This is a genomic window from Sporosarcina sp. FSL K6-6792 (assembly GCF_038004885.1).
Lineage (GTDB): Bacteria > Bacillota > Bacilli > Bacillales_A > Planococcaceae > Sporosarcina > Sporosarcina psychrophila.
The window spans coordinates 1,268,771-1,326,441 of sequence record NZ_JBBOSA010000001.1 but is presented as its reverse complement, the minus strand read 5'-3'; the positions used below and the strand labels follow the sequence as shown (position 1 = coordinate 1,326,441).

General features: G+C 40.5%; 53 protein-coding genes, 2 tRNA genes, 2 pseudogenes, 1 riboswitch and 1 other annotated feature (1 of these 59 cut by a window edge). Of the genes and pseudogenes, 51 read left to right on the top strand and 6 right to left on the bottom strand.

Annotated elements, in window-relative coordinates; translation table 11 throughout:
• Nucleotides 1-53 precede the first annotated feature (53 nt).
• The 5 genes from MKZ26_RS06340 to MKZ26_RS06320 all read left to right on the top strand — a co-directional run bounded on the left by MKZ26_RS06340 (nt 54) and on the right by MKZ26_RS06320 (nt 5,741).
• Nucleotides 54-407: a hypothetical protein gene (locus tag MKZ26_RS06340; RefSeq protein WP_340765177.1), complete on the top strand. Its 354-nt coding sequence runs from the start codon at nt 54-56 to the stop codon at nt 405-407.
• 652 nt (nt 408-1,059) lie between these two features.
• Complete coding sequence (locus MKZ26_RS06335) at nt 1,060-1,617, top strand: GNAT family N-acetyltransferase (protein WP_255428630.1); 558 nt, start codon at nt 1,060-1,062, stop codon at nt 1,615-1,617.
• Between the two features lie 367 nt (nt 1,618-1,984).
• Entirely contained in the window at nt 1,985-4,138 is a 2,154-nt protein-coding gene (locus tag MKZ26_RS06330; RefSeq protein WP_340765175.1) for a peptidoglycan D,D-transpeptidase FtsI family protein, read from the top strand.
• A 335-nt stretch (nt 4,139-4,473) separates the two neighbouring features.
• Nucleotides 4,474-5,037: a TetR/AcrR family transcriptional regulator gene (locus MKZ26_RS06325; RefSeq protein ID WP_338652869.1), complete on the top strand. Its 564-nt coding sequence runs from the start codon at nt 4,474-4,476 to the stop codon at nt 5,035-5,037.
• 188 nt (nt 5,038-5,225) lie between these two features.
• Complete coding sequence (locus MKZ26_RS06320) at nt 5,226-5,741, top strand: DUF2798 domain-containing protein (protein ID WP_338652868.1); 516 nt, start codon at nt 5,226-5,228, stop codon at nt 5,739-5,741.
• Nucleotides 5,742-5,788: 47 nt separating this feature from the next.
• On the opposite strand, the gene MKZ26_RS06315 is transcribed toward MKZ26_RS06320, so the two are convergent.
• Nucleotides 5,789-6,229: a universal stress protein gene (locus tag MKZ26_RS06315; RefSeq protein WP_340765173.1), complete on the bottom strand. Its 441-nt coding sequence runs from the start codon at nt 6,227-6,229 to the stop codon at nt 5,789-5,791.
• Nucleotides 6,230-6,453: 224 nt separating this feature from the next.
• On the opposite strand from MKZ26_RS06315, the gene MKZ26_RS06310 reads away from it, so the two are divergent.
• Nucleotides 6,454-6,651 carry a hypothetical protein gene (locus MKZ26_RS06310; RefSeq protein WP_340765171.1) on the top strand — a complete coding sequence of 66 codons (198 nt, stop codon included), beginning with the start codon at nt 6,454-6,456 and terminating at the stop codon, nt 6,649-6,651.
• Between the two features lie 129 nt (nt 6,652-6,780).
• On the opposite strand, the gene sspI is transcribed toward MKZ26_RS06310, so the two are convergent.
• The gene (gene sspI, locus MKZ26_RS06305) at nt 6,781-6,993 is read right to left on the bottom strand and encodes a small acid-soluble spore protein SspI (RefSeq protein WP_067207810.1); all 213 of its coding nucleotides are present in this window, start codon (nt 6,991-6,993) and stop codon (nt 6,781-6,783) included.
• Nucleotides 6,994-7,084: 91 nt separating this feature from the next.
• Between sspI and MKZ26_RS06300 the strand changes: the two genes are divergently transcribed.
• The 3 genes from MKZ26_RS06300 to pheT all read left to right on the top strand — a co-directional run bounded on the left by MKZ26_RS06300 (nt 7,085) and on the right by pheT (nt 11,684).
• Nucleotides 7,085-7,849, top strand: coding sequence for a TrmH family RNA methyltransferase (locus MKZ26_RS06300; protein ID WP_340765169.1), 765 nt, complete (start codon nt 7,085-7,087; stop codon nt 7,847-7,849).
• Nucleotides 7,850-7,910: 61 nt separating this feature from the next.
• Nucleotides 7,911-8,141, top strand: a binding site (T-box leader).
• Nucleotides 8,142-8,221: 80 nt separating this feature from the next.
• Complete coding sequence (pheS, locus tag MKZ26_RS06295) at nt 8,222-9,259, top strand: phenylalanine--tRNA ligase subunit alpha (RefSeq protein ID WP_067207815.1); 1,038 nt, start codon at nt 8,222-8,224, stop codon at nt 9,257-9,259.
• Between the two features lie 13 nt (nt 9,260-9,272).
• Nucleotides 9,273-11,684, top strand: coding sequence for a phenylalanine--tRNA ligase subunit beta (gene pheT, locus MKZ26_RS06290; protein WP_340765166.1), 2,412 nt, complete (start codon nt 9,273-9,275; stop codon nt 11,682-11,684).
• A gap of 230 nt (nt 11,685-11,914) precedes the next feature.
• On the opposite strand, the gene rnhC is transcribed toward pheT, so the two are convergent.
• Nucleotides 11,915-12,850, bottom strand: coding sequence for a ribonuclease HIII (rnhC, locus tag MKZ26_RS06285; RefSeq protein ID WP_340765164.1), 936 nt, complete (start codon nt 12,848-12,850; stop codon nt 11,915-11,917).
• Between the two features lie 91 nt (nt 12,851-12,941).
• Between rnhC and zapA the strand changes: the two genes are divergently transcribed.
• The 13 genes from zapA (at nt 12,942) to MKZ26_RS06220 (ending at nt 28,102) form a co-directional block, all read left to right on the top strand.
• Entirely contained in the window at nt 12,942-13,202 is a 261-nt protein-coding gene (gene zapA / locus MKZ26_RS06280; RefSeq protein WP_338652863.1) for a cell division protein ZapA, read from the top strand.
• A gap of 9 nt (nt 13,203-13,211) precedes the next feature.
• Nucleotides 13,212-13,751, top strand: a complete 540-nt coding sequence (locus MKZ26_RS06275) for a CvpA family protein (protein ID WP_067207826.1) — start codon at nt 13,212-13,214, stop codon at nt 13,749-13,751.
• A gap of 102 nt (nt 13,752-13,853) precedes the next feature.
• On the top strand, nt 13,854-15,560 hold the full coding sequence (polX, locus tag MKZ26_RS06270) for a DNA polymerase/3'-5' exonuclease PolX (protein WP_340765162.1): 1,707 nt from the start codon (nt 13,854-13,856) through the stop codon (nt 15,558-15,560).
• 64 nt (nt 15,561-15,624) lie between these two features.
• The gene (locus MKZ26_RS06265; RefSeq protein ID WP_438298620.1) at nt 15,625-17,934 is read left to right on the top strand and encodes an endonuclease MutS2; all 2,310 of its coding nucleotides are present in this window, start codon (nt 15,625-15,627) and stop codon (nt 17,932-17,934) included.
• 484 nt (nt 17,935-18,418) lie between these two features.
• Entirely contained in the window at nt 18,419-18,832 is a 414-nt protein-coding gene (locus MKZ26_RS06260) for a DUF350 domain-containing protein (RefSeq protein WP_067207831.1), read from the top strand.
• 228 nt (nt 18,833-19,060) lie between these two features.
• Entirely contained in the window at nt 19,061-20,758 is a 1,698-nt protein-coding gene (locus tag MKZ26_RS06255; protein ID WP_340765158.1) for an AMP-binding protein, read from the top strand.
• A gap of 91 nt (nt 20,759-20,849) precedes the next feature.
• Nucleotides 20,850-21,431: a TetR/AcrR family transcriptional regulator gene (locus MKZ26_RS06250; RefSeq protein ID WP_340765156.1), complete on the top strand. Its 582-nt coding sequence runs from the start codon at nt 20,850-20,852 to the stop codon at nt 21,429-21,431.
• 175 nt (nt 21,432-21,606) lie between these two features.
• Nucleotides 21,607-22,380: an enoyl-CoA hydratase gene (locus MKZ26_RS06245; protein ID WP_067213902.1), complete on the top strand. Its 774-nt coding sequence runs from the start codon at nt 21,607-21,609 to the stop codon at nt 22,378-22,380.
• Nucleotides 22,381-22,405: 25 nt separating this feature from the next.
• The gene (locus tag MKZ26_RS06240) at nt 22,406-23,179 is read left to right on the top strand and encodes an electron transfer flavoprotein subunit beta/FixA family protein (RefSeq protein WP_067207839.1); all 774 of its coding nucleotides are present in this window, start codon (nt 22,406-22,408) and stop codon (nt 23,177-23,179) included.
• 32 nt (nt 23,180-23,211) lie between these two features.
• Complete coding sequence (locus MKZ26_RS06235) at nt 23,212-24,186, top strand: electron transfer flavoprotein subunit alpha/FixB family protein (protein WP_187047342.1); 975 nt, start codon at nt 23,212-23,214, stop codon at nt 24,184-24,186.
• A 125-nt stretch (nt 24,187-24,311) separates the two neighbouring features.
• Nucleotides 24,312-24,626 (top strand): thioredoxin, encoded by a 315-nt coding sequence (trxA, locus tag MKZ26_RS06230; protein ID WP_067207845.1) that lies wholly within the window; start codon nt 24,312-24,314, stop codon nt 24,624-24,626.
• Nucleotides 24,627-24,772: 146 nt separating this feature from the next.
• A complete protein-coding gene (gene uvrC / locus MKZ26_RS06225; RefSeq protein WP_340765154.1) occupies nt 24,773-26,566 on the top strand; it encodes an excinuclease ABC subunit UvrC in 1,794 nt (597 codons plus the stop codon).
• A 48-nt stretch (nt 26,567-26,614) separates the two neighbouring features.
• Nucleotides 26,615-26,794: riboswitch (Lysine riboswitch) on the top strand.
• Between the two features lie 90 nt (nt 26,795-26,884).
• On the top strand, nt 26,885-28,102 hold the full coding sequence (locus tag MKZ26_RS06220; RefSeq protein WP_340765151.1) for an aspartate kinase: 1,218 nt from the start codon (nt 26,885-26,887) through the stop codon (nt 28,100-28,102).
• Nucleotides 28,103-28,613: 511 nt separating this feature from the next.
• Here the strand turns inward: MKZ26_RS06220 and MKZ26_RS06215 are convergent.
• Nucleotides 28,614-29,030 (bottom strand): DUF2507 domain-containing protein, encoded by a 417-nt coding sequence (locus tag MKZ26_RS06215; RefSeq protein ID WP_340765149.1) that lies wholly within the window; start codon nt 29,028-29,030, stop codon nt 28,614-28,616.
• Nucleotides 29,031-29,267: 237 nt separating this feature from the next.
• On the opposite strand from MKZ26_RS06215, the gene MKZ26_RS06210 reads away from it, so the two are divergent.
• From MKZ26_RS06210 to MKZ26_RS06150, 13 genes are all read left to right on the top strand, one after another.
• On the top strand, nt 29,268-29,876 hold the full coding sequence (locus MKZ26_RS06210; protein ID WP_187047345.1) for a succinate dehydrogenase cytochrome b558 subunit: 609 nt from the start codon (nt 29,268-29,270) through the stop codon (nt 29,874-29,876).
• Between the two features lie 120 nt (nt 29,877-29,996).
• Nucleotides 29,997-31,751: a succinate dehydrogenase flavoprotein subunit gene (gene sdhA, locus MKZ26_RS06205; RefSeq protein ID WP_340765147.1), complete on the top strand. Its 1,755-nt coding sequence runs from the start codon at nt 29,997-29,999 to the stop codon at nt 31,749-31,751.
• 5 nt (nt 31,752-31,756) lie between these two features.
• Nucleotides 31,757-32,563, top strand: coding sequence for a succinate dehydrogenase iron-sulfur subunit (sdhB, locus tag MKZ26_RS06200; protein WP_338652857.1), 807 nt, complete (start codon nt 31,757-31,759; stop codon nt 32,561-32,563).
• A gap of 138 nt (nt 32,564-32,701) precedes the next feature.
• Nucleotides 32,702-33,145 carry an acyl-CoA thioesterase gene (locus MKZ26_RS06195; RefSeq protein WP_067207864.1) on the top strand — a complete coding sequence of 148 codons (444 nt, stop codon included), beginning with the start codon at nt 32,702-32,704 and terminating at the stop codon, nt 33,143-33,145.
• Nucleotides 33,146-33,217: 72 nt separating this feature from the next.
• Nucleotides 33,218-33,442 carry a helix-turn-helix domain-containing protein gene (locus tag MKZ26_RS06190; RefSeq protein ID WP_067207867.1) on the top strand — a complete coding sequence of 75 codons (225 nt, stop codon included), beginning with the start codon at nt 33,218-33,220 and terminating at the stop codon, nt 33,440-33,442.
• Between the two features lie 204 nt (nt 33,443-33,646).
• Entirely contained in the window at nt 33,647-34,102 is a 456-nt protein-coding gene (locus MKZ26_RS06185) for a MarR family winged helix-turn-helix transcriptional regulator (protein WP_067207869.1), read from the top strand.
• Between the two features lie 9 nt (nt 34,103-34,111).
• Nucleotides 34,112-34,906 (top strand): glutamate racemase, encoded by a 795-nt coding sequence (racE, locus tag MKZ26_RS06180; protein ID WP_067207871.1) that lies wholly within the window; start codon nt 34,112-34,114, stop codon nt 34,904-34,906.
• Nucleotides 34,907-35,006: 100 nt separating this feature from the next.
• The gene (gene rph, locus MKZ26_RS06175; RefSeq protein WP_067207874.1) at nt 35,007-35,765 is read left to right on the top strand and encodes a ribonuclease PH; all 759 of its coding nucleotides are present in this window, start codon (nt 35,007-35,009) and stop codon (nt 35,763-35,765) included.
• Complete coding sequence (locus MKZ26_RS06170) at nt 35,762-36,376, top strand: XTP/dITP diphosphatase (RefSeq protein WP_067207875.1); 615 nt, start codon at nt 35,762-35,764, stop codon at nt 36,374-36,376. The genes rph and MKZ26_RS06170 overlap by 4 nt, the downstream gene beginning before the upstream one ends.
• Nucleotides 36,373-36,867, top strand: coding sequence for a metallophosphoesterase (locus MKZ26_RS06165; RefSeq protein WP_340765145.1), 495 nt, complete (start codon nt 36,373-36,375; stop codon nt 36,865-36,867). The genes MKZ26_RS06170 and MKZ26_RS06165 overlap by 4 nt, the downstream gene beginning before the upstream one ends.
• Nucleotides 36,868-36,944: 77 nt before the next feature.
• Nucleotides 36,945-37,018 (top strand) — tRNA-Arg (locus tag MKZ26_RS06160).
• A gap of 167 nt (nt 37,019-37,185) precedes the next feature.
• Nucleotides 37,186-38,166: a tyrosine-type recombinase/integrase gene (locus tag MKZ26_RS06155; RefSeq protein WP_340765142.1), complete on the top strand. Its 981-nt coding sequence runs from the start codon at nt 37,186-37,188 to the stop codon at nt 38,164-38,166.
• 574 nt (nt 38,167-38,740) lie between these two features.
• On the top strand, nt 38,741-39,379 hold the full coding sequence (locus tag MKZ26_RS06150) for a hypothetical protein (protein WP_340765140.1): 639 nt from the start codon (nt 38,741-38,743) through the stop codon (nt 39,377-39,379).
• Between the two features lie 34 nt (nt 39,380-39,413).
• Here MKZ26_RS06150 and MKZ26_RS06145 read toward each other — a convergent pair.
• Nucleotides 39,414-39,524, bottom strand: a pseudogene (locus MKZ26_RS06145) (IS1595 family transposase); the annotation flags it as partial.
• A gap of 1,169 nt (nt 39,525-40,693) precedes the next feature.
• On the opposite strand from MKZ26_RS06145, the gene MKZ26_RS06140 reads away from it, so the two are divergent.
• The 15 genes and pseudogenes from MKZ26_RS06140 (at nt 40,694) to MKZ26_RS06075 (ending at nt 55,297) form a co-directional block, all read left to right on the top strand.
• Entirely contained in the window at nt 40,694-41,881 is a 1,188-nt protein-coding gene (locus MKZ26_RS06140; protein ID WP_340765138.1) for a hypothetical protein, read from the top strand.
• 384 nt (nt 41,882-42,265) lie between these two features.
• Nucleotides 42,266-42,559 (top strand): phage antirepressor KilAC domain-containing protein, encoded by a 294-nt coding sequence (locus tag MKZ26_RS06135; protein ID WP_340765134.1) that lies wholly within the window; start codon nt 42,266-42,268, stop codon nt 42,557-42,559.
• 122 nt (nt 42,560-42,681) lie between these two features.
• On the top strand, nt 42,682-43,413 hold the full coding sequence (locus MKZ26_RS06130; RefSeq protein ID WP_340765132.1) for a hypothetical protein: 732 nt from the start codon (nt 42,682-42,684) through the stop codon (nt 43,411-43,413).
• Nucleotides 43,414-43,660: 247 nt separating this feature from the next.
• Entirely contained in the window at nt 43,661-44,245 is a 585-nt protein-coding gene (locus tag MKZ26_RS06125) for a recombinase family protein (protein WP_340765130.1), read from the top strand.
• A 391-nt stretch (nt 44,246-44,636) separates the two neighbouring features.
• Nucleotides 44,637-45,899, top strand: a complete 1,263-nt coding sequence (locus MKZ26_RS06120; RefSeq protein ID WP_340765128.1) for a DUF4365 domain-containing protein — start codon at nt 44,637-44,639, stop codon at nt 45,897-45,899.
• Between the two features lie 219 nt (nt 45,900-46,118).
• Nucleotides 46,119-46,733 carry a recombinase family protein gene (locus MKZ26_RS06115; protein ID WP_340765125.1) on the top strand — a complete coding sequence of 205 codons (615 nt, stop codon included), beginning with the start codon at nt 46,119-46,121 and terminating at the stop codon, nt 46,731-46,733.
• A gap of 838 nt (nt 46,734-47,571) precedes the next feature.
• On the top strand, nt 47,572-49,167 hold the full coding sequence (locus MKZ26_RS06110; protein WP_340765123.1) for an RNA-directed DNA polymerase: 1,596 nt from the start codon (nt 47,572-47,574) through the stop codon (nt 49,165-49,167).
• A 132-nt stretch (nt 49,168-49,299) separates the two neighbouring features.
• A pseudogene (locus tag MKZ26_RS22330) lies at nt 49,300-49,494 on the top strand (hypothetical protein); the annotation flags it as partial.
• A 63-nt stretch (nt 49,495-49,557) separates the two neighbouring features.
• On the top strand, nt 49,558-49,707 hold the full coding sequence (locus MKZ26_RS06105) for a hypothetical protein (RefSeq protein ID WP_340765120.1): 150 nt from the start codon (nt 49,558-49,560) through the stop codon (nt 49,705-49,707).
• Nucleotides 49,708-50,180: 473 nt separating this feature from the next.
• A tRNA-Arg gene (locus MKZ26_RS06100) sits at nt 50,181-50,254 on the top strand.
• Between the two features lie 901 nt (nt 50,255-51,155).
• Entirely contained in the window at nt 51,156-51,878 is a 723-nt protein-coding gene (locus MKZ26_RS06095) for a hypothetical protein (protein WP_340765118.1), read from the top strand.
• Nucleotides 51,879-51,890: 12 nt separating this feature from the next.
• Entirely contained in the window at nt 51,891-52,283 is a 393-nt protein-coding gene (locus MKZ26_RS06090; RefSeq protein WP_445683456.1) for a GntR family transcriptional regulator, read from the top strand.
• Between the two features lie 2 nt (nt 52,284-52,285).
• On the top strand, nt 52,286-53,131 hold the full coding sequence (locus tag MKZ26_RS06085) for an ABC transporter ATP-binding protein (protein ID WP_340765114.1): 846 nt from the start codon (nt 52,286-52,288) through the stop codon (nt 53,129-53,131).
• Nucleotides 53,132-53,154: 23 nt separating this feature from the next.
• The gene (locus MKZ26_RS06080; protein ID WP_340765112.1) at nt 53,155-54,096 is read left to right on the top strand and encodes an ABC transporter ATP-binding protein; all 942 of its coding nucleotides are present in this window, start codon (nt 53,155-53,157) and stop codon (nt 54,094-54,096) included.
• A complete protein-coding gene (locus MKZ26_RS06075) occupies nt 54,089-55,297 on the top strand; it encodes an ABC transporter permease (RefSeq protein ID WP_187047403.1) in 1,209 nt (402 codons plus the stop codon). Before MKZ26_RS06080 ends, MKZ26_RS06075 begins: the two co-directional genes overlap by 8 nt.
• A 1,036-nt stretch (nt 55,298-56,333) precedes the next feature.
• Here MKZ26_RS06075 and MKZ26_RS06070 read toward each other — a convergent pair.
• Nucleotides 56,334-57,236, bottom strand: a complete 903-nt coding sequence (locus tag MKZ26_RS06070; protein WP_067207950.1) for a LysR family transcriptional regulator — start codon at nt 57,234-57,236, stop codon at nt 56,334-56,336.
• Nucleotides 57,237-57,356: 120 nt separating this feature from the next.
• Between MKZ26_RS06070 and gltB the strand changes: the two genes are divergently transcribed.
• Nucleotides 57,357-57,671, top strand: the 5' end (the start) of a protein-coding gene (gene gltB, locus MKZ26_RS06065; protein ID WP_340765110.1) for a glutamate synthase large subunit. 4,218 nt of this gene lie beyond the right edge of the window; the window shows 315 of its 4,533 coding nt (coding positions 1-315); its start codon is at nt 57,357-57,359; its stop codon lies off the right edge, out of view.

Genomic DNA, 57,671 nt, shown 5'->3' with positions numbered 1-57,671 from the left:
GTGATTTATACTGGTAAACCTGGCGAGTAATAAGAAAAGTGGGTGAAAAGTATATGAAGTTGAAATTTTTATATTTAGCAATAACAGCATTTTTGATTGTTGGTTGTTCAAATAATCAAGAAGTAGGGAATATCACTGATACAGATAGTTATGAAAATGTTAGAGAAGTTGCTTGGGCGTTTATCGAAGAAAAAGGTTGGAATGACAATGCTGAAAAAGACTGGAAAAGTGCGGAAGTGAAGAAAATGATTGCGAATAATAGCTATGAATTGTTGGATAAAACTTATGAAGGAAAAGAGATATTAATCGTTTCTTTTGAAGACAAAGAGAATGTTGTGGTTGGTACCCCTTTAATACTTATTGACCCCAATCTCAATGAAGTAATTGGCTATATGCCAGGTGAATAAATCCCTTGTTTAAGCAAAGATGACTTTAATTGAAAAAGATAAGTACGCTAAAATGAAGATCGTTCGGATCGATATGAAGCCACTGAAAAAGTCATATTTCCTTCAATCCCGTTGATTTTCGTTCCGAGCGTACGCTTTCCGCAGGCACGGCTTTAGCCAATCGAAAAGCAAAGGGTTCGATTTGCCGTATTTCTGTGTTCTTTGCAGAAATTAAGTCATTCTTGACCCTTGCTCGCAAAAGCCCCTTTTCAATACAATCAACTAGTTCTTACTATGAAAAAGAACTTTTTCAGTGGCCGCATTGATATCCAAGCGATTTTTTGTGCTAAGTTTAATGTTATTTAACTTGTTGAACAATATGTTATTTGTTGTCTCCCAACCTTATATCTACATTACTGGAGCTACTTAGGTTTCTTGGGCATGTTTTATCTTATCGAACTCCCTTGAAAATTAAAAAACTATAATTGGTTGGAAATTTCTGTGAATTAAATGTATACTTTGAGTATCAAAAAAAGGGAGATTAGCCTATGTTATCGAGCATTGCAGTAGAAGTTTTAAAAGAATTAAGTGAACAAAAAAACTTCGCAAGGGCACAGTAGAATATCGCAAACCCTTACTGCTGACCCCTGCAATTTAATTGGGGGACATTAAATTGATTAAGCATTATAGTGAGAGTTTTTTATCAGGAAATAAAATTGCTTTACGTAAAATTACAAAAGAGGATTATGCGAATTTCTTTGCAATTGAAGATATAATGGAAAGTCGTTTATTAATGAATGATGGTATTCCATTTCCACCTACTGAGGCGGACCACGAGAAATTTCTTAGTGAGATTAGTTCTGAGAAAGATGACTACATGTTTGCCATCGAACTTAAAGACGAAAAACTATTCATTGGAACTATCGCTGTTTACTTAGTGAACTGGAAAAGTAGTACTTGTCACGTTGGTGTTTCAATAGGACCTGAAAACCAAGGAAAAGGCTATGGAACCGATTCAATGAAAGTATTGGTAGATTTTATTTTTAATTATATGAATTTAAATAAAGTGAAACTTCAAGTATTTGGCTATAACAAAAGGGCGATTTGTTCTTATGAAAAATGTGGTTTTCTTTTGGAAGGTACTCTAAAAGAAGAACTCTTTAGATTTGGTAAGTATCATGATATTTATATTATGGGTTTACTTAGAAAAGATTGGGAATGTAAGACATAATTAACCTTTGAATAGGCAGACCAGTTAAATGGTCTGTTTTTATATCTCTTTTTCAGCGAACGAGCGCATTAGCATAAGTAATGGAGCTTAAGCAGCTCCTTTTTATAATTTCAATTATGATTGTGTAATTCTCTTTTAAACGTTAATTGTATACTATTGTCTTTATTGTTTTTTCACTTTTTTGTTACTGGATTATTTTTGCATCTAATTTATTTCACTACCGAATGCTTTAGTTGAAGAATCGGCTTCCTTACGGGGGAGCTTTTTCTTATTGAGTGAGAGGTAAATACTTCCGTGAACGTAAAAATATGTGAATTTTCTATTATGAATGATATAATTCAAAATAAGTAACGGAGGGAGGGGCGTAATGAAAAAACAGATACGCAAGGCGGATCAGGCTAAAATACGCCAACGAAAACAGATCGTATTGCGAATGAACTTCCTATTCTTTTCAATCTTTGTCCTATTTTCATTGCTCATTTTTCGCCTTGGCTATTTACAAATCGTTAAAGGTGAAGAGTATTCCCGTGAGTTGGAAAAAAAGGAAGAAGTACCTGTCAACACAAGTGTGCCAAGGGGAAGAATTTTTGACCGTATGGGGCTTGTTCTAGTTGATAATGATCCGAAGAACGCCATTACATATACGAAAATGACGTCGACGACTTCAGCCGAGATGCTTAAAGTTGCTGAGCAACTTGCGGTCTTGATTGAACAAGAGACGAAAAGGATTACCCCTGGAGATAAGAAAGACTTTTGGATTTTAAAGAATTCAAAAGCAGCAACGGAAAAAGTTTCTATAAAGGAACAAGAGAGACTTGAAAAGGATAGTAAGCTTTCACGGACGGAATTGCAGAAGAAAATTAATAGGCTTACACGAAAACGAATTACGGACGAAGAAATTGATTCTTTTACGGAAGAGGAGCTAGAAGTACTTGCGATTTACAGAGAAATGATGTCGGGCTATGCATACTCACCGCAAATAGTGAAAAGTGGAAATGTGACGGACGAGGAATTCGCAACTGTATCTGAACGTCTAGGAGAGTTACCGGGCGTGGATACAACGACAGATTGGGAACGTGTGAGAAGATCAGACAATACGATTCTAGGGACAACCACGAGCTCCATTGAAGGTATTCCTAAATCCCGTGAGAATTATTTCTTGGCACGGGATTACTCAGGAAATGACCGTGTTGGAAAAAGTTATATTGAGCAATATTATGAGGATTTGTTAAAAGGGCAAAAAACAATTGTGAAGAATATTAAAGATCGTAGCGGGCGTGTCGTCGAAACGAAAACAATCCGACAAGGCGAACCTGGTAAGGATCTTATTCTGACGATTGATAGTGAACTGCAACAGACACTTGAAAATATTGTATCGGAAAAACTGTTGGAATTAAAAAGAGGACCCAATACCGGAGAATTGGATAGGGCTTTTCTAGTCATGATGAATCCGAATAACGGTGAAGTTCTTTCGCTTGTAGGTAAGCAAGTTGTTACGAATCCAGAAACAGGAAAACTCGAAATATGGGACTACGCATATGGTACATTTACTGCGGTCCATGAAGCGGGATCAACAGTGAAGATGGCGACGCTTCTTACAGGGTATCAGGAAAATGTGGTACGTATCGGCGAAACGAAGATAGATGAACCAATTAGAATCGGTGGTATTACAAAAAGATCGCTGTTTAATCAATACTCTAGGGTTGCTGTAACTGATATTGAAGCAATCGGCAAGTCTTCGAACGTTTATATGTTCCGTATCGCAATGGCTATGGCGGATTCTAACAACAGCTCTGAAGGTGCGAAACGCATTAGGGAAAATGCATTTGATACGTTCCGACAATCTTTCGCCTCTTTTGGACTTGGAACAAAAACCGGCATTGACTTACCGGGGGAGTTAGGCGGTCTGATTGGCGAAAGTAATTCAATCGGTATTTTAATGGATTTATCCATCGGGCAGTTCGATACCTATACAACACTTCAATTGGCTCAATACGTCTCAACAATTGCAAATGGCGGTTATCGGATAGCTCCAAAAGTATTAAAAGAAATACGCGAACCATCTGAGGATGGTGAAATTCTTGGTTCTCTCATTCAAGAAACAGAGGTCAATATCTTAAATAGGATTCAGAGTACTGATGCAGAAATTGATCAAGTGAAGCGTGGTATGCATTACGTGTATTATGCACCTAAAGGAACGGCCCCGAAAATTTTTGATGGAAAAGACTATGATGGAGCAGGGAAGACGGGAACTGCGCAAGCATTCAGTTCAGGGAAATCGACAATCAATCTATCCCATGTGGGGTTTGCACCTTACGAAAATCCGGAAATTGCTTATGCGGTTCTTGTCCCAAACATCACTACAAAGCCAGGAGATCACACGACTGGCGCTCAAAATAAAATTATCCAACAAGCTGTAGACGAATATTTTAAGCTGAAAGTAAAAAGAGCTAAAGAAGAAATATCTACAGCTGCCGAGCAACCAATCATACAGGCTCCTAAAAAAGAATCTGAAAAATAAAAGTAGGGAAACCAAAGAATGGTTTCCTTACTTTTTTCAATAGATAAAAACCTAAGCCGCTATCTATGATGAAAATGAAATTAAGCTCTTTGAAAAGAGAATCCGCTCCTATAAAATAAGTACAGTCTTCTTGTCAATTAATTTTAAAAGAATATTCATGGATATTCCTCCGCCTATCGCTAAGAAAAAACTCCTAGTATTCTGAAATAACCCCTTAAAATAAGGCGTGTCCTTTGTCATCTTAAATTCGATAAAACTGAAAACTGTAATTCTGGGTAAAAATTTGTTATACTTACAAACAGACCAGTTGGTATGTGAGGAGAGATACATTAAATATGGATATAAAATCGCAATTAATTGATACTGCTACGACCCTTTTTCAACAAAAAGGATATAAAAATGTTGGACTTAACGAGATTTTAAAAGCTTGTAATGTTACAAAAGGAGCGCTCTATCATCATTTTCCAAACGGAAAAGAAGAATTATTGATTATTTGTTTACAAGGTTTGAATGAGGCCATTACCACAGATATCAAAGCTATTTTCAGCAGGCATCTATCAGCTAAGGACGCCATACTCTCAATGATTGATAAGTTAATTCAGGATTTTGAAAAAAGTGGCACCATTATCGGCTATACATTTAGTAGCATTGTCAGTGAAATGGCAACGATGAGTGAACCAGTCCGTACTGCTTGTAGTGCTCTATATGAAAACATTCAACACCTTTACTATGAGAAACTTATAACGGAAGGCTATTCGAGTGAATCAGCTTCCGCTATCGCATTGTTGATGACAGCTTCGATTGAGGGTGCAATGATGCTTTGTTTGACGCAAAAATCCGCAACACCTTTGAAAACAATTGCCACATTATTGCCGGGTATATTAAAAGTGAACAAGTAAATTCGACAGAACCCGTTAATATTGTGTTTGTTAAACTGAGTGCATCTTTAGTGTAAATTACATTTACTGCGGTTTTATTGATATATCTTACGATTATTCACTCCATAGCGTGATTTGTTATTGGCATATTCATCGATGTATTTAACGTAGGTCTCAAATATGAATTTTGAAAGGAAGAAAAACAAACTATGCATCAAGAAAACAGACTACCGAAAAACGGTAAAGAGGGCGCGTTATTTGGCGCAATTATCGTAACATTATCAGTATTAACAATGGGACCAATCAATATGATCCTTGCTGCTGGAGGCTTCAACAAAGATGTTGCAATGAACATGCTAATCGTGTTACCTATTATTTGGGTTTTCGTCATGATAATTGAACCGGTAGCAATCGGTCGTTTTGCAGAATTTTTATCATCTAAATTCATTTCGCCAACAGATGGTTTTGCTGCTCGTATTATGTTCCGTACAATTTTCACAGTATTAGGTATGTCATTTACAATGACATTTGTTGGGGTTATCATTGGGGATGGTTTTACAACTGATATCTTTGCACACTTTATCCAAATCTGGCCCCGTAACTTCTTACTCGCCCTATTTTTAGAGAGCGTAGTTATCCAACCATTTGCACGTTTAGTAATGGTTAAAATGCACGCAGCGCAAGATAGAAAAGCCGCAGTTCAAACGAATACACAAAATATCTAAAAAAATCGCTCAGACTTTTCAAAAAGTCTGAGCGATTTTTTTATTATTCATTCAGCAGGCGTACGGACGACTAAAACATCGCATTTAGCTGAACGTACGATTGCTTCAGATACAGAACCAATTAAGTAGCGCTCTACTGGCGTATGCCCCGTAGCGCCGCAAATAATTAAGTCTGCCTTCACCAATTTAGCAATCTCTTTTGTAATCACAGTTTTAGGTGAACCATATTCAATAATGATAGTTACATTTTCAACGCGAGCAGCTGCTGCGCGTGCTTTATAGCGTTCTAAAATTTGTTGAGATTGTTCTTTGACTTGCCCAGCAATTTCTTTATCAAGAGGTCCCAAGTAGCGCGTATCAATAATGTTAACGAGGTTTAATTGTGATCCTTTATTTCGATATGCAATCTCAAGTGATTTACGAAATGCATAATCAGCCTCTTTTGAACCGTCTACAGCTACTACAATACTTTTATAACCAGTTGCCATTAGTCATAATCTCCTTTTTAAATTATGTAATAAATCAGTTGTAGTTATTTTGAATTCACATTTTTCGATTTTTTCATGAACAAATACAATATAACATTAATCACTGCAAATACTAAAACGACTATAAAGTTTTTCAGATTATCCAATATACTTTTCTTCGAGTTTTTCTTTCTATTTTCACTTCTTTTTAAAAAGTGGATAGATGGGGTCGTGGAAAAAGGAAGATGGAAAAGGGGATTCGAAGTGGACCGAATGGGACAAATGAATTTGAAGTAAATAAAGCATACATGGATTGGTACGCATACCGCGGCGCTCATCGGGTTATTGTTTGGAGCAAGCAAAGTGAACACAACCATATGGATGACCATCCGTATTGCATTATGGATACTTGTATTTGGCTTTGTAACGGCGAAGGGCTTTGATTTCTTTTTGGAAAATAGCTAGTTCTTAAAATACAAAAGCCGCTCAATTAATGAGCGGCTTTACGTTTATCCAAACGCCGTGATAGAAGAGTGCGCCGGTGATAGTGCTCCGTGCAATCTTTGCATAATTCAACTTGCCGCAAATACTTGTGCTAGCTCTCCGGCCATCTTTGTTTTTTCTTGTTCTCCTGCATGATTCCATAGCTTTTCGAAAAACACCCCTAGTCCAGGTAACAGGTGCTCTTCACCTCGTTTAATAGCATCTTCCACAACGTTACGGATATCATCCGCTGTATTATTCGTCATGTTTGCTGAAATGGCATCTCTTATTTGAAAATCCATTTTATCAACCTCCCACTTTCATTTTGGACACAAATATCGCCAACTATACCGTCATTTGATACACTGAAAAGAAAAAGGCGGTAACGTACATATGAAACGAATTGAATCATCACAAAACGCACTCGTGAAACATTGGAAAAAGCTTGTCACAACACGAAAAGAACGCGATCTGTCGAAAGAATTCCTTGTCGAAGGTTTTCATCTCGTTGAAGAAGCATTAAAAAGTAATGGGGCAATTCTCGCGTTAATCACCCGTGACGGAGTTGAAATACCTCAAGGATGGTCTATCGAAGGTGTAAAGCTTGTTGAGATAACAGAGGCAATTGCGAAAGAAATTTCGGAAACGGAGCAGTCGCAGGGTATTTATGCGCATTGCCGTCAACCGGAGCATGCTGTAGAGAACTATTCTACATGGAAAAAACTTTTATTAATTGACGCAGTCCAGGATCCTGGTAATGTCGGAACGATGATTCGGACGGCAGATGCTGCTGGAATGGATGCAGTTATTCTTGGAATGGGGACCGCTGATTCGTATAACCCGAAAACAGTACGTTCTGCGCAAGGGTCACATTTCAATATCCCGATCGTCAAAGGTGATCTTATTGAATGGACGGCTAAGGCGAAAGAAGCGGGCATTCAAGTTTTAGGGACAGGATTGAAAAATGCTGTAAATCATTCTGATATCTGGCCACAAGACGAATTTGCATTGATTGTTGGAAATGAAGGCAGTGGCGTCAATCCGGATTTGCTTGAGATGGCGGATAATACGGTCAAGATTCCAATGTACGGCAAAGCAGAATCGTTAAACGTCGCAGTTGCAACGGGCATCCTGCTATATACGTATTCTAAAGTGTGAAAACTAGCATGTTGTTGATGATCAAATCATAATCGGGTATACTATTGGTTATGAACAGAAATGAAAAGCAATGATCGGGAAAAGTAAACAATACATGAGCCGAAAGGGAGTCCGCGCCTTGACTGAAAGCGCAGATGGGTAAATGATTGTCGAAGTTCACCCCGTGAGCTGCCGCCAGGACCAGCGTAAGCTGTAAAGGTGTGCCGGTGCCGGACCGTTATTCCGATTTGAGTGATCATATCTTCGGGTATGATAATCAGGGTGGTACCGCGAAATCGTCCTCGTCCCTTTTTTAAGGGGCGGGGTTTTTATTTCGTCTAATTTCGGGCGCCAGACGCCCTACACTTTTTTTATTTTGAAAGGAGAATTGACATGGAAGCACAATTAGAACTGTTGAAAGTAGAGGCGCTTGCAAAAATTGAAGCAGCTTCAGATGTAAAATCATTGAATGAAGTTCGTGTAGCCTACTTAGGGAAAAAAGGACCAATTACTGATTTGTTGAAAGGCATGGGAAAACTTCCTGCTGAAGAACGTCCGAAAATGGGGGCGCTTGTCAATGTTATTCGTGAGGCAGTGACAGAAGTGCTCGAAGATCGTATGGCGAAACTTGAAGAATTAGCCATCAACGAACAGCTTGAAAAAGAATCGATTGATGTAACATTGCCTGGACGTCCTGCACGTACTGGAAATCACCATCCGTTAACACGTGTTGTTGAGGAAATCGAAGACTTCTTCATCAGCATGGGCTATGAAATTGCTGAGGGTCCTGAAGTTGAGAAAGATTATTACAACTTTGAAGCGCTGAACTTGCCAAAAGGCCATCCAGCACGTGATATGCAAGATTCGTTCTACATATCCGAAGATATTCTTCTTCGTACACATACGTCACCAGTTCAAGCACGGACGATGGAAGCGAAAGGCGGCGCGCCGATTAAGATTATATGCCCAGGTAAAGTGTACCGTCGTGATAGTGACGATGCGACGCATTCTCATCAATTCACGCAAATTGAAGGGCTTGTTATTGGTGAAGATATCCGCATGAGCGATTTGAAAGGGACACTTTCTTTATTCGCTAAAAAAATGTTTGGCGATGAGCGTGAAATCCGTCTGCGTCCGAGTTTCTTCCCATTCACGGAACCGTCTGTTGAAATGGACATTTCATGTTTCAAATGTGGCGGAGACGGCTGTAACGTTTGTAAGAAAACAGGCTGGATCGAAATTTTAGGTGCCGGTATGGTACACCCGAATGTACTGGAAATGGCTGGTTATGACCCCGCTGTTGTATCAGGTTTCGCTTTCGGTATGGGACCTGAACGTATTGCAATGTTGAAATATGGTGTGGAAGATATCCGTCATTTCTATACAAATGACGTGCGGTTTGTATCGCAATTCCACCGGACGGAAGCTTGAGGAGGAGACGAATATGTTAGTATCTACAAAATGGTTAAGTGAATATGTAAATATAGAGGGAATTTCTACGGCAGACCTTGCGGAGAAAATTACACGTTCGGGCATTGAAGTTGATTCCATCATCGACCGTTCGCATGGTATGACGAACATAGTTGTGGGTTATGTGTTGGAATGTGTGAAACATCCTGAAGCGGATAAGTTGAATATTTGTCAAGTGGATGTTGGGGAAGAAACTACACAAATTATTTGTGGTGCTCCCAACGTTGCAGAAGGGCAAAAAGTCATTGTTGCACGTCCAGGTGCAGTACTACCAGGCGGCATGAAGATTAAAAAAGCAAAACTGCGTGGTGAGGAATCGAACGGAATGATCTGTTCACTTCAAGAGCTTGCGATTGAAGGCAAGCTTGTACCAAAAGCATATGCAGAAGGAATCTATGTGCTTCCTGAATCAGCTGTACCAGGTGAATCCGCACTCCCGCTGCTTGGTCTTGATGATCAAGTACTTGAATTCGATTTAACACCAAACCGTTCAGACGCACTTAGCATGATAGGCGTTGCGTATGAAGTTGGAGCGATTTTATCACAAGGCATCCAACTCCCTGAAATTAACTACACGGCTTCAAATGAAAAAGCCGAAGATATGCTGAAACTGCGTATCGATGCAAAAGAAGAAAATCCGATGTACGTAGCGAAAGTCGTTAAAAACGTTAAAGTAGAAGCATCGCCGTTATGGCTTCAAAACCGTTTAATGGCTGCTGGCGTACGTCCACATAATAACGTTGTCGATATTACAAACTTTGTCCTGATGGAATACGGTCAGCCGCTTCATGCATTTGACTATGACCGTCTTGGAACAGGTGAAATCGCTGTCCGTCTTGCGGAACAAGGTGAAAAAATCACGACATTGGATGATACTGAACGGACACTGGAAGCGCATCAACTTGTTATTACGAATGGTAAAGAACCTGTAGCGATTGCTGGCGTAATGGGCGGATTAAATACGGAAGTACATGATGGAACGACGACGGTTGTCATCGAATCTGCTTACTTCTCATCAGGATCTGTCCGCCGTACATCGAGAGAGCTTGGACTTCGTAGTGATGCGAGTACACGTTTTGAAAAAGGAGTCGATCCTAATCGAGTCGAAGCAGCAGCAGAACGTGCCGCACAGCTTATGGCTGAAATTGCGGGGGGCGTTGTGCTTGCTGGATCTGTCATTGTTGATGATCTCGATAAAACGCCTGTACGCATTACTGTTTCACCGGATTATATTAACAATCGCCTTGGTATGAAGATCCCTCTTGAAGAAATGCTAGCTATTTTAGACGGATTACAAATCCCTACAGAAGCGGTGAACGGAAAATTGATCATTGACGCACCGACACGCAGGCAGGATCTTCGAATCCAAGAAGATATTATCGAAGAGATTGCACGGATGTACGGCTATGACTTGATTCCAATGACACTTCCAATAACGGAATCGACGCCGGGTGGGTTGTCGCCGTATCAAGCGAAACGTCGTACAGTTAGAGCGTTCCTTGAAGGCGCAGGACTCTTCCAGGCACTGACGTATTCATTAACATCTAAGGAACAGGCACAAAGCTACGCGCTTGAAACAGCACCCGTTACAGAACTTCTGATGCCGATGAGTGAAGACCGCAGTATCCTTCGGCAAAGTCTTATCCCGCATCTCCTTGAGGCTGCAACATACAACGTTGCACGCCGTATGGATTCGGTAGCACTTTATGAAACTGGATCGGTATTCCTTGGTGAAGAGGAAGATGGACTGCCACAAGAAGTTGAACATGTTGCAGCTGTTATTACTGGAAAATGGGTTGACCATGCATGGCAAGCTGAAACGAAATCGGTCGACTTCTTCGTTCTAAAAGGAATTGTCGAAGGCATGATGGATAGTCTCGGTCTTTCTGAAGGTCTGTCATTCGAACAAACTGTTCTTGACGGGATGCATCCTGGACGGACAGCAAACATTTTCTATAATGCCGAACGGATAGGTTTGATTGGACAAATTCACCCGACAGAACAGAAAAAACGTGATTTGAAAAACACATATGTAATGGAAATGAACCTTGCTAAAATTTTGGCAGTTGAAACGGAAGAACTTTTATATACCCAGGTTCCACGTTTCCCATCGAGTTCAAGGGACATTGCGCTTGTCGTTTCGAGCGATACATCAGCAGGTATGCTTGAAAACGTTATTCGCAGCGCTGGTGGTAAATTGTTGAAAGACGTTAGATTGTTTGACCTGTACGAAGGGGACAATGTTGAAGATGGCAAGAAATCACTTGCGTTCTCACTGACATATTCAGATGCTGAGCGCACATTGACAGACGAAGAAGTCGTCAAAGCGCATGAAAAAGTATTGAACGCGTTAACAACAGAAGCAGGAGCTTTGCTTCGCGGATAACTAAAATCAAGAGGCACACAGAATTCTATTCTGTGTGCCTCTTTTTGGGGAAATGCAATTAGAAAAGAAAAGATGCAATTACAGTAATTACCTTGGCATTTGTTGATTAGATTTTCGCGAAAACGAAGAGTTGTGATTAGAATATCGAAGTTGGTATTAGAATTTAAAAGTTGGTATTAGATTCTCAAAGTTGGTATTAGAATTCAAAAGTTGTGATTACACACCAAAACTCACCCTCTTTTCCTAGCCGCAAGATTCTTGGCTTTCCCTGCATTCGCAAAATGCCACTTCGTCAGTGATTTCAAAGTATCTTCACCGCTTTTTAATAAAATCTTGGCGGCCACCTCATCCACTCTCGGTCCCGCGCCTTTTGGCAGTGTCATTCCTGCAATCCCGCTCAACCGGTCCATCTCTTCTAAAAATGCAACACGTGCAATAATTGACGCAGCTGCAACCGACATATGAAGACCTTCCGCTTTTGTCGAAAACAGCACATTCTCTCGCACAATTTCAGACTCCGCTTTGATGTGATTATAATAAATTCCGCGCTCCGCAAATTGGTCAATCAAAATATAATCGGGTTTTTCCCCGTCCATTTTCCGGAGTACATGCTTAAGTGCTTGATTATGGAGGAGGGCTTTGATCTTTCCTTGAGACCAGCCGCTCGCTTGTACATCATTGTATTTCTCGTTTTCAAGCGTCAGTACACTATAAATGAGCGCCTCCTGTAAATCAGGTGCGATTTTTCGCATGAGGTCATCTGTTAGCATTTTTGAATCTTTTACACCAAGTTCGCGAACAAGCTCTATTTGATTGGCACGGACGAAACAAGCTGCAACAGTAACAGGCCCGAAGAAATCACCCGTTCCTGTTTCATCTGACCCGAGAACGGATAACTGTGCCAAGCGGTCTGGCAGCAAATCACCTTTTGTTTTCACTGCGGCCGACCCCGCTTTAACTTCTGCTGTGCCCCAACGCGCGGCTTCTCGTTCAGATCCTGCGCCCTGGAATAGTACTTTTCCGGACTTGTAGGCTGTGATTGAGGTATCAGGTAGTTTCGCTGCAAAGACGACGCCAGGAGCATTGCGTACGACTTTTGAAGACATGTAATGATTTATCACTTTTTTCATATCTTGACTGTTTACAATAATAACTTGATTACTCAATTTATAACTTCCTTTCGTCGACTTAATTCACAACTAAAACCATTTCGTGGTATGATTAATAACAGAGTTTTTTATGTGGGAGGTCGTATCATTGGCAGACGAACAGAAGACACGCATAGCAGTTGACATATACGGACAGACCTATAAAATGGTCGGTACCGAAACAAGCACTCATATGCGGCTGGTCGCCTCGATGGTCGATGAAAGGATGAGGGAAATCAGTGCCCATAACCCTTATCTCGACAGTACAAAAATCGCTGTGCTAACCGCCGTTAATAGTGTACATGATAATCTTAAATTAAAAATGCAAATTGAACAATTAGAAGAAGAATTGAATAAGCTGAAGGGTTGACGGTATTACATGCTTGATTTATTAATTATTATCCTCCTATTTGGGGGACTCGTAACTGGATTCAGACGGGGACTCATTGTCCAAATTATACATATGACAGGTTTCATCATCGCACTTGTCGTCGCTTATACGTACTATAAACAACTTGCGGAAGCATTTGTTCTTTGGGTTCCTTATCCAGGTGTGACTGCCGGTTCAAAATTATCCATGACAGTCGAACAACTTGATCTAGATGGGACGTTCTATCAATTACTGGCATTTGTATTGATATTTCTTGTTGTCAAATTTGGATTGCAGCTCATTGCATCTATGTTTGATTTCCTGAAGTATTTGCCCGTCCTAGGTTTCGTTGCGCGTATTGCGGGGGCTTTGTTCGGATTTATCGAATTCTATATACTTATGTTCCTTGTTCTCTATCTACTGGCTATGCTACCGATAGAGTTTATCCAAGAAAGGATAAGCAATTCATTGCTTGCTAAGTCGATGTTTGAACATACACCGGTGTTATCTGAAACTGTGAAAAAATGGTGGTACATCTATACAAACTGACGGCTTCCCCCTTTTTGGAGGGAAGCTTTTTTCTAGAATTGTCTATCCGCAGCGACCGAATGCAAAAGGTCGCTTCCGTATATCAGAACAGGAGGGCTTTTAGTGAATAAAAAAACAATCATTCGCACGTTTGAAAAAATCGCTTTATATATGGAGTTGCTTGGGGAAAACCATTTCAAAGTAGCAGCATTTAGAAAAGCGGCCAACGTGCTTGAACTAGATCCACGCAGTTTATCCGAAATGGATGATATTTTAAAGTTGAAAGGGATTGGCAAAGGCACGGGTGCTGTCATTACCGATTTGCTAGAAAAAGAAGAGTCTGATCTGCTGAAAGAACTGGAAGAAACTGTGCCAAAAGGGCTTATTCCATTGTTGAAAATACCAGGCCTAGGTGGCAAGAAAATCGCCAAACTACGGGAAGCGATTGGCATCGATTCGGTTGAATCACTCCGTGCGGCATGCATGGCTGGAGAAGTAAGTAAAGTAGCTGGTTTCGGCAAGAAGACGGAAGAGAATATGTTGAGCGAAATTGAAATTTTAGGAACTCGTCAAGGGAAATTTCCGCATTGGCAAATGGAGAAGGTTGTTACATTTGTTGAGCAGGAACTTCGTTTGATACCAGAGATTAAACATTTTTCTGTCGCTGGAAGTTACCGTCGAACGGAAGAGGAAAGTAGTGACGTCGATTTCATCATTGTGACGGACGAGCCTGTAACTGTACGGGAAAAGCTACTTGCCATATTACCGCTTGTCACGACGATTGCGGCAGGGAATGCGAAACTGTCTGTAACACTCGACTTGGAAGAGGCGATTGACGCTGATTTCCGCTTCGTGAAAGCAGACCAATTCGCAAGTGCCATTCATCATTTCACTGGCTCGAAAGACCATAATGTCAAAATGCGCCAACTTGCGAAATCTAGGGGAATGAAAATAAGTGAATACGGAGTGGAGAATGAAGATGGTTCCATCGAGACATTCGATTCAGAAGAACAATTTTTCGCACACTTCGGTTTGCCGTTCATCCCGCCTGCAGTGCGCAGAAATGGCAGTGAAATCGATCGTGTCGATGAACTAGCCGGCTTGGTAGCGATCGAGGACATTCGTTCGGACCTTCATATGCATACAACATGGTCGGACGGAGCGTACTCAATCCGTGAAATGGTTGAGGCCTGCCGTGCTAAAGGCTATTCTTATATGGTTATCACAGACCATACGCAGTATCTCAAAGTTGCGAACGGACTAACACCTGAACGAATACGTGAACAAATCGTGGAGATCCGTTCGTTGAATAAAGAATATGATGATATCGAAATTTTTTGCGGAACGGAAATGGACATCCTTCCTGACGCTACACTGGATTTTGATGATGAACTGCTAAGTGAGTTAGATTTTGTCATTGCTTCTATTCACTCTAATTTCAGTCAATCACAGGAATTGATTATGGAACGGCTCCATACGGCTATGAAAAATCCGCACGTCGATATGATTGCACACCCGACCGGTCGAATCGTTGGTCAAAGGGAAGGTTATAATCCTGATGTACCACAACTTATTCAGTGGGCGAAGGAGTATGGTAAAATACTTGAGTTGAATGCAAACCCATATCGGCTCGACCTTGCGACTGATCATCTGATTATGGCGCAGGAAGCTGGAGTTACTATTGCCATTAATACAGATGCACATGCAATTGAACAACTAAATTATATGACTACTGGCGTAAACTACGGTAAAAAAGCATGGTTGAAAAAAGAGACGGTCGTTAATACGTGGCCGCTCGATAAATTTATCCGCGAAATTGTGCGGAAGTGAGAGGAAGTGTAAGACATTGGAAAACCGTGTCTTAAAAACACTTGAGTTCGATAAAATCCGGGATATGGCAGCAACTCATTGCACATCATTCGCCGGTCGATCTTATATGGAGAAATTAGTACCCGTCAGTGATTTTGACGAAGTTGTAAAACTGCTGGAGGAAACAGACGAAGGGTTATCGATACTTCGCGTTCGTGGCAATGTGCCAATGGGCGGAATTAGCGATATTAGACCCCATGCCAAACGTGCACAAATGGGCGGCATGCTGAGTGCTTATGAATTGATGGAAACAGCCAACACAATCCGTGCAAGCCGGAACCTGCGTCAATTCATTGAAGCGATAGTGGCAGATGAAGATATTGAAATTCCGCATTTCATTGCGAAAAAAGATGCCATTCCGATTTTGACAGGCTTGGAACACGAAATCAATGCATGCATTGATGACAATGCGCATGTTGTCGACAGCGCTTCAGGATCGCTACGTACAATTCGGCAAGGTTTGCGAATGCAGGAAGGCCGCGTACGTGAAAAGCTGGAAAGTTATACACGTGGGAAAAATGCTGCAACGATGTTATCCGACGCCATTGTCACTATCCGGAATGACCGTTATGTGATTCCAGTAAAGTCGGAGTATCGTTCGCATTACCGTGGTGTTATTCACGATATGTCGTCATCTGGTCAAACGCTTTTCATCGAGCCTGATGCAGTCGTGCAGGCAAATAATGAAATTAGAAGATTAAAACTGCAGGAACAGGAAGAAATCGAGAAAATTCTTATCGATCTGTCCGCGAAAGTGCAGGAAGTCGCACATGATTTATTCACCCTTGTTGCTATACTATCTGAAATTGACGTTATCCTTGCGAAAGCAAAATTTGGCAAAGCGCATAAATGCACGAAACCCGAAGTGAACAATAAAGGCTATATTCGTCTAACGAAAGCGCGACATCCCTTGTTGTCGATGGAAGAAGCAGTTGCGAATACAATTGAATTCGGTAAAGATATCACAACCATCGTTATTACCGGACCTAATACGGGCGGGAAAACGGTCACATTAAAAACGGTAGGGTTATGTACGCTAATGGCACAGGCAGGACTTCCTATACCGGCACTCGACGGCTCTGAAGTTGCAGTGTTCGATTCGATCTATGCTGATATTGGAGACGAGCAATCGATTGAGCAAAGCCTTAGTACATTCTCCTCACATATGGTGAACATCGTCGATATTTTAGAGAAATACGATGACCGTTCCCTTATTATATTCGATGAGCTCGGTTCGGGTACGGATCCGCAGGAAGGGGCGGCACTTGCCATCTCGATTCTGGATGAAGTGCATGGACGTGGTGCAAGAGTAATGGCAACAACTCATTATCCAGAGTTGAAAGCATATGGCTATAACCGTCCAGGCGTTGCCAATGCAAGTGTTGAATTTGATGTTGACACGCTTAGTCCTACGTACCGTTTGTTAATAGGCGTTCCAGGACGCAGTAATGCGTTTGAAATTTCAAAGCGACTAGGATTGCAGGACTGGGTTATTGATAGGGCGAAAAAATTCACGGGTACAGATCGCGGTGAAGTCGATTCAATGATCCTTTCGCTTGAGACAAGCCGTGTGCAATCAGAAAAAGATGCAGAAGAGACGCATGACATCTTACTAGAAACGGATCGTTTGAAACGTGAATTGGAAGAAAAACTAGCGGAGTTCGATAACAAGAAAGAACGAATGGAAGAAAAAGCAAAAGAGAAAGCCAAAAAAATCATCGAAGATGCGAAGCGTGAATCGGAAGCAATCATTTCAGATTTACGTGCAATGCGCCTGAATGTGGGGGCAAACGTAAAAGAACACGAATTGATTGAAGCTCGAAAACGTCTTGAAGGCGCTGCTCCTGCTGAAGCGAAGAAGAAGGCAGTGAAAGCGAAGGCAGCGCCAAGGGCCCTTCAAACAGGTGACGAAGTGAAAGTGCTCAGTTATGGTCAAAAAGGGACGCTCATTGATAAAGTTTCAGATCATGAATGGATTGTCCAAATCGGTATTTTGAAGATGAAGCTTGATCAATCAGGACTGGAATTTGTTAAACCTGAAAAAGAGAAAAAACAGTATGTATCAACTTCAGTAGCGGGACGAGATACACATGTTAAAATGGAACTCGACCTGCGGGGAGAACGCTATGAAGATGCAATTTTCCGCACAGAGAAATATTTGGACGATGCGCTCCTATCAAATTATCACCAAGTGTCGATTATTCATGGCAAAGGGACAGGGGCGTTAAGGCAAGGTATCCAGCAATTCTTGAAAAATCACAGCCGCGTGAAAACGTACCGATTCGGTGAAGCCAGTGAAGGCGGACACGGCGTTACTGTTGTCGAATTGAAATAATTCCCCTGTTTAAGTTAACCAATGTATACCTGTATAAACCAAGCAAAGGCGCCTTACAAAGGGGAGCCACTGAAAAAGTTCTTTTTTATAGTAAGAACTAGTTGATAGTAGTGAAGAGCGGCTTTTGCTAGCGTTGGGAGCACGGGGCAAGAATGCCTTAATTTCTGCAAAGAACACAGAAATACGGCAAATCGAACCCTTCGTAGTTCGATTGACTGAAGCCGTGCCCGCGGAAAGCGTCCGCTCGGAACGGAAATCAACGGGATTGAAGGAAATCGTACTTTTTCAGTGCTCTCGCTAAGGGCGGAAGGCATCTCCCGAGCGCCGCAGCGACTTGAAAGGAATCTCTATATCCACCTACGTGGCGGATAAGATTCTCTCAAAGTTTCATGTACTAGTGAAAAAGTATATTCCCGTTTTTGAAACCTTTTACGTGCTTATCCGTATAGGAAGGAATAACCGAACGTAAAAGGAGTCTAATACTATGAATAAAACCGAATTTTGGAATCATCCATTAGTAGAATCAGCAGGCTATTTCAGTGTAGTAGTCCTATGTCTTATCGTTTCAATGGTGCTTTTTGAGCTCGTCACGAAATATAAGAATTGGGAAGAAATTAGAAAAGGAAACGTTGCAGTGGCACTTGCGACAGGTGGTAAAATATTTGGGGTAGCAAACATTTTTCGATACTCAATCGAACAGCATAATTCATTACCTCAAATGATTGGCTGGGGCTTGTTTGGATTTACCCTGCTTATTTTCGCCTATTTGTTGTTTGAATTCCTGACACCTAAATTCAATATTGATAAGGAAATCGAAGCAGATAATCGTGCGGTCGGTTTCATATCCTTGACGATATCAGTGGGACTTTCATTCGTTATAGGAGCAAGTATTTCATAAGGGTTGTGAAGTTGTGGAAAAATTAGCTAAAATATTACTCGTAGTCTGCGTATTATTTATCGCAGTAGGTATTTATTGGATGACGGCAAATACACCTTGATCAGTTTATTCTGGTCAAGGCTTTTTTTATTGACATAAAATATTCTATTTGAAACCTGACTCAATTACTACTATAATTAGATTAGGAATATTCAAAGAATTGAAGAAGAGGAAAAAGGAGGCTTTTATTTGACAATGAAACCTTGGCTGGACTTATATCCCGCTGAAATCTCAAAGACGCTTGACTATGAACATATTCCTATTCAGGAATTCTTGACAAGATCCAGCGAGAAATATCCTAACAAGACGGCTATGCATTTCCTTGGTAAAGACATCTCATTTAAAGAGTTTCATGAATCAGCTTTGAAGTTCGCGAACTATTTGACAACTATCGGAATTGTCAAAGGGGACCGGGTTGCAATCATGCTTCCAAACTGTCCACAAGGGGCAATTGCCTACTATGGGATATTGTATGTGGGTGCAATCGTCGTGCAGACGAATCCTCTTTATACGGAGCGTGAAGTGGCTTATCAAATGGTTGATTCTGGAGCGAAAGCAATCATTTCACTCGACATTCTATTTCCGCGTATTTCGAAAATCGTTAAAGACACAAAACTTGAGCATGTAATAATAACGGGAATAAAAGACTACCTACCGTTTCCTAAGAATCTCATCTATCCATTCATTCAGAAAAAAGAACACGGGATTACAGTGAAAGTTGAGCACCGTGGAATGAACCATCTATTCACGGAAATTATGAAAGTCGCAAAATCAGATCCGGTTAGTTATGACTTTGATTACGATGAAGATATTGCGTTGCTGCAATATACGGGTGGCACAACGGGTCCTCCAAAAGGAGTCATGTTGACACACGCTAATCTAATTTCTAACGTTAAAATGTGTGGCGAATGGTTGTATAAGTGTAAAGAAGGCGAAGAAACGGTCATGGGTATTTTGCCATTCTTCCACGTATATGGAATGACAACCGTATTAATTCTTTCTGTCATGCAAGGGAATAGAATGGTACTTATCCCTAAATTTGATTTTGAAACGGCTTTGAAAGCAATCGATAAACAGAAGCCAACCTTATTTCCTGGCGCACCTACGATCTATATTGGACTATTAAATCATCCTAATCTAAAAAAATATGATCTATCTTCAATTAAAGCATGTATTAGTGGTTCTGCCGCATTACCAGTCGAAGTGCAGGAGAAATTCGAGAAAATCACCGGTGGAAAACTAGTTGAAGGATATGGCCTTACGGAAACATCTCCCGTTACCCATTCAAATTTCGTTTGGGCAGACAAACGAGCTAAAGGATCAATTGGTGTCCCTTGGCCGGATACAGATTCTTGCATACTTGGTCCTGAGTCATCAGAACCGCTGGCGAATGGAGAAATTGGTGAAATTGCGGTAAAAGGCCCTCAAGTGATGAAAGGCTATTGGAATAGACTGGAAGATACGGAACAGACTTTCCGCGATGGCTGGTTTTTAACTGGGGATCTTGGATATATGGATGACGAGGGTTATTTCTATGTTGTTGATCGTAAAAAAGATATAATCATTGCAAGCGGTTTCAATATTTATCCACGGGAGATTGAAGAGGTTCTTTATGAACATGAAGCGATACAGGAATGTGTAATCGCGGGTATCCCAGATCCGTACAGGGGTGAAACTGTCAAAGCCTATATTGTCTTGAAACAAGGAGTTACTGTAACGGAAGAAAAGCTTGATAAGTATTGCCGAGAGAATTTAGCATCGTTTAAAGTACCGCGACTTTATGAATTCCGTACAGAATTGCCGAAAACAGCTGTCGGGAAAATTTTACGCCGTGCTTTGATTGATGAAGAAAAAAAGAAAGCTGAAAAGGAATTACTTCCACTGTGATGAAATGCTTGACATAGCAGACGTTAACAACTAATATGAAAATATGAATGAATCATCATTCATATTTTCTTTTTGGTGGTGATATATAGATATGAAACGAGATAGACCAAAATATAAGCAAATAGTAGATGCGGCAGTCATTGTCATTGCTGAGAATGGATACCATCAAGCCCAAGTTTCGAAGATAGCAAAAGAAGCGGGGGTTGCTGACGGGACAATCTATCTTTACTTCAAAAATAAAGAAGATATCCTGATATCTGTTTTTAGAGAAAAAATGGCGATTTTCGTAAATAACGTCGAAGTTATATTGAAACAGGATATTGATACATCTGAAAAACTATTCAGACTGATTGACAGTCATTTTCGCATTCTGCATGAAGACCGTCACTTGGCAATAGTTACGCAACTAGAACTTCGTCAATCGAATAAAGAATTACGTCTCCGAATTAACGAAGTACTAAAAGAATATTTAACGCTCCTAGATGTAATTTTGAAAGAGGGAATCGTGAACGGGGCGCTTGACGAAGGCCTTGATATCCGACTTGCTAGACAAATGGTATTTGGCACAATTGACGAAACAATCACTTCATGGGTGATGAATGATCAAAAATATGATTTAATGAAACTATCACCCGAAGTACATAGGCTGATTATGAATGGAATGAAAGCTTAACTTGAATCAAATTAAGCAGCCTCGGGCGGATGTCACAAATTTTGAAGGGGGTTCGGGAAGGCAACCAAAGTTCGCCGCGTGTTGCGGCAAAGGTTGCATACCTGCATCCAGTAGGCACAATCCAAAATTTGGACGCAATTAGGCCGAGGCGTAATTGATGGAAAGTGGGGATGAAATGGAGTTTCTAACAGTAGCAATTGATGATGGGGTAGCTGTTGCGACAATTAACAGGCCACCCGCGAATGCGCTTTCACGCGCACTCATACTGGAAGTGAATGCATTACTTGATCAAGTGGAGAACGACGATTCTGTACGAGTCATCGTGTTTCACGGAGAAGGCAAGTTTTTCTCGGCTGGAGCAGATATTAAAGAATTTACATCTGTCACTTCAGGTGAAGAATTTTCAAAACTTTCCGCAAGCGGACAAGAAGTTTTTGAACGGCTTGAACGTTTCTCTAAACCGGTTATTGCGGCTATTCATGGCGCGGCACTGGGTGGTGGGCTTGAACTAGCGATGGCCTGTCACATGCGGATTGTAACTGAAAATGCGAAACTGGGCTTGCCGGAATTGCAATTGGGTCTAATCCCCGGTTTTGCTGGGTCACAGCGTCTTCCGCGTTACGTCGGCATGCCGAAAGCAGCGGAGATGTTATTAACGAGTGATCCAATCAGTGGGATAGAAGCAGCCCGTCTAGGACTTGCCAATCATGCTTATACAGATGAAGAACTCCTACCTAAAACAATGGAGCTTGCTAAGAAGATTGCTAAGAAGGGCCCTGTCGCAGTGAAAGCTGCACTAGAGATGCTGCAATTTACGAAGCATCCTTCTTATTATGAAGGCGTGAAGGCAGAAGCTGATTCATTCGGTGAAGTTTTCGTCTCTGAGGATGCAAAAGAAGGAATTCAAGCATTCCTTGAAAAACGTGTACCTGTATTTAAAGGGAAATAATTAAAAAGTTAGGGAGGCCAGCAATATGAATATTTATGTACTAGTAAAACGGACATTTGATACAGAGGAAAAGATCACGGTTTCTAACGGTAAAATTTCTGAGGATGGTGCGGAGTTCATCATCAATCCTTATGATGAATATGCAATTGAAGAAGCTATCCAGGTACGTGACGCAAATGACGGCGAAGTAACTGTCATTACAATCGGTGGAGAAGACGCGGAAAAACAACTTCGCACAGCGCTTGCAATGGGTGCAGACAAAGCGGTTCTAATCGATACTGAAGATGACCTTGATGAAATGGATGAATTCACATCTGCTAAAATTATTGCTGAGTATTTGAAAGATAAAGAAGTAGATTTGATTCTTGCAGGAAACGTTGCAATTGATGGCGGTTCTGGACAAGTGGGTCCACGTGTGGCTGAACTTCTAGGCATTAACTACGTAACGACAATTACGAACCTTGAAATCAACGGTACATCCGTCAAAATCATTCGTGATGTTGAAGGGGATTCTGAAACAATTGAAACGTCACTGCCATTACTAGTGACTGCTCAGCAAGGTCTTAACGAACCACGCTACCCGTCACTTCCAGGTATTATGAAAGCGAAGAAAAAGCCGCTTGAAAAGCTTGAACTAGATGATCTTGACCTAGAAGAAGATGACGTAGAAGCGAAAACACAAACAATCGAAATTTACCTTCCGCCGCAAAAAGCTGCTGGACGTATTCTTGAAGGCGATATTTCTGATCAAGTGAATGAACTTGTAAATCTGCTTAAAAATGAAGCTAAAGTAATCTAATCAGACTTTTAATTGTAATGGAGGGACTATAAATGTCTAAAAAAGTAGTAGTACTTGGGGAAGCACGAGAAGGAGCTTTGCGTAACGTTTCATTCGAAGCGATTGCAGCTGCTAAAAAGATTTCGGGAGGCGGAGAGGTTGTCGGGGTATTGCTCGGCGATGCTGTTCAGTCACTTGCAGAAGAAATGATTCATTACGGAGCTGACCGTGTCGTTACTGTGGAACATCCACATTTGAAACTATATACTTCTGACGCATTCAGCCAAGCGTTTATGGCAGTTTACGAACAAGAGAAACCGGAAGCTATTGTGTTCGGTCACACAGCTTTAGGGAAAGATTTGTCACCTAAGATTGCTAGTAAACTAGCATCAGGTTTAATCTCTGATGTAACTACTATTGAAGGCGAGGGCGATGCTGCGGTATTCATCCGTCCAATCTTCTCTGGTAAAGCATTTGAAAAAGTGAAGAACAAAGACGGACTTCTATTCATCACAGTACGTCCGAATAACATTGCGCCTTTAGAGCACGACGCAGGCAGAACAGGCGACGTAGCTGCACTATCTGTTGATGTTACCAATCTTCGTACAATCATTTCAGAAGTTATTCGTAAATCGACAGAGGGTGTCGATCTTTCAGAAGCGAAAGTTGTTGTTGCTGGGGGCCGTGGCGTGAAAAGTGCGGAAGGCTTCGAACCATTGCAAGAACTTGCGACACTTTTAGGTGGAGCAATCGGTGCATCTCGCGGAGCATGTGACGCGGATTACTGTGACTATTCTCTACAAATCGGTCAAACTGGTAAAGTTGTTACACCGGACTTGTACATTGCTGCAGGTATTTCGGGGGCGATCCAACATATGGCGGGAATGTCTAACTCGAAAGTAATCGTGGCAATCAATAAAGATTCAGAAGCGAATATTTTCAAAGTAGCAGACTATGGAATTGTTGGTGACCTATTCGAGGTTATTCCGATGATGATTGAAGAAATTAAAAAAATTAAGACAAACTAATTTAAAGTGAAGCTCCCTCAACAGTGGGGAGCTTCTTTCAATAACTAAGCATATATTTAGCCCGTCATATAGCTGCATGCTATAATACAGACATAGGTTATCTATTAAGAGGAGGAAAATTTATTATGGCTATTATTCACGCGACTGATCAGAATTTTGACGAAAACATTAAAGAAGGACTTGTCCTTGTTGACTTTTGGGCACCTTGGTGTGGACCTTGTAAAATGATCGCTCCAGTTCTTGAAGAACTAAACGGCGAAATCGAAGGTAAAGCAAACATTGTTAAAGTTGACGTTGATGACAACCAGGAAACAGCTGGTAAATACGGTATCATGTCAATCCCTACTTTGGTTCTTTTCAAAGATGGAGAAATTGTTGACAAAGTTGTCGGCTTTAAACCAAAAGAAGCACTTGCTGAATTGATTGCAAAACACGCTTAATTAGTAACTTAATTTAGCAGAAGTTCAAAATCTGGGCGAATTATTTTTTGCGATGAAAGCGAAGCGGCAGTCGCAAATAGCCGAGATGTATTTGATAGAATAACCGGGTCCTTCATTGGCACCCGGTTTTTTGGTAGGTGAATTAGATGAATGAGTTAATCGCAGAAAAGTTGGCCATATTACCGGAGTTGCCAGGCTGTTATTTGATGAAAGATAGGCAAGGGACAATCATTTATGTGGGAAAAGCGAAAGTGTTGAAAAATCGAGTTCGTAGTTATTTTACGGGTAGCCATGATGCTAAAACACAGCGACTTGTGGGAGAAATCATAGACTTTGAATATATTGTCACTTCAACCAATCTGGAAGCGCTTGTCCTCGAGTTGAACCTTATCAAACAGTATGATCCGAAATATAATATCATGTTAAAAGATGATAAGACCTATCCCTACTTAAAATTAACGGCAGAGCGTCATCCGAAACTAATCATTACGAGACAAGTGAAAAAAGACAAAGGGAAATACTTCGGTCCGTATCCTCATGCTTTTGCCGCCGGTGAAACGAAAAAGTTGCTTGACCGGCTCTATCCTTATCGAAAATGTCATACGATGCCTGATCGGGTCTGTTTGTATTACCATCTTGGCCAGTGCCTCGCCCCTTGTGTCAATGAAGTGGAATTGGAAACGTACAAGGAAATGGTTGATGACATTACCCGCTTTTTGAATGGCGGTTATAAAAGTGTGAAAAAAGAATTGACGGAAAAAATGGCTGCAGCTGCGGAGAATTTGGAGTTTGAGCGCGCGAAAGAATACCGCGATCAGATTGTTAATATTGAAGCGATTATGGAAAAACAGGCGATGACGATGAGTGATTTCACTGATCGTGATGTCTTCGGATTTGCTGTGGACAATGGATGGATGTGTGTTCAAGTCTTTTTCGTCCGGCAGGGAAAGCTAATTGAACGGGATGTATCGCTATTCCCGGTTTATCAAGAACCGGAAGAAGAACTGCTAACGTTCATCGGACAGTTTTACGGTAAGTCCAAACATTTAATCCCGAAAGAAATCTTGTTGCCTCAGGGAATGGATAGTGAAATCGTCCGTCAACTTCTAGATGTCAATGTCTTCATTCCGCAGCGCGGTAAAAAGAAAGATCTCGTCCATCTAGCCATCAAGAATGCCGAGATATCATTGAAAGAAAAGTTCCAACTTATTGAACGACAAGAACTTCGTACAATTGGCGCATGTGAAGAACTTGGCAAGGCGATGAATATCACCATACCGTACCGTATTGAGGCATTTGATAATTCACATATGTACGGTTCGGATGCCGTCTCTGCAATGGTGTCATTCCTTGATGGGAAACCGAACCGTAAAGACTACCGAAAGTATAAGACGAAGACTGCAGCTGCACACGATGACTACGCGGCGATGCGTGAGGTTGTAAGGCGGCGTTATATCCGTGTGCTAAAGGATGATTTGCCATTACCTGACCTAATCGTTATAGATGGTGGTAAAGGTCATATGGAAGCGGCCAGGGAAATCATTGAAGATGAGTTGAACTTGTCGATTCCAATTGCTGGACTTGCGAAGGACGATAAACACCAGACGGCGCAACTTCTCTATGGCAATCCGATTGAAATGATCCCGCTAAAGAGAACGAGTGAAGCATTTTACTTGTTGCAGAGAATTCAAGACGAAGTGCACAGGTTTGCAATTACGTTCCACAGGCAACGGCGCGAAACGAATTCATTGACATCAGCGCTCGATGGATTACCAGGCGTCGGACCGAAACGAAAAACATTATTACTCAAACACTTTGAGTCTATGAAAAAGATTCGTGAAGCATCCGTTGAAGAGCTGCAACAAGCGGGCTTGCCGAAGGTGGTTGCAGAATCAGTGGAAACGTATTTCCGTGAAGAGGCATTGCGAGAAGAGAAGTAATGTGATAGAGTGAACGCACTGAGTTTTTTCACTAAAAATTGCATATGTAGTGAAGATAGAGGTGCGGATACCAATAGTAAATCTCCGGAAGGCGGCAGCCTGATGAACGGGATTGAAAGGAGTATTCGCCGAAGCGGACCAATCGGCTGTCACGATTGTCCTGCTGGATTTCCATTGAATAAATGGAAGTCTGTCAGGTATAAAAATACCTGGAGAGCTATCTGAACGGGGCGGCTCTTCGGCGAGCGCTCCAATCGGACCGGCTCTCATACTTATGAGGGCCGTTTTTGCGTTCAGGCGGAAATTGGAGGGAAAATCATGGAACGAATTGTAATGAAATTTGGTGGCACTTCAGTTGCGAACCCCGAGAGGATTGCACGCGCTGCAAAGCTTGTACAAGGTGAGGTAAGTCGGGGGAATCAAGTTGCGGTTATCGTATCTGCAATGGGGAAAACAACGGATGAACTTCTAAAGCTCGCCGTGGAAGTTAATCCGAAAGCGGGCCGCCGCGAACTTGATATGCTACTTGCGACAGGTGAGCAAGTAACAGCATCCCTTTTAGCGATGGCAATTGCGGCACAAGGTTTGGAAGCTCGCTCATATACAGGGTGGCAAGCGGGTGTAACGACAGAGTCAGTTCACGGCAATGCGCGAATCGAGCAAGTCCATGCAGATAAGGTTGTATCGACGCTTGAATCGGGTGCTGTTGCAGTGATTACCGGCTTTCAAGGTGCTGACAGCTCAGGTGAGTTGACAACACTTGGTCGCGGGGGATCTGATACAAGTGCTGTGGCGATTGCGATTGCAATAGATGCAGCTATCTGTGATATTTACACAGATGTTGAAGGGGTATTTACGACAGATCCAAGATTAATTGGACAAGCGAAGAAGCTTGAGGAAATATCATATGATGAAATGCTTGAAATCGCGAATTTAGGTGCAGGAGTACTTCACCCAAGAGCGGTTGAGTTTGCCAAGAACCATCAAATGCCGCTTCGGGTCAGACCTGCACATATGGAAGGTGAAGGAACGATTATCAAGGAGGAAATTGATTTGGAAAACAATTTAATTGTTCGGGGCATCGCCTTTGAAAGAGATATCATTCGGATTACAGTTATGTATGACGTTCCATACAATGGCTCGCTTGCGAATATATTCACTGCACTTGCGGATCACCATGTTAACGTCGATATTATCGTCCAGACAATTATGGAAGGCGTACAGCCGTCTGTGTCATTTTCCATTAAGAAAGAGGATTTTGCAGAAGCTATTAATGTTTTAGAGACGGAAAAAGAAGCTCTTGGTTACAACAGAGCCGACTTTGAAGTGGGTCTTGCGAAAGTTTCGATCGTTGGAAGTGGAATGGTATCCAACCCAGGAGTCGCTGCACAAATGTTTGAGATACTCCGTAGTGCATCAGTTCCTGTGAAAATGGTTAGTACGTCTGAAATCAAGGTATCCGTAGTCATTCCAGAATCCGATATGGAAATAGCGGTGGCGGCGCTTCATAAACAATTCGGGTTAGACAACGACTGAAATATTTTTTTGTCTATTGGTTAACCATTTTATTGCAAGTGCCTGAAGAAAAAGGATACTCTATCACTTTTAATAAAGCCTTCTTTGCAAATTTTAGCTAAGACTATACAAGTTACAGTGCACTTCCATATAGAAAGTGACACTTCCTTAAAATCAAAAAGGAAATGCTATATAGATGGATCCAGCAGCCAAAATCCTATATTTGGCTGCTCTATTATGGATTTTGGAAAGTGGTTATGGATTCGTTCCCAAAAGCCCCTTATACGATTAACGAGAAAACTGCGAGAGGTGCAACCCAACGGAAACTGTACATAGGGTGTTTCATCATGAAAATAAGCAGTAATTTACTGGTTATTTTTAGTTATATATGTTGACATAAAGAAATCTCTGAACAACGAACGGCGCATGGAGATGCCTTCGCTGGAGATCATATAGAATCAATAGTTCAACATATATAGATTAGTTGTATGAAAAAGAAGATGCGCCCGATTTAAAGGATGCATCTTCTTTTTCATGCCTCAACTTTCGTTTTTAAGTCCCATTTGACTTGGAAATGGATGAGACCATCCTTTGCGTTAAATTCTCCGTAGCACTCAGTGAGCAATCCACTAAATTTCTGGTACTGTTGTGCAATGAAACCGGCTTCAAGTTGGCAAGATCTGTTTTGGGCATTTGTAGCGAAATCATTTTTTAAAGAATAAAAAGCCTCGTCTTTCAACGTCTTTTCGAGATGAAGGGGCCCCCATCCGGCTTCTTGAAAGAACTCAGGAAGTTCATCAACACCAAAAATCGGGAATTTTCGAGCTACTTCTTTTCCGGTCCAATAGAGGATTTCATCTTCATGTTTCCCGAGGATACTTGGCAACACGTGATCTCGTAAAATTTCATAGCCAAAACGGGTTGGTGAATCATATGTAGTATTTTCCAATCGAATATTCAACCCTTTCGGTTAAATGATAGCGTTAGTGAATCCAAGAGAATAATAATATATTAAATTCGGGCGTGTCGAAAAGCCCACATCGTCTTGACCTCTTCAAAACTGAGGAGTACAATGGTTATGTCATAATATTGTACCACGAAGAGGTACGTCGTCAACGGTCGCTTCATGTCGAAATGATGACAGAGGCGCACTGAAGGACTCAGTTAATAAAGGAGGGTAAAAGACTTGTCGAGAGAATCAGATTTTTATTTGCGTCGTCTTCATTCACTGCTCGGAATCATTCCAGTGGGGCTTTTTGTTGCCCAACACTTAGTGATTAACCATTTTGCCACACGCGGCCCAGAGGCATTCAACACTGCATCCAATTTCATGGGTAACTTACCGTTCGTACTGTTTCTTGAATGGTTCATCATCTACATCCCACTTATGTTCCATGCGTTCTATGGTGTGTACATAGCTTTCACAGCAAAAAATAACGTAAAGCGTTACGGGACTTTCCGAAACTGGATGTTTATGCTACAACGAATTACAGGAGTATTCCTAGTCGTGTTCATCGCATGGCACATCTTCCAAACAAGAGTTCAAAAAGCATTGGGAGCTGATGTGGACTACGATATGATGGCTGACATCTTATCGAGTCCATTCATGCTTGCGTTCTACATTGCAGGTGTCCTTGCAGCTACATTCCACTTGGCGAACGGCGTTTGGTCATTCCTAGTAAGCTGGGGAATTACACAATCTCCACGTTCACAAACCATCGTTACGTATATCTCAATGGCAATATTCCTAGTGCTTTCTGTAATCGGTATACAAGCACTACTTGCATTTGTTTAATTTGAATCAGCAGAAATCCCTGCTGATTCAAATCTGGACGCAATTACGCCGAGGCGTAATTGAATAACAACTTAACTAAATGACTACGAGATCACCTATAATTTGAGGAGTGAAACAATAATGGCAAAAAGCAGATTGATTGTCGTCGGCGGTGGACTAGCCGGCCTGATGGCAACTATCAAAGCCGCTGAAGAAGGTACGCCGGTTGACTTGTTCTCAATTGTTCCGGTTAAACGTTCCCACTCTGTATGTGCACAAGGCGGCATTAATGGTGCAGTAAATACAAAAGGGGAAGGCGACTCACCTGACATTCATTTCGATGACTCTGTATACGGCGGAGACTTCCTTGCGAATCAACCACCAGTTAAGGCAATGACGGATGCAGCACCAGGAATCATCAGTCTATTAGACCGGATGGGCGTTATGTTCAACCGTACGCCAGAAGGATTGTTGGATTTCCGACGTTTCGGAGGTACAATGCATCACCGTACAGCTTTCGCTGGTGCGACGACAGGACAGCAGCTCCTTTACGCATTAGACGAGCAAGTTCGAAGCCATGAAGTTGCTGGACTTGTTACGAAATACGAACACTGGGAATTCCTTGGTGTTGTTCTTGATGAAGAAGGCGTTTGTCGCGGTATTAAAGCGCAAAACATGAAAACGATGGAGATTCAAGCCTTTAAAGGTGATGCAGTCATTATGGCAACAGGTGGACCTGGAATCATTTTCGGGAAAACGACAAACTCTGTCATCAATACAGGTTCTGCAGCTTCTATCGTTTATCAGCAAGGTGCACACTACGCGAATGGTGAATTCATACAAATTCACCCAACAGCAATTCCAGGAGACGATAAACTGCGTCTTATGAGTGAATCGGCACGTGGTGAGGGTGGACGTGTCTGGACTTATAAAGACGGCAAGCCTTGGTACTTCCTTGAAGAAAAGTATCCGGATTACGGTAACCTAGTACCGCGTGATATCGCAACACGTGAAATATTTGACGTTTGTGTTAACCAAAAACTTGGTATCAACGGTGAAAACATGGTGTATCTGGACCTTTCCCATAAGGATCCAAAAGAGCTTGATATTAAGCTTGGTGGAATCATCGAAATCTATGAGAAATTCACAGGCGACGATCCACGTAAATTACCGATGAAAATCTTCCCGGCTGTTCACTATTCAATGGGCGGACTATGGGTTGACTATAATCAGCAAACAAGTATTCCAGGTCTATTCGCGGCGGGTGAATGTGATTATTCACAGCACGGTGCAAACCGTCTTGGCGCAAACTCACTCCTTTCAGCAATTTACGGCGGTATGGTCGCAGGACCGAACGCTATTCATTACATGAAAGGTTTGAAACGTTCTGTAGTGGACCTTCCTTCTACAATCTTCGACGCAGCAGTGAAAGAAGAGCAGCAGAAGTGGGATGATACGCTTAAAATGAACGGTACTGAAAACGCTTATGTTCTTCATAAAGAACTCGGCGAGTGGATGACTGATAACGTAACAGTAGTTCGTTACAATGACAGACTACAAGCGACAGACGATAAAATCGTTGAGCTTCTTGAGCGTTATGAAAACATCAACATTACGGATACACAACTATGGTCTAACCAAGGTGCAACATTTACGCGCCAACTGAAAAACATGCTATACTTGGCTCGTGTTATCACTCTTGGTGCACTTAACCGTAATGAAAGCCGTGGAGCCCATTACAAACCGGACTTCCCGAATCGTGATGATGAGAACTTCTTGAAAACGACGATGGCGAAATTCGATGGACATTCTGCACCAATCTTCCATTATGAAGAAGTAGATGTTTCCTTGATTCCACCACGTACACGCGATTACTCCGCGAAGAAAGGAGATTGACCTAAATGAGCGAGAACAATACGGCAGTACAAGAACGTGAACAGCAGACGTCACAGAAAACGGTTCGTTTTGAAATTCGACGTCAGGATACTGCTGAATCACAACCTTATTGGGAAAGTTTTGAATTAGAATATAGACCGAATATGAACGTCATTTCTGCTTTAATGGAAATTCGTCGTAACCCGGTCAACGCAGAAGGTAAGCAAACAACACCAGTTAACTGGGAAATGAGCTGTTTGGAAGAGGTTTGTGGGGCATGTTCAATGGTTATCAACGGACGTCCACGCCAATCTTGTACGGCACTTGTAGATCAGTTTACTCAGCCGATTAAACTTGAACCAATGAAGACATTCCCGGTCGTTCGCGACTTGATTGTTGACAGAGAATTCATGTTTGATTCGTTGAAAAAAATTAAGGCATGGGTTCCGATTGACGGCACATATGACCTTGGTGAAGGACCTCGTATGCCTGAGCGTAAACGCCAATGGGCATATGAACTTTCAAAATGTATGACGTGCGGTGTATGTCTTGAAGCATGCCCGAACGTTAACGACAATACGAACTTCATGGGACCTGCACTGCTATCACAAGTACGGCTGTTCAACTCGCATCCAACTGGTGCAATGAACAAAGACGAACGTCTGGCTACGATTATGACAGACGGTGGAATTGGCGAATGTGGTAACTCACAAAACTGTGTAGTTGCATGTCCAAAAGGAATTCCTTTGACTACTTCGATTGCAGCAATGAACCGTGCAACGAACGTACAAATGTTCAAAAACTTCTTCGGAAGTGACCATATGGTGGACTGATTTCAGTCCCTAGCCTCGCTACGGCATTATGCCTTGGCGGGGCTTTTTTCTATTTTTGTTTAGCACCTTCATTTATTAGGGGGTATTTGATAGAATAGATGAATGAGTATTCATTTTAGAAGAGGAGATGTTTGGTGAGTGAAAGCAGTGTACATAAAAGAGTTGTCGACATGGGAATCGGAATTCAAGTTTTCTGTACCTATATCCGTTCGTTTTTCTGAGACGGACATGTATGGTCATTTGAACAACACGGTCCCATTTATTTATTTTGAGCATGCGAGGATTGAGTTTTTAAAAGAGATTAGACTTATGAATAATTGGCTTGATCCAAAGGGTGAAAATTTTCCGGTCGTTGCTGATTTGCAATGTGATTTTTTGAAGCAAGTCTTTTTTGATGAAAAGTTGGAAATATTCGTTAAAGCTGCCGCAGTTGGTAACAGTTCTGTTGATATTCACTATATGGCGAAGAACAGTAAAGATGATATCGTCTTCACAGGACGAGGTACGATGGTTCAGATTGGAAGACAGACGGGCAAAGGTGTTGCGTGGTCTGAAGAGGAGAAAATACTTTTTGTTAACTAAATCACCATGTAGCCGGCACAGCTCGCCGCCTCTTCACATATTTTAAAGTGAAAGTGGATAGGAGGGCGCGTCTTGATAGAGGACTCTAAAAACCGTTCTTTGCTTACGGCAAGAGAGCGAGAAATTTTTAATCTGCTCGTTGAAGATCAAACGACAAAAGATATTGCGGGGCGGCTCGGAATCAGCGAAAAGACTGTTCGCAACCATATTTCGAACACAATTCAAAAGCTAGGTGTTTCCGGCAGAGCACAAGCGGTAATCGAATTGTTACGGTTGGGAGAGTTACAATTGCGTTGAAGCAGGTGTTAATGATGAAGGGTGATCATAGCCGAGTGTAGGTGAATGATGACTTGTAACAGTAGCTGTTTGATCTGCATTATGCAGCTCTCAAACAGCTTTTTTTTAACGTTTTTTACCATCAATTTATTAGGTATTGCCATAAGCGCAAAAAAGGGGGACAATAGGTAGACAGTATTTGTTTTCAGGGAGCTGGTTCAGTTGATGGAAAATAACCCACCAAAAATTCAATATACAGATGAAGTTGCACATATGGAGAAAGAATTACGGTATGTTGCAGCAATCATCAAACAACAAGGCCGTAGAATTCTTAGTAATTATACAATCACTCCACCTCAATTCGTTGCTTTACAGTGGCTATTTGAACATGGAGATATGACGATTGGGGATTTGTCGAACAAGATGTTCCTCGCATTCAGTACTACGACTGATTTGGTCGATCGGATGGAAAAGAACTCGCTTGTGAAGCGTGTCCGCAATGATCAAGATCGCCGTGTTGTCCGAATTCATCTTCTTAGCGAAGGTGAACGGGTAATCGAAGAAGTAATTGATAAACGCCGTCATTATTTGAATTCGGTGTTAGTAGACTTCGATGAACAACAAGTGAAGGACTTCTCAGATTTGCTGAGTAAACTACATCAAGAGATGAAAAAGGATTGAGGGATTTTAGTGGAAGCACCAATTGGAGTAATTGATTCGGGCGTCGGCGGGCTAACCGTGGTTAAAGAGATGCTCAATCGACTACCACATGAACCCATTGTCTATATAGGGGATGATGCTCGTTGTCCATATGGGCCCCGGCCGATTGACGAAGTCCGGGAGTTTACTATGGAGATGGCATCAGCACTTTCCGAAATGGGTATAAAAATGCTTGTCATTGCTTGCAATACGGCTACGGCTGTTGCACTCGATGATATCCGAGCACGATTTTCATTTCCTGTCATCGGCGTTATCGTGCCAGGTGCACGGGCTGCAGTTAATGCGTCCGTGGCGGGAAAAATTGCTGTGCTTGGGACTGCTGGAACGATTAAAAGTGGCGCTTATAATGATGCAATCCATGTTCTTTCACCGAATGCGATGGTTTACTCACTTGCGTGTCCTGAATTTGTTCCAATTGTCGAAAGTGGTCAGTATAAGTCAGATAATGCAGGCATCATTGTTGACCGTACACTCCGTGAACTTGAGGGGAAAGATTTTGATGCGGCGATATTGGGGTGTACACATTATCCATTATTGCAGCAACATATTACAACCTCCCTTCCGAATAATGTAAAAATTATTTCATCCGCGGTAGAAACAGTGTGTGATGTTGAACGTATTCTACTTTCTAAAGGTATTGAGCGCATTGCTGACAGCGTAGTGGCACCTGTTTTTTATACAACAGGGGAGTCAGAAACTTTTCAAGGCATTGTTGAAGACTGGTTGTCGATTGAAAAGCCTAATGTAAGCTATATTGAATTGTAAGAAACCCGGAATGTCCAGATTTGGACATCCGGGTTTTTGCGTATATGAAATGAGATATGATAAGATGAATGCGCAATCTGAATGATGGAGGGTACACGATATGAGACATGATGGAAGAATGGCCGACATGATTAGGCCGGTAACAATTGAAACAGATTATTTAATTCACCCCGAAGGCTCAGTTCTTATTACGGTCGGAAATACGAAGGTGATTTGCACAGCATCTATAGAAGAACGGGTTCCACATTTTTTACGTAATAGCGGAAAAGGCTGGATAACAGCGGAATATTCTATGTTGCCACGCGCTACTGGACAAAGAACGCAACGTGAAGCTTCAAAAGGTAAGGTTAGCGGACGTACGATGGAAATACAGCGCTTGATAGGCCGTGCACTGCGCGCTGTCATCGATTTGGAGACGCTTGGTGAACGAACTATCTGGGTGGACTGTGACGTTATCCAGGCAGATGGTGGTACGCGTACAGCGTCGATTACGGGTGCGTTCGTCGCAACAGCAATGGCAATCTCGAAACTACACATCGAAAAAGGATTAGCTAAATTCCCGATAACTGATTTCCTTGCTGCAACGAGTGTAGGGAAGACGGTTGAGGGTGAACTCATTCTGGATCTGGACTACATCGAGGATTCGTCGGCTGCTGTCGATATGAATGTTGTTATGACTGGTGCCGGCGCTTTCGTCGAACTTCAGGGGACAGGCGAAGAATCGACATTTACGCGCGTTGAGATGAACGGTCTTGTGGAGCTTGCAGAAGTAGGAATTAACCAACTAGTTGAAGTGCAAAAAGAAGCACTTGGACTTGTTGCGCAGTTGATCAAACCGAAAGAACAAGGTGAATCATGAAAGAAGTATTGATAGCCACGAATAATGTGGGCAAGGCAAAAGACTTTGAAGCGTTGTTTAAGCCACTGGGAGTAAAAGTTCTTACGTTAAATGATATCGAAGGAGATATCGATGTAGAAGAAACGGGCGACACATTTGAGGCGAATGCGATTCTGAAAGCAGAGACGGTTGCACGCCTGCTTGGCAAAATCGTTATCGCAGACGATAGTGGACTTGAAATCGATGCGCTTGGCGGCGCGCCAGGCGTCTACTCCGCGCGTTATGCGGGTCTCGAGAAGAATGATGATGCAAATATCGACAAAGTACTACAGGAGCTAGAAACGACGCCTGTGGATGGTCGTACCGCTCGATTCCGTTGCGTGCTAGCAGTGGCTGGTCCTGGTTTGGTTACAGAAACGTTTTCGGGTAGCTGTGAAGGTCTGATTCACCATGAACGTCAAGGAAAGAACGGCTTCGGCTATGATCCAGTCTTCTTCGTGCCTGAAAAGAATCGAATGATGGCGGAATTGTCACCTGAAGAGAAAAATGAGATTTCACACAGGGGAGCAGCTTTAGCTCAGTTGAAATTCAAATTACCTCAATATATGACAGTGGCAGGTGATTCAGAATGAAGATTGTTGTTATGAGTGATTCGCATGGAGATAAGGAAACGGTGAAAGCCGTTTCTGCACTTTCTGCGGACGCGACTTTCCATTGCGGTGATAGTGAGCTGTCATTCGATGATTCAGTTTTACAGACAATGCATAGAGTCCGTGGAAACTGTGACAGGGATGCTAGGTTTCCCGCATCTGTTGCGGTCAAGGTAGAGGGGAAGACAGTTTTAGCTGTACATGGTCATGAGCATGATGTGAAACAATCGTTGATGGGGCTTTATTATTATGCAAAAGAATCTGGAGCAGATATCGTTCTATTTGGCCATTCGCATTTGTATGGTGCTGAGATGAAAGACGGAATACTGTTCTTGAATCCAGGCAGCACAATGCAGCCACGGGGCGGGAAAGATGCGACTTATGCTGTTGTAGAATGGGATGAAACGGTACGTGTTACATTCAAGAATATGGCGTCGGAAACAGTAGATTTTATAGAACTAAAAAAGATTTAAAAAAGCGTTGACTTTATTCCTAATGCAATATATACTAAGTATTGTCCTTAGGGAATGAATGAAAGTTTGAAACGCACGTCTCAGTAGCTCAGCTGGATAGAGCAACGCCCTTCTAAGGCGTCGGTCGGGGGTTCGAATCCCTCCTGGGACATAATGTGAAATGCAGTTCAAGCCTTGATATGATAGGTTTTGAGACAAATTGGGGATTCGGTCAGGGCTTCGGTCACTGGTGCAGAATCCCTTTTTTGTACCCTAACATTTACGTATAATAAGACACGAAATTATCTTCCAATTCAACTGAATGGAGGATTTTTTATTATGACGAAAAAGACAGGATTATTTGATGTGGATGTCACACTGACAACCAAAGAGCTTACCACTTCTATTAAAGGGGTGAAGGCAACTACCGCTCACTACAAGCTCTTTTCGGAAGCTTTAGGAACTATTATCAACCAAATGCAGGTGAGCGGCTATCGCCCTCGTACTTTGAAGGATTACGATACGATCCTGCATAACTTTACAAAGAGTACAGGGATTACCTATTTAGAAGAAGTTACAGTAGATACTATCTACTCGTGGTTAGATTCCATGCAGGTAGTAAATCAAACAAAGTTAACACGTTTAAAGGTTGTGAAGTCGTTCTTAGGTAAGTGCATTAACAATGGTTGGTTGAAAGTGAACTTTTGGCACTCTATCAACGTTAAAGTAGATAAAAAGGTGAAGAAGGGTGCTAAACCAAATGATATTGCTATCCTTATCTCATTAATTGATAAAAGTACCTTTATTGGTCTCAGGGATGTGACGGCTGTTTTAACCATGTATAAAACGGGTATTCGTATTAATACTTTGGGGCAGCTTGAAGAAAAGCACATTGACTTTGACAATAAAGTGCTTGTTCTAAATGGAGCGATATTGAAAAATCACCAACTACTTAAATTGCCGCTCAATGACCAACTTATACAACTTTATCGGGTGCTAATCAAACAGAATATAAAAGTAAGAGAATATTACGGGGAAAGCAATACCAATATATTCATTTCAACAAAGGGGACATCGTTAAATACGAAATCAACAAACAATGCAATCTCAAAGCAGCTAACTAAATATGCAAAACGGTTTGAACTAGAAAACATCAATGCGCACGCTATTAGAAGAGCCTACGCAAAGAATTTACATGATAATGGAGCAAGTATAGCCCTTATTAGTAAAGCACTTGGACATAGCGATTTAGCCGTAACAACACAATACTTAGATCTAGATGTGGAAGAAGTAGCATCCAACTTAAGGGAATACCTATGATTATTAGCAACGACATTTTACTGTAGATGTGATTGCAATTCATGCCAATTAGGTTTTTATGAAGAATAAACGCATGGTTGGAATTGAATTCAAAACTGTTTAGACCGCCCTAGCATTAAAGTGGATGGGATTATCCCCTCAAAGACACCACGCCGACCAGAAACGACTACAGAATGGTTTAGATGCACAATTTTGGGTGGTTTGTTGGATTGTAATTAAATCTAGTCCAATAATGATCTTGTAGAATCGAACTAATATGGAAGTTAAAAGAGATAGGCATCCCCTATCTCTTTTAATTTTTTGGCTGGATTTAACGACCTTGTCCATGACCCATTAATGAATACGCCTTGATTAACAACCCTTGAAATCCTTGTTACAAATGGTTTTAGCAATTGTTCTATCATAAATACATAGTATTGTTTTGTTTATCACATAACATTTAGAATTTTATTTTACAAACAAGTAATAATTGTAGAATCTATGGAAACTTTTAAAGTCTAATAGTTTAGATGTTGAATCGATTTATGGTTAAATTAGTAATATAAGGTTCTAATTTAGCTAGGAGGAACGAATTATGGAACGGTCAGATGAAATATTCAATCGAATTATTCAGCAACAGAAAGCGATGCAAATGGCTTTGGAGAGTCCAATGAAGCAGCTACAACAGCAACAGAAAGCGATGCAAATGGCTTTGGAGAGTCCAATGAAGCAGTTGCAACAGCAACAGAAAGCGATTCGCAATAGTATTAGTGCCTCTTTTATGAATGCATATAAAGTAAATTCATTTAGTATTGATGGTGGAATAGCGGTATTAGATAACATTGTTGAAGATATACAAGGAGATTCAAATAGTGCTACTCTCTCAACTCAGTATAGTTTGGATTTATCAGAAATTCTGAATGACTTCATAGAATCATATTGGAAACTTGCTAGTCTGTTTAAGAATGGTTATAACGCAATAACTAATAATAATGCTCTATTACAATTAACTACATTAATCGGGTTGATAGGTTCGATAATTACGATAGTTTCTACAACTCAAGGGAATAGCGTAGACGTAGATATTCACATTCATAATAATTTTGAGGAAGTTAAAGTTAAAACGGAAAAATATGGAAAAAAGGTGGATATATACATTGAGAAAAAAGAGTTACCTTTAGAGCCGAATAGTCAAGATGATGATAAATGGGTGTCGGGTGGAGATAGAACATAAATTCAATCAAGAATATTATGTTGTTGGCATGTTGTCCCTTCAAACGGCTGTGATAGTTATGTACGTTTTGGATGCGGTAAAGCTCCATACCTTTGCTTTTAGCATAGTTAGTGTAAGCCCTCTGAGCATCAGTACAGAGCGTACTATCAGCTTATAATTTTGAATCTAGGCTTTTCGTCCTAGCCCAAGGACATCTGTATAAGCAGCTTTTTTACAGTGCTGCTTACTTATCAAAGGGATGGTTGAACAAAGGACGGAAAGAAATGTCGTCTAGGAGACACTCTGTTCCAAAGCTCGGGAAAGAAGTGTGTCCTAGCGCACACTATTTTCTGAATCTTGGAAAGAAGTGTGTTCTAGGACACACTATTTTGTACTGTAAGAAGAGAGATAAACTTAATCATAATGATAATAATAAGAAGAGAGAGATATTAGCCCCCGAGGTTTCGGGAACTATTAAATGGATAGGGTTGCTTCGTTTTTCTTGTTCAACAAAAAAACAAATCCTTAATGAGAAGTTAGATGACTCTTAAGGTTCATTTTCGATCAAATAGCACAGCGGTAAGCTGTAATGGAACTGATAACTGCATTTAGCTCCCTAACTCTTGAGAATTGCGAGGTTAGATAGTTTAACTTTACATTTGTAATACCGAAGTCCAATTATGCTCATAAGGAAAGTTAGCACATCAATCCACACAATCATGGTGTGAAAAATTCCGATACGAGACGGATATTTGATACTTTTTAACCAATGAAATAACTAAAACTATTAGTATTTGTAATGCAAATCACGAAAGGCATTTTATGTAATCCAGAACTAGCTAGAGGCATCAAATACTAAAGCTTAATATCAAAAATAAATCACTGCCAATTTTTTCATGGAAGTTCGAAAATCATGCGCAAACCATTGATACTGTTGGGCTGAGAGCGATTTACTGTGTTACTTCAACAGTAGAGTTTATGTGTGATAGAATAAAGAGCATTCGCTTTGCTCATTGCTATCGCCTCCCTACGGTCGTTGCTGAGCCGCTCCCTACGGTCACTTCACCACCTAAAGGTGGCGACTCTATCAAGCTCAAACTTTAAAATGAAGATATTAAAAGCCTTAAAGTACTTGTAATATCAAGGATTTTAAGGAAGGAAAAATCGTGCAACCTTTGACGTAATATAAATATATACCCCTTAATTATATTACGACAAAAGTTGCACGGTTTTAATCAATCCAAATCATTAGCGAAAACCTAAATTAAGTATGTAAGGAGTGAATTAAATGTGGTGTATCTGATGCACCACCTCTATTGAAAAGGAAGATGTATAGTGGAAAAAGTATTTACATTAGCAGGGTTAGTTAAGCAGTACGGAACGGAAGTTCAAGAGGTATCATTCAAGAAGAATGGAAATCTAAATATACGTTCATTTGATTCAATAATCAAATCAGTTGAGCAAGATTGGGAATCCATCGTAGTTGAAGGAAGAGGCTCTAAGCGTATCATCACATGCAGTGGAAGACGTGAAGTTAAAGCTATGAAAAAGGATGGACGTGTTAGAAGTGGAAGAGAACAAGTTGAACATAGAATTCCGATGGACATAATTGTAGCGGCTCACTTAGAATATGATATGACTGAGCAAGCAAGTATGAGCCTAGGAAAATGGGCAGTTGAATTTGGACTCATCACTAAGCTTGAATATGACCTATTGTGTTCTAGACACAGCAGTAAGGTACGTCAGAAGCACATTGATCTGGCTATTAAGAGTAGCATTATTGATGAAGACCAATTGAAGCTATTAGATGAGTTTACACAGTATTGCATCGAGATATATAGGCAATTAGCTAAGACCTTAGAGCATATGAAGAAATGTGGTATCATCCTATTTTATGAAAACTGGAAATGCTATGGTAACACAGGTAAAATAAACATTTGCCCCGAAACAATGAAACGTATTCAGAAGGTTAGACGAGACTTAATGAAGAAGCATGATGTTGTTGAATTTAATTTAATTGCACACCGTAACGCTAAGAAGGTAAAGGACTTCAAACGTGAGTGGAAACAGGCACTAGCAGAAGTTAAAGACGAATTTGACAATGTCCTAGGCATTGAGTTTTACTGGAGAGAATACGCTGTGATATTGAAGGCTACAAGCAAAGCAGTACAGCGATATCTTGAAACGTATTGTGTCGGCGCATTAGAATCTTATGTGAATGATAAAGATCTGTTCATTAAAGAAAACGAAGCAGATTATATGCTAAAGCGTCAAACTAATATCATGAAGAAGGCTGAGAGACGCCACAAGCAGAAGCTTAAGGAGTACAAGGAGCAGAAGATTGAGTTTGCCACTCCAGAAAATGAAGAAGTGATTAGACATTTCTACACACAGCGGGAACTTGAGGATATTTTTGCTGGATATGACCTAGGTGTTAAGAAGTTACATCTGCAGAATCTGTATATGGAGCGGATGGGGCAGTTATTTGACTTGTACAGCTTAAAAGTCTATAGCAATGAATAATACTTCGAGGAGGGTCTCTTAATTGAGGCTCTCCTTTTTTGCATATTGGATGTGGGTCGTAATTTAATAACATCGTTATACACACTAATAAAACCCGTCTTTTATATAGTCAGATACAACTTTAACCACGCTAATTGATGAGGGATTTCTTACTATGCAGTAGAAATGTATATAATGTGAATATTCAAACAGGTTTTTCGGGAATTGCATTTGAGAGGCAGTCTGGTGTGGTATAATTTTCCTTGATGAGAAGTACATGTGGGTCACTTTAAGAGAGTGAGTGAATGGGGCAATCAACGTAAAAAAACTACTAGATGGATTTGATTTAAATCCCTTCACTACTTCTCTATTCGTATTAGATCATAGAAAAAGGAGGAATTACACATGAACAATCAAAAATTATTGACAATCAAAGAACTAGCGCAGGTAATTACGGAAAATGGTTACAAGATAGGTGTAAGAAATTTGTTCAAGAAGTTGCATGAATGGGAAATGATTTGGGTGACTGCTAATAATAGAAAAGAGCCGACACGCCAATCAATCAAAGATGGATATCTTGAAAAGGGCAAATCAGAAGGCATGGATACGTTTGGTCGAGGGCAGACAACAGTTGTTGTAATGGCGACTGAAAAGGGGCAGGAATATATATTAGATAGGTTAATGAAAGAATTAGATTGATGTGTTGTATACAGACCACAGGACGTATTAAAGTTATTGTTATATTTCTTATTCCTTTGGGTATATCTATCACAAAACCATCAAAGCTAAAATATACTTAATCAGTTAGGGGACCAATGAATATGGCGAAAGGCGATATAAGTAGATTTCCATTGTCATCCAATGGTCATGAAGTTTACGATGTAGTTTATGTAGGAGAGATTATACCACAGTACATGAGTAATGATATTTCGAATATATTGCTAAATGAATATGTCTTTGTCTTCAGTACTATGTTGCGTGGGTGTAAAGGTTCTAGTTTTTATGGGCATGTGGAGATTGATTTTATGAGGCATGAATTAATATCTTCTTTCAATGGACGAATTAGGGAGAGAGGTAGTTTTCATGTTTTGGATAAGGAAAATTTAAATATTAATGAGTTTCTTGAAATTGTTCAAGAAGATACAGAATATGGTAAGCAGATTATAGCGAATTTAAGAAGTCAGAGTATTTCGGATTCTGATGGGAATGTTACATATATAAGAGATTTTAGAGTTAGCCTTGTGAAGGAAAATAACCATAATGGGTTTGCTAATTTGCCGAAACTTGAACTTGGTCCAGAATTTGAAGCTAAACTGAAATGGGATTTGGCGAGAAAGCACTTAGATTACCTAGATACTGGTTCAAGTGTTTTGCTGGGACTTGTAAATCTGAACCATAGTGAGTCGGAGCATTCAGAATCAATTAATAAAGTGCGAGAAATAGTGGAACAAGAAGAAGAATTAGCAAAGGTGGAACATAAAAGGGCTTTTAACAATTACCTGAGTATTAGGAGTAACTTGATGTATATATGTAAGGGTACAGAAGGTTTATGATAGTTCAATTGATACATTAGGGATTAGGTGAAAAAACCTGATCCCTTTTTTATATGTAGAATACGGTTACATCTGGTCTCAGAAGGAGGAAGAACAACATAGAGCAAAGAATGGATAGAACACCAAATTCCACAATACTGCTACGTCATAGTCGTAACTTAGCAGTATTGACTATAGAATACGAATGTGATAGATTCAACCTATTACCGTAGTCATAACACATGACCATAAGTGAAGGAGAAATATCATGACAATTTACGGATATGCGAGGGTTTCGGGTACATCTCAAGACTTAGAAGGACAGATTGCTGAACTAAGAGAAAGGGGTCACTGCACAGCTATTTACAATGAAAAGTTTACGGGAACAACAGCAGATAGAAAAGAGTTCCAAAAACTATTATCAGAAATGAAATCGGGCGACACGCTAACGGTTACAAAATTGGATAGGTTTGCACGGACAGCAGAAGACGGAATTTCCCATATCAAAGAATTAATGCGGAAAGGAATCAAGGTAAATATTCTAAACATGGGCATGGTCGAGGATACAGCAATGGGCAGATTAATGCTTACTATATTATCTGGATTTGCAGAGTTTGAACGAGACATGATCGTTGAACGTTTGGCAGAAGGGAAAGCCATTGCGAAGTTGAATCCAGACTTCAAAGAAGGACGTCCGAAGAAGTTCTCTAATAAGCAAATAGATCATGCCATGAAGTTACTTGAAACTGAATCATTCACTGAAGTGGAAAAGGTTACAGGGATCAGCCGAAGCACTTTGACGAGAGCAAGGAGGAGTCTTAAACGGGAAGAAGTTATTTATGATCAAATGTAAGGGGAGGTAGTGTTTTATTGATGGATAGCTATTCTTTACGATTTCACCATTAAGTTTCCCAACAGTTCTATCTCGAATCTTCTATATACAATGACCACTGTGCAATAGTTTTATACTGCAATGATAAGGGGAGTTGTATATACTGAATAGTAGGTCATTGGTGCGTGGAAAGAGGAGGCGACTTCTGTTTACGTTGAAATGATAGGCTCTATTTGAGGATTGTGTTAATTTTCTTCTTCACCTAACGGGCGCAGTTGTTGTATAAGGGATGTGCTTTAGACGGGCAATTATGTCGAACAAATTCAAAGTGAAATTAATTGACTAGTTTTAGAACATTGCTCTAACCGTGATATATACAAGGAAAAGAGTAATTGGGGGAGGGGTTAATTTTATGAGGTCTATCAATGATGAAAAAAGCATAAATGAGGGGAAGTCTGTTAGATTCTTTGAAGGTGTTATAGAAGATTATGGTTGGAAGTATAGAAGACAAGAGAAAGACAATGATATCGATGGTGAGATTGAGATTTTTTCAAAGGAGAGAGAAACAACTGCTAAAATTATTAAGGTACAACTAAAAGCTACTACTAATCTTAAGTACAAAGAAGATAAAGTGGTCTTTGATGCTCCAGTAAAGTTTCTAAAGTTTTGTGATGTATGTGATATACCAACCATCTTAGTTGTTTATGACGTAGAACAAAAAAGAGGTTTCTGGCTATGGAGTCAACAGTATATCTCTCAGACATTAGACAACTTTAACTCTACTTGGCGTGATAATACTTCAAAAGTAACTGTACATATTCCCTTAATGAATGAGGTTTTAGAAGAAGAGAGTTTTTATAGAAAAATAAAGGAGATTTCACATAAAGGGATAAATGAAATACAACAGTTAAGGAAGAGAGACACGAGTGGGTATTACTATACAATCCTAGAAGAGAAAGATATGTCTAATGCAAAGAAACGAATCAGTGCTAAGGTTTATATAGAACGATCTTTTGCAACTTCAAAGGATTCCATGGTAGAGCTTATAAAGAAAATAAACGAAAAGATTAAAAATAATTATTACGATAAAGGTGTTTGGAAAAGTAAAATGAGCCTCTCCACACCAGACTATATATGGATTTATTTCTATGATGACCTTATTCAGTATGAACATGGTCTTCCTTTTTGTAGATCAGAATGGGCTAATGGAGATAATCCGTTTTTGCTTCTTAAGAATCGGGATAAATTACAACAAATACAGGAAAACATGAAGGTGAGCTGGGAACATAACAAAACACTAGATAAATTTTTATTAGAAAATCAGATTTCTAAAAATGACTACTTAAGGGAAGTGTTAGATACTATTTACTTCACTCTTGAAGAACTTAAAATACTCGAAAGGGATTTTAGGGAGGATAAAGCAAAATTTTATAAGTGTATAAGTGAAAAGAGTAACGAATACACAAGCAAATACTTATTGCTAAGCGATGTAATTCCACCTTATGAGTGTAAAACCTTGAATGAAGAGCTTAATTATGCGTTGGCGGACATAGATAATTTAGCTATCGAGATTAATAATGGACAAACTAATGAGGCTTATATTTCTTCTCATTATATATCTAAGTTTATACATCATTTGATTACGCTAAATAATGAAGTTGAAAAAATAAGATAAAAGGTTGGACTTCATTGAAAGAAAGGAAAGAGTCTAAAGCTATTCAAAAGAACCCATTGATAATAGTTCAAGAAACGGGCGCTTTAGTTCAATAAGGAATTGAATACTGGTCTTGGGATATGTGAAGCGGTAGAAATTGTTTCATATGTTGAAATATATTCGGAAATAGAGCATCGGTGCTATAAACCGATGCTTTTTAGGTTGTATTTGAGGGCGTTATTGGTAATAACATTAAGCGACTCACAAGAGATGTACAACTTGATAAACGGCAGACATAACGAATCTAAACTAGATTCAGTCATGATATATATCGGAAGTTTTGGCTTTCCAAACGTCATTTTAGAATATGTAGACGTATCAGAAGGCGATGACAAGCTACTCAAACGTTATAGGAAGCGAATGGCTCACTGTGACTGTATTAACAGGAAGCATAGCAATACAGCACGTCCCGAACTGCAACAGATATTATCGGAATTACAAGAAGTTGATGTAGTACTTCGACATGAGATATCTTGTTTGTCCCATTCAGTAAAAGACTTGCTTACTATGAGTATTAAAGAGAAAGGAGCTTCTCTAAAGTCGCTGAATGAATCATGGCTAGATGCATCAAGTGAAAACCCTGTGAATAAATTCCTGCTTAATGTCTTTGGCGACTTAGCACAGTTAGAGAGGGGTTTAACCTTGCAATGCCAAAGAGAGGGAATCGAGATTTCTAAGAAGGAAGGGAAATTTAAAGGTCGAAAATTAGAGGTTACATTAGGTGGAAAGAAATCAAAGAAAGCCTTACAAGCTCTTGAATGGTATCAAGGAGTAAAGTCTGTGCGATACATGTAAGACGTTATCAATTGGTACTGGAACGTTGTAGAGGCTGTTGTAGTGGGTGGGTCTAGGTTAGTGGTCACAATTAAATCGAAACAAGGTTTCATATGTAATAAGATACAGCAATTATTAATGATTTGACTAATTAGCTTTGATGATAACTCTGTTTGACTAATTCAAATTAACGGAGATGTCAATATCATGTTTTGATTTGATCATATTCCCATGTGAAATAAGTTTCACAAAAGTATTCATTCATTTTATGTTAACTGCATGTTTCCCAAGGGAGATTATTCAAGTTCTAGAATGGCATTAAAAGATTCATGTAACCCATTGATTATATGTATTAGTAATTGGTATCCAAGTAGTGTAGTTCCATCGAACCTATCTTCGTTATTGCAATAAATTAGAGCTGCTTCTAATTAAATACCGCAACAGATGTTAGAGAATTACTAAGCTTATTAAATGGTATGAATTAGGATTAGTGAATAGGAGATAGCTTATCAAGAAATGTTATAAAGGTCGGTTTAATAACTACCCCAACTAGGCAAGGGCGGCATGTTCAAATACAGTATGCATAGGCGGGGTAATTACCACATTTACATCCTGCCTTTACTAGCTAAAGGGCGGTAGTAGGTATATCCACACAGTATAAAAATAAGTGAATTGTCGAAACTAGAAGGATTTTTAGGGCTTTTGTAGAATGTTTATACTGAATGGAATAATGAAGAGGGAGTAAAATGGCTATTCATCAGCCGCCTATAGATTACATAGATATTCCTGCAGTAACAATACTAATTATCGAGTTGTTTCTGAAAGAGTCATATTATTATAATAATTGGAGGAAAATATATTGTTAAAGTTAAGCAATGAATCATTAGAATGGGCGTTAAAACATATCGAGGCTTACGGTGATACAGATATATTCCCAGTTCCTTTTGAATATGAAGCAATAAGGTATTTGTGGGAAAAAGACACAAGGGAATTGCCGAATGGCTCAACATTAAAGGAATATTTAAGAGAGCAAGATATGCTAAAGTGGAGTGTAAGGGACTTTAGAAGAAGTCTAACACCAAAACATAAGTATGGTTTTCGATTATCAACCCAATTAGACCCATTGGATACATTAGTTTATCATGCCCTAGTTTATGAGATAGGTAGAGACATAGAATCAAAAAGGATTCCTATAGACAAAAATGTTGTTTTTTCCTGTAGGTTTAATCCTAATGAAGAAGGTAGAATGTTTGATACGGAAATTAATTATGGAGGATTTCTGAACTATTGCGAAACAAAAGTTGATGAGTTAATAGGGGATGACAGTATCAAATATATAGTTGTCGCAGATATTGCAGACTTTTTTCCTAGGCTATATCTTCATCCGTTGGAAAATGCTTTAAGTTCTTCTACAACTAAGACCAACCACGCCCGTGCAATAAAACGTTTATTAAACAATTGGAATTATAGCATTTCATACGGAATACCAGTTGGGCAAGATGCATCCAGGTTATTAGCTGAACTTACTCTTCATGATATAGATGAAGGATTGCTTAGTGAAGGTGTGGATTTTTGTAGGTATGTTGATGATTTTCGTATATTTTGCTCTACTGAAAAAGAAGCTTATCAACAGTTAGCGTTGTTAGCGGAAATGTTGTTTGAGAATCATGGTTTAACTTTACAACAACACAAAACTAGGATAGTATCTGTGGATGAATTTAGAAGGGAATACTTAAAATCAGAGAAGTCTATTGAGGTTCAGAGATTATCAGATAAGTTTTTAGAAATACTACAGGAAATGGGAATAGAAGACCCCTATGGAGAAATTAATTATGAAATATTACCACCTGAAATTCAGCAACAAATAGATAATTTAAACCTTGAAGCGATTCTCCAAGAGCAAATTGATTCAGAAATTGTTGATGCCAAAGTAATCGGATTTACTTTGAGAAGAATGACTCAATTAAAAAATGCTGATGCGTTGGATTTAGTTTTAGAAAATATCGACAAACTATATATAGCTTTTAAACATATTCTTGTATATGTTAATGAATTAGAATTAAATGATCAGCAGAAGGAAGTAGTGAGTGAAAAATTATTTAGGATATTAGATGATTCCATTGTTGGTCATTTGGAATATCATAGAATGTGGATTTTTAATACATTTAGCAATGGAAAAGGTTGGAATATCGCTAATCTGGCGGCACGCTATAATGAATATTTCGATGACTTTTCAAGAAGGAAAATAATATTAGCACTTGGTCAAGCAAATCAACAATCATGGTTTAAGACTAGGAAGAGAAACATCATGCAATTACCTAATTGGCAAAGAAGGGCATTTTTAGCTTCTGCTAATTGTCTTCCTGGAGATGAAGCCAGTCACTGGTATCGCTCTATCTTACCTAGATTGGACGTTTTGGAGATAGCGGTTGTAAAGTGGGCTGAAAGTAGATAGTCATTGACATGTTACGGTAATTTGTGGGAACACTTCACAAGAAGCTACAATTGGTTTACAATAGGAAGAATAAAGAAATATCGAGAAGTGGTATTCCTATAATGAAATTATGAATGAACGGCTCTACGACAGCGTTATGCACTCCAAAACGCAGCATCTGTTGCAGCGATGTTCTTGACTACTGAAGCAGTTATTGTCATTACTATAAATATATTTTTAAGGAGAGTCCTTATTTTGAGGATTCTCTTTTTATTATGCAGCCATATGGTATATACTAGTCCTCAGAAGGTCTTATTTCAGAATCTGAGGGTTACATTAAAGACGTAAAATAGGGTGTATTATATTTGTTGAATAGATTCTCTTTAAAGACAAGAAAAGTAGGTGAACAAAGTGGGGAAATATCAATTGGATACCAAAGGTAAGGCAGCTGTGACGAAGTATCATGAAAAACACAAGCCTGCCAAATTTGATAAAAAGCAGCAACTTGAAAAAATACGTGCGGAGTATTTGAAAAATAAGCAAAAACAAACAGATAAATAAAAGGAAGATATAGCGCTCCTACGAAGGCAAATGTATGGTGTGTTCAAAAGAGCGTATAGAACAAGTTCAGGCGGTTGAGAAGCAAGAGAATACGTGTAGCAATGAGGCGAGGTAACCAAGTGTTTATCTCGTTTTTTATTTGTATTGTCAAAACAGATAATGCCATCTGAGAACATCCTGTGAGCGTTCTTATGCTTTGATGTTGACTTGCTTTCATTGTTTCTCCTTAAGAGCGCAAACAGAGCTTATTGTGGAAATAGGGGGACGTATCCGATATTGAGGAAGAGTATCTTCCTATATAAAAGTGACCTCATACACCCACTAATTGAAGTTGCTAACGTAACGAACTGAGCTTTGCAATAGGCTTGTATAATGTTATCATTGGTTCAAAGATAGTTTCGGTCTAAAAACGTAATTTGACCGAATCCCTAGTAGAGTTAAAAAACGTCTCAAATTGTTGGTATGACTGTGTTGTCTCAGTAGCTCAGCTGGATAGAGCAACGGCCTTCTAAGCCGTCGGTCGGGGGTTCGAATCCCTCCTGGGACATAATGTAATAAAATTAATTTGAATAAAAAACACCTGAAACATTGTTAATTCAATGTTTCAGGTGTTTTTTATTTGCTGAGAGCCTGGTTGAATTTGATTGTTTTGAACAGTAACTACGCGGATTTCTAACACGACAATTGATTAGCGCGTTTCGACACTATGCTTTTGAAAGAAATATCGATTGATATGTTGTTTATAAAGTTTGAATTTAGAAGTCAGATTTCGTTCATCTTTTTTTATACAAAAAGAATAGTGACATCAGTTGCCGACAAAAACGAAATTGATGTGTACTGTGTTTATTGTCCACAAACCGTTGAATACTATTAGTTTGACCCTAAACGATTTGATAAGTCATAAGTTTGAGAGTAGAAGTGCCGAAAAATAATCAGGCCCACAATGTGATTATCGCGAGGTTCCTAGTGTTTAGCTAAGCCGTCGGTGGGGTGACGAATCCCTCCTTGGGCATTGAAAAAAGATGTATGAATTACATCAGATCAGTCTTTTTAGTAAGTAGGGTAAAAGAACAGGATACCAACTGTACTGTTTTATCTCCATTTGTAAACGAATTGCCGGAAGAGGGTCGTGCAGTTGCTGTAGCTTGGAGAGAGATATTCTTAGAACTTGTAGATAGAGAATAAAATCTGATCATAAATAAAAAGTGGACGCAAGTTTTTTATAACTTGCGTCCACTGCTATTTAATAAGCAATAAAACATCACCAATTGTAATATAGATATTTCCATCTATTTCAACTGTTTCACTATATTTCTCTTCAAGAAAATTATGCCACGCTCCTAAACTACTGTTTATTCTTTTTTAAAATGAATTGACCACTCTAAAAAGAATATGTTACTGTGTATATGAGTATAAACAGTATAACAGTTAAGAAAGGGTGTTTATATATGAATGAATGGAAAGAAGCATACAGGCTCGCAGCTTTTGAAATAAAGGCTTCAATAAAAAGCTTTCTACTAATCCTGATTTTCTATATCGTGATGAGCCTGATTTTCATGCTGTCGTTCGATGTTTACCTGGAAGGCGAATTCAAATTCTTTGATTTTATGTTCATGCTGATTTTCTTCATGTTCCCGACCTGGATGAAGGGTAAGGAATTCCAGATGCAGAAGATGGATGGGGATTTATGGACAGCGCCCTCAATCATCATGCTGCAGCAGCTGCCGATCTCGAAAAACATCATCGTCAAAAGCCGCTTCATCATTCATGCATTCTGTTCATTTCCGTTCCAGTTGGTTCTGTTCATCGCGATGCCGCTGATGTCGGAGAATTTCCGGGACATGATGACGCCTATCGCTTACATTGCATTCCTGCTGATTTGGCTGGGCTTATCGATTGCAGTCGGCTTTATCATGGCGGCGAGCGAAGCGGGAGGAAATTTCAATACGAGTACCATCGTAAAATCGTTTATTTACTTGGTGATTGGCGCCGTTGCACTTTATTTCATGTTCCCGCTTTTATCAGAGGACGGCTTTATCTACTGGACGATGTCGCTTGCAACTGAATGGACACTGCTGTCAGTCATCGTGGCTATTGTCTTAAGCATTGCGGGCTGTAAATACTGGCAAGCGGATATGAGAAAAACCATGAAGAAAACGGAATATCTGTGAGAGGGGGGCTGGATTTTGCTGCCGATACGCTTATCCAAAGATTCTCGTGAACCGATTTATCACCAGATTGAAAAGCAGCTGAAAGCACTGATTGCGGGAGGCCATTTGCCTGCAGGAACGCCGCTTCCGTCAATCAGGGTGCTGTCGAAAGACCTGGAGATTAGCGTCATCACGATACGTCGCGCCTATCAGGACCTGGAGTCACAGGGCTTCATCGAAACAGCCCAGGGCAAAGGGACTTTTGTCGCAGAAATACAGAACTCCATGAAACAGGAAACAATGACGGCTTCCGTCCAAACGGAATTCGAACGGGCCATCCGCAACGCGATGGATTACGACTATACTGTCGATGAAATCAAAACGGTTTTTGAAGAGACTTTAGAAAAACTTGCGAAAGGGGAATGACAATGCAGCCATGGATTGAAATAAAAGACGCGAATAAAAAGATTGATGATTTTCAGCTCGGGCCTATCAGCCTAGTGATTGAGCCGGGGACCATCACGGCGCTGGTCGGCAATAACGGCTCTGGCAAAAGCACCTTGCTGAAGCTGATTATGAATCTGGCGAATCTGGACGGAGGAGGGATTAGGGTTTTCGGTAAATCGGTCGACGGGAAAGACGAAAGTTGGAAAAGGCATGTCACGTACCAACCGCAAAACACTGTCGGCTGGAACGCCTATACAGGAGAGGACCTGAAAAGGCTGATTGCCCCTTTATATACGAAATGGGATGAGAAGCTTTTTGAACGCATGATCCAGCTGTTCAACATCCCGCTCGATAAGCGTTTCGGCAAATTATCGCCAGGTCTCCAGCAGAAGCTGAGCCTGTCGCTCGCATTGCCGCGGAATACTGATATCCTGATTCTCGATGAACCTACCGTCTCACTTGACATCCCATCAAAAAAACAATTCATGGATTTGCTTGTCGAATGGATGGAAAAGGAGGACCGTGCTGTCATCCTGACAACTCATCAGCCGGAGGATCTTCAGAAACTGGCGGATTACTTGTTTCTGATGAAGGACGGACAGGCGATCGGCTGGTATGAGAAAGACATGCTCGCTGCGGGATTCCGCCGCTATTGGCTCAAAGAAATGCCGGCGGTGGGAGTACCGGGTGAGCTTTCCCGTTCCGGAAACGAGCTGATATCAGATAATCCTGACACAACGGAACAGTATTTCACGCAACACGAACACAGTGTCATTGATGTCAAAGCCTTGGAACTGGAAGAAATCATCAGCCTTCTGCTGAAGTAGAGAACTAAGAGAGGATGAGAGAAATGGAAACAATGCTTACTGTAGAAGGATTAGGAAAATCCTTCAAGGACAAGAAGATTGTCTCAAATATTTCCTTCGAAGTGAAAAAAGGGGAGATTATGGCGCTACTCGGACCGAACGGGGCGGGGAAATCGACGACAATCCGCAATATCATGGGCATCTTGTATCCCGATGAAGGTACGATTGCTTTCCGGAATCGCTCTACGAAAGATATCCCGCGTGATAAAATTGGCTATCTGCCGGAAGAGCGGGGGCTCTACAAAAACGTCAAGGTCATGGACATTCTGCTGTATCTTGCGGACCTGAAGGATTATCCGCTGGACCGCGCTAAAGAACGCGCGCTCGAGTACTTGAAAAAGTTTGGCCTAGAGGGCAAGGATAAAGTATCGGTCGAGGAGTTGTCGAAAGGGATGGGGCAGAAAGTCCAGTTTATCGCCTCCATTCTTCATGAACCGGAACTGCTGATTCTGGATGAGCCGTTCTCAGGTCTTGATCCGGTCAGCCAGGAGCTGTTCAAAGAAGAAATACGTTCACTGGCCAAAAAAGGCACGGCGATTCTATTGTCTTCGCATCAGATGAACCTTGTCGAAGAGATGGCGGACCGGCTGTTCTTGATTCACCGCGGCACGAAAGTGATCTACGGGACCCTGAGTGATGTCAAAAAGGAATATGCTAATTTCAAATGCACGATCAACGGCAGCAACAGCCGCAACAGCCGCAGCCTGCTTGAAAACCTGCCGGAAGTCGAGCGGGTCGAACAGAATGGGGCAACGGCTGTGCTTTATCTCACAAAACATGTGCAACCCGCTGTCTGGCTGAAAAATCTTCCAGATGAACTCGACATTCAGGAACTATCGATCGACCGGATTTCGCTCCATGAAATCTTCATAGATATCGCCACGGACAAGAATCTTTTGAAGGAAGTGGGTGAGTTGCATGCGTAACACGATGAAAGTCGCCAAATGGGAAATCAAACGCAATATGAAAAGCAAGTCGTTCATCATCGGCCTATTCCTGACACCAATCATCTTCCTAGCATTTTTCCTGCTGCCAGACCTGTTCAGTTCGGATGATGAAGCAGCGACAACGACAGTCTACGTCAATGACCAGCTCGGGGTCTACGGACAATTGGAAGCAGCGGTAGCAAATACCGAATGGCAGATGGAACAGACAGACACCACAGAACAGGAAGCCACCTCAGCGCTGGAAGGCAAAGAAGACGCTGCGTATATCTTCATCGACGAACAGGCAATTGAAACCGGAAAAGTTGCAGTTTACACGCATGAAGATACGAGTTCAGCCTTCATGGATGAAGTCCAGATCCTCGGTGGTCCACTACAGATGCTGCAGATCGAACAGCTCGGCCTGACACAGGAAGAAGCGGCAGTTGTCGCGCAGGGAGTCGTCTTTGAAGATGCTTCAGAAAAACCGGAAGAAGGCGGCCTGTTCAGTGAAAACATGCTGGAACGTGTGATTCCAGGAGCATTTGCCGCTGTCGTCATGCTGTCAATTGTCTTCACCGGAATGGCAATCTTCCAAAGCGCGTCCCAGGAGAAGAAAGACAAAATTGCTGAGATTATTCTGTCGTCTTTAACGCCTGCAGAACTGATGCAAGGCAAGATCATCGGCTATTTTGTCCTCGGTATCATCCAGGTCGTTGTCTATATTGTCATCGCGCTGCCGGTGCTCATCTGGAAAATCGATTTTCCGATTATTGAGTATCTGTTAGTGCCCGAACTTCTAGTGCTAATATTCATTTCTATCCTCGGATACCTGCTCTATGCGGCGCTATTCGTCGGAATCGGTGCCACAATGGCTGATATCTCGACAGCGGGGAATTTCCAGGGCATGGTCATGATGTTACCATTCAGCCCATTCCTTTTCATTGGACCAGTCTTCAGCGATCCAAGCGGATTCTGGGCGCAGCTTGGAAGCTATATCCCGTTTACATCACCTGGCGTTCTCATTATGCGCCTGTCACTTCTTGAAGAATGGCCGTGGGTGCAAATCATTATCGCCATCGGAATTCTTGTCGTCAGCGTCTGGGTCTTCATGAAACTTGCGGGCAAAGTCTTCAAGATTGGCATCCTGATGTATGGCAAGAACGCTACACCGGGCGAAATCTGGAAATGGATTCGGGCGTAAAAAGATAGAACTTGCTATTCAATATCTATTAACCTAATAAATTATAGTATAGAAAACTTTCTTACACATGTGTTGATTAACTAAAAATAACCAATAAATAACTTAATGGACTACTAGGCGCTCGGTGCATAGTTGCTTCTGGCTCGCTTTGGATTGAACAACTTCTATATATAACTGAGCTATTTTGATGTATAGGAATGCGACTTCGCCGCATACCTATACATCTTTTTCAGTTATCGATTGGTGGTCGTTCATCCGTCGCGCCCCAAAGGCAAAGGTACACGAAGTGCTAATGCTTTTGGGAACAAGGGAATGGAGGGTTCCTAACTGGGTAAAAAGCCGCCAAAGATGTAATTTTGGCGGCTGAAGCTTTCTTTATGGTCTTTTCTTATTTTAGGAAGTGTCACTTTCTATAGGAGCTTACATGATGTTGAGTTTAAGCCTTATTTAAAAACACATTGTGCAATGTACCAGAGTGCCCGAAATTACATCTTCGGGCACTGATACCTGTTGAAAAAGGTAGCTCTTCTGAAAATGGGTTTTCAACCTTTTGCTTACCTGTTATTTATGCAAGAAAATGGTTAATCAACAGACGTGATTTTCTTATTAAGTAAGGTGGAGAGATTGACCCTTTGTAATCTCAACTGTAAATTGCCGAGGAACTGTGCTAATTCCAAAAGTATTCACGTAAAGACGTCAAACCCTTTTGATAAGGTTTTGACGTTTTTTTGTCCGGATAAACGCTGTTTCAAATACAAGATTTTAGGCAAAGAACGAAATGTATTATGTGGAAATAAAGAAAGCTGTACTTCTTAAGGGGACAGATGTGAAATTTCGGAGATTTTGAAAAAAGCGGGGTCTTAAACTAATTCTCCGCTGTCGAGAACAATAAATACAGTCCGATTAAAGTTTTTTATTTACCGTAAAATTCTGGATGGGGTAAAAACCATCCAGAATTTTGGTGAGTAATGAAAAACATGAAACTCACGATTTTGTCTCGATTATTAATGATTTTTTAGCCAATAGTACAGGGATGTTACTGGTACTGACCAAGGATAGAGAAGAAGCGGGTGACGAATTGATGGAATACCTTTTCAGATGGCGAAAGCTCTCGAGTTGCGGGGCTAATGATTCCAACGGTTCTTCGAATGATTGGTGTTTCTATTGGTATTTTAACTGTAAATCGTGGTGTAGAATCGTAAAAAGAGCTTTCGGGTAAAATAGTTACACCGATACCTGCTGCTACTAACCCTTTGATGGCATCCATATCTTCTCCTTCTGATGAAGTTTTCGGTGTGAACCCAACGCTATTACATGCTTCTACTGCAATTTTTTTAAGTACATATCCTTCTGGAAATAATATGAAATCATCGTTTCTTAAATCAATAAGTTGTAGCTTCTCACGTTTTGCAAAGGGGTGATTGGAAGGTAAAAGTACAGAGAAATTTTCAGTAAATAATATAGATGTGTTGATCGAGTCATCTTTTGGAGGAAGTGGTCCTAAAAAGGCAAGATTTAGTTCCCTTTTATTCACAGCATCGATCAAATAATTATATGATCCTTGACGTAAATGAAACGCTACATTGGGATATTCTTTTTTAAACGCTGAAATGACAGTAGGTAATAAGTGACCAGCTAAACTAGTAGGAAATCCAATTTTGATAGTCCCTTTATCTGGATCTAAATATTCGTCTATTTGTTTTTTCGCATAATCAATCGCTTGCAAAGCAGAAATGCTATGTTCTGAAAAAATCTTACCAATTTGTGTTAACTTCACATTTCTACCAACACGTTCAAATAATTCTACTCCAAGTTCATCTTCTAAATTTGCAATTTGTCTACTTACAGCTGATTGGGCTACATGCAAATGAATAGCTGCTTCTGAAATATGTTCACGTTCTGCTACTTCGATAAAGTACCTCAACTGGCGTATTTCCATACTTCCCTCCTAATCTATCTCAAAAACAGATCATTTATATCCAAATTATATATTGTTTGTATTAGTTTGAAAACATATAATATTAGTAAGTTACTTTTTATGGAAAATGGAGGGGTTCAAATGACATTTCATCAATTACCGAAAGCACAGGGCATGTATGATCCAACGTTTGAACATGACGCATGCGGGATAGGTTTATATGCACATATAAAAGGAAATGCAACACATAATATCGTAGAAAAAGGATTAGAAATGTTATGTCGACTTGATCACCGTGCGGGACGTGGAAGCGATGGTCAAACGGGTGATGGTGCAGGACTGATGGTGCAGATACCAGATGTTTATTTTCGTGTTGTGTGTAATGAATGGGATTTGCCGGAAAAAGGAGCTTATGGCGTAGGAATGCTATTTTTTACAGACAATAATGAAGAACGT

Excerpts from the sequence above, each read along its gene's own strand:
- MKZ26_RS06340 (WP_340765177.1), top strand. The coding sequence starts at position 54 with ATGAAGTTGAAATTTTTATATTTAGCAATAACAGCATTTTTGATTGTT.
- MKZ26_RS06330 (WP_340765175.1), top strand. The coding sequence starts at position 1,985 with ATGAAAAAACAGATACGCAAGGCGGATCAGGCTAAAATACGCCAACGA.
- MKZ26_RS06325 (WP_338652869.1), top strand. The coding sequence starts at position 4,474 with ATGGATATAAAATCGCAATTAATTGATACTGCTACGACCCTTTTTCAA.
- MKZ26_RS06320 (WP_338652868.1), top strand. The coding sequence starts at position 5,226 with ATGCATCAAGAAAACAGACTACCGAAAAACGGTAAAGAGGGCGCGTTA.
- MKZ26_RS06315 (WP_340765173.1), bottom strand. The coding sequence starts at position 6,229 with ATGGCAACTGGTTATAAAAGTATTGTAGTAGCTGTAGACGGTTCAAAA.
- MKZ26_RS06310 (WP_340765171.1), top strand. The coding sequence starts at position 6,454 with ATGGAAAAGGGGATTCGAAGTGGACCGAATGGGACAAATGAATTTGAA.
- sspI (WP_067207810.1), bottom strand. The coding sequence starts at position 6,993 with ATGGATTTTCAAATAAGAGATGCCATTTCAGCAAACATGACGAATAAT.
- MKZ26_RS06300 (WP_340765169.1), top strand. The coding sequence starts at position 7,085 with ATGAAACGAATTGAATCATCACAAAACGCACTCGTGAAACATTGGAAA.
- pheS (WP_067207815.1), top strand. The coding sequence starts at position 8,222 with ATGGAAGCACAATTAGAACTGTTGAAAGTAGAGGCGCTTGCAAAAATT.
- pheT (WP_340765166.1), top strand. The coding sequence starts at position 9,273 with ATGTTAGTATCTACAAAATGGTTAAGTGAATATGTAAATATAGAGGGA.
- MKZ26_RS06275 (WP_067207826.1), top strand. The coding sequence starts at position 13,212 with ATGCTTGATTTATTAATTATTATCCTCCTATTTGGGGGACTCGTAACT.
- MKZ26_RS06265 (WP_438298620.1), top strand. The coding sequence starts at position 15,625 with ATGGCAGCAACTCATTGCACATCATTCGCCGGTCGATCTTATATGGAG.
- MKZ26_RS06260 (WP_067207831.1), top strand. The coding sequence starts at position 18,419 with ATGAATAAAACCGAATTTTGGAATCATCCATTAGTAGAATCAGCAGGC.
- MKZ26_RS06250 (WP_340765156.1), top strand. The coding sequence starts at position 20,850 with ATGAAACGAGATAGACCAAAATATAAGCAAATAGTAGATGCGGCAGTC.
- MKZ26_RS06245 (WP_067213902.1), top strand. The coding sequence starts at position 21,607 with ATGGAGTTTCTAACAGTAGCAATTGATGATGGGGTAGCTGTTGCGACA.
- MKZ26_RS06240 (WP_067207839.1), top strand. The coding sequence starts at position 22,406 with ATGAATATTTATGTACTAGTAAAACGGACATTTGATACAGAGGAAAAG.
- MKZ26_RS06235 (WP_187047342.1), top strand. The coding sequence starts at position 23,212 with ATGTCTAAAAAAGTAGTAGTACTTGGGGAAGCACGAGAAGGAGCTTTG.
- trxA (WP_067207845.1), top strand. The coding sequence starts at position 24,312 with ATGGCTATTATTCACGCGACTGATCAGAATTTTGACGAAAACATTAAA.
- uvrC (WP_340765154.1), top strand. The coding sequence starts at position 24,773 with ATGAATGAGTTAATCGCAGAAAAGTTGGCCATATTACCGGAGTTGCCA.
- MKZ26_RS06220 (WP_340765151.1), top strand. The coding sequence starts at position 26,885 with ATGGAACGAATTGTAATGAAATTTGGTGGCACTTCAGTTGCGAACCCC.
- sdhA (WP_340765147.1), top strand. The coding sequence starts at position 29,997 with ATGGCAAAAAGCAGATTGATTGTCGTCGGCGGTGGACTAGCCGGCCTG.
- sdhB (WP_338652857.1), top strand. The coding sequence starts at position 31,757 with ATGAGCGAGAACAATACGGCAGTACAAGAACGTGAACAGCAGACGTCA.
- MKZ26_RS06185 (WP_067207869.1), top strand. The coding sequence starts at position 33,647 with ATGGAAAATAACCCACCAAAAATTCAATATACAGATGAAGTTGCACAT.
- rph (WP_067207874.1), top strand. The coding sequence starts at position 35,007 with ATGAGACATGATGGAAGAATGGCCGACATGATTAGGCCGGTAACAATT.
- MKZ26_RS06170 (WP_067207875.1), top strand. The coding sequence starts at position 35,762 with ATGAAAGAAGTATTGATAGCCACGAATAATGTGGGCAAGGCAAAAGAC.
- MKZ26_RS06165 (WP_340765145.1), top strand. The coding sequence starts at position 36,373 with ATGAAGATTGTTGTTATGAGTGATTCGCATGGAGATAAGGAAACGGTG.
- MKZ26_RS06155 (WP_340765142.1), top strand. The coding sequence starts at position 37,186 with ATGACGAAAAAGACAGGATTATTTGATGTGGATGTCACACTGACAACC.
- MKZ26_RS06150 (WP_340765140.1), top strand. The coding sequence starts at position 38,741 with ATGGAACGGTCAGATGAAATATTCAATCGAATTATTCAGCAACAGAAA.
- MKZ26_RS06135 (WP_340765134.1), top strand. The coding sequence starts at position 42,266 with ATGAACAATCAAAAATTATTGACAATCAAAGAACTAGCGCAGGTAATT.
- MKZ26_RS06130 (WP_340765132.1), top strand. The coding sequence starts at position 42,682 with ATGGCGAAAGGCGATATAAGTAGATTTCCATTGTCATCCAATGGTCAT.
- MKZ26_RS06125 (WP_340765130.1), top strand. The coding sequence starts at position 43,661 with ATGACAATTTACGGATATGCGAGGGTTTCGGGTACATCTCAAGACTTA.
- MKZ26_RS06120 (WP_340765128.1), top strand. The coding sequence starts at position 44,637 with ATGAGGTCTATCAATGATGAAAAAAGCATAAATGAGGGGAAGTCTGTT.
- MKZ26_RS06095 (WP_340765118.1), top strand. The coding sequence starts at position 51,156 with ATGAATGAATGGAAAGAAGCATACAGGCTCGCAGCTTTTGAAATAAAG.
- MKZ26_RS06085 (WP_340765114.1), top strand. The coding sequence starts at position 52,286 with ATGCAGCCATGGATTGAAATAAAAGACGCGAATAAAAAGATTGATGAT.
- MKZ26_RS06080 (WP_340765112.1), top strand. The coding sequence starts at position 53,155 with ATGGAAACAATGCTTACTGTAGAAGGATTAGGAAAATCCTTCAAGGAC.
- MKZ26_RS06075 (WP_187047403.1), top strand. The coding sequence starts at position 54,089 with ATGCGTAACACGATGAAAGTCGCCAAATGGGAAATCAAACGCAATATG.
- MKZ26_RS06070 (WP_067207950.1), bottom strand. The coding sequence starts at position 57,236 with ATGGAAATACGCCAGTTGAGGTACTTTATCGAAGTAGCAGAACGTGAA.